43 protein-coding genes and 1 pseudogene (1 of these 44 running past the window's edge) are annotated in these 53551 nt (G+C 63.4%); 36 read left to right on the forward strand and 8 right to left on the reverse strand.

Translation table 11 applies throughout. The features are described from left to right. The 3 genes from AC1A0G_RS05860 to AC1A0G_RS05870 all read left to right on the forward strand — a co-directional run. Positions 1 to 1330 carry the 3' portion of a hypothetical protein gene (locus AC1A0G_RS05860; protein WP_476528267.1) on the forward strand. Its footprint begins 1079 nt before the window's first position, so 1330 of the gene's 2409 nt are visible here — the last part of the coding sequence; its start codon lies off the left edge, out of view; its stop codon occupies positions 1328 to 1330. A 255-nt stretch (positions 1331 to 1585) separates the two neighbouring features. After that, on the forward strand, positions 1586 to 2971 hold the full coding sequence (gene glmM, locus AC1A0G_RS05865; RefSeq protein WP_476528268.1) for a phosphoglucosamine mutase: 1386 nt from the start codon (positions 1586 to 1588) through the stop codon (positions 2969 to 2971). A 93-nt stretch (positions 2972 to 3064) separates the two neighbouring features. Next, on the forward strand, positions 3065 to 3718 hold the full coding sequence (locus AC1A0G_RS05870) for a peptide deformylase (protein WP_476528270.1): 654 nt from the start codon (positions 3065 to 3067) through the stop codon (positions 3716 to 3718). Positions 3719 to 3895: 177 nt separating this feature from the next. On the opposite strand, the gene AC1A0G_RS05875 is transcribed toward AC1A0G_RS05870, so the two are convergent. Beyond that, positions 3896 to 4759 (reverse strand): helix-turn-helix domain-containing protein, encoded by an 864-nt coding sequence (locus AC1A0G_RS05875; RefSeq protein WP_476528272.1) that lies wholly within the window; start codon positions 4757 to 4759, stop codon positions 3896 to 3898. Between the two features lie 219 nt (positions 4760 to 4978). Here AC1A0G_RS05875 and AC1A0G_RS05880 point away from each other — a divergent pair, with 219 nt between their 5' ends. The 15 genes and pseudogenes from AC1A0G_RS05880 (at position 4979) to AC1A0G_RS05950 (ending at position 24370) form a co-directional block, all read left to right on the forward strand. Then, a complete protein-coding gene (locus tag AC1A0G_RS05880; protein WP_476528274.1) occupies positions 4979 to 8326 on the forward strand; it encodes a DUF5107 domain-containing protein in 3348 nt (1115 codons plus the stop codon). Positions 8327 to 8738: 412 nt separating this feature from the next. Continuing rightward, complete coding sequence (locus tag AC1A0G_RS05885; RefSeq protein ID WP_476528276.1) at positions 8739 to 9992, forward strand: ABC transporter substrate-binding protein; 1254 nt, start codon at positions 8739 to 8741, stop codon at positions 9990 to 9992. An 11-nt stretch (positions 9993 to 10003) separates the two neighbouring features. Beyond that, positions 10004 to 10990: a carbohydrate ABC transporter permease gene (locus AC1A0G_RS05890; RefSeq protein ID WP_476528278.1), complete on the forward strand. Its 987-nt coding sequence runs from the start codon at positions 10004 to 10006 to the stop codon at positions 10988 to 10990. Positions 10991 to 11052: 62 nt separating this feature from the next. After that, positions 11053 to 11880 (forward strand): carbohydrate ABC transporter permease, encoded by an 828-nt coding sequence (locus AC1A0G_RS05895; protein WP_476528332.1) that lies wholly within the window; start codon positions 11053 to 11055, stop codon positions 11878 to 11880. A 26-nt stretch (positions 11881 to 11906) separates the two neighbouring features. Then, the gene (locus AC1A0G_RS05900; protein ID WP_476528280.1) at positions 11907 to 14216 is read left to right on the forward strand and encodes a beta-galactosidase; all 2310 of its coding nucleotides are present in this window, start codon (positions 11907 to 11909) and stop codon (positions 14214 to 14216) included. Positions 14217 to 14328: 112 nt separating this feature from the next. Beyond that, positions 14329 to 15225, forward strand: a complete 897-nt coding sequence (locus AC1A0G_RS05905; RefSeq protein WP_476528281.1) for a helix-turn-helix domain-containing protein — start codon at positions 14329 to 14331, stop codon at positions 15223 to 15225. A 102-nt stretch (positions 15226 to 15327) separates the two neighbouring features. Further along, positions 15328 to 15972, forward strand: a complete 645-nt coding sequence (locus AC1A0G_RS05910; protein WP_476528283.1) for an HAD family hydrolase — start codon at positions 15328 to 15330, stop codon at positions 15970 to 15972. Positions 15973 to 16231: 259 nt separating this feature from the next. After that, positions 16232 to 17863, forward strand: coding sequence for an ABC transporter substrate-binding protein (locus AC1A0G_RS05915; RefSeq protein WP_476528285.1), 1632 nt, complete (start codon positions 16232 to 16234; stop codon positions 17861 to 17863). Positions 17864 to 18232: 369 nt separating this feature from the next. Next, the gene (locus AC1A0G_RS05920; RefSeq protein ID WP_476528287.1) at positions 18233 to 19210 is read left to right on the forward strand and encodes an ABC transporter permease; all 978 of its coding nucleotides are present in this window, start codon (positions 18233 to 18235) and stop codon (positions 19208 to 19210) included. 124 nt (positions 19211 to 19334) lie between these two features. Beyond that, positions 19335 to 20153 (forward strand): annotated as a pseudogene (locus tag AC1A0G_RS05925) (ABC transporter permease); the annotation flags it as partial. Positions 20154 to 20337: 184 nt separating this feature from the next. Continuing rightward, on the forward strand, positions 20338 to 21228 hold the full coding sequence (locus AC1A0G_RS05930; protein ID WP_476528288.1) for an ABC transporter ATP-binding protein: 891 nt from the start codon (positions 20338 to 20340) through the stop codon (positions 21226 to 21228). A 2-nt stretch (positions 21229 to 21230) separates the two neighbouring features. After that, positions 21231 to 22001, forward strand: coding sequence for an ABC transporter ATP-binding protein (locus tag AC1A0G_RS05935; protein WP_476528290.1), 771 nt, complete (start codon positions 21231 to 21233; stop codon positions 21999 to 22001). 141 nt (positions 22002 to 22142) lie between these two features. Beyond that, positions 22143 to 22511: a GntR family transcriptional regulator gene (locus tag AC1A0G_RS05940; protein WP_476528292.1), complete on the forward strand. Its 369-nt coding sequence runs from the start codon at positions 22143 to 22145 to the stop codon at positions 22509 to 22511. Beyond that, positions 22508 to 23419 (forward strand): ATP-binding cassette domain-containing protein, encoded by a 912-nt coding sequence (locus AC1A0G_RS05945; RefSeq protein ID WP_476528294.1) that lies wholly within the window; start codon positions 22508 to 22510, stop codon positions 23417 to 23419. The genes AC1A0G_RS05940 and AC1A0G_RS05945 overlap by 4 nt, the downstream gene beginning before the upstream one ends. A gap of 3 nt (positions 23420 to 23422) precedes the next feature. Next, positions 23423 to 24370, forward strand: a complete 948-nt coding sequence (locus tag AC1A0G_RS05950; protein WP_476528295.1) for a hypothetical protein — start codon at positions 23423 to 23425, stop codon at positions 24368 to 24370. Between the two features lie 6 nt (positions 24371 to 24376). On the opposite strand, the gene AC1A0G_RS05955 is transcribed toward AC1A0G_RS05950, so the two are convergent. After that, on the reverse strand, positions 24377 to 25408 hold the full coding sequence (locus tag AC1A0G_RS05955) for a D-2-hydroxyacid dehydrogenase family protein (protein ID WP_476528296.1): 1032 nt from the start codon (positions 25406 to 25408) through the stop codon (positions 24377 to 24379). A gap of 343 nt (positions 25409 to 25751) precedes the next feature. Between AC1A0G_RS05955 and AC1A0G_RS05960 the strand changes: the two genes are divergently transcribed. After that, positions 25752 to 25973 (forward strand): helix-turn-helix transcriptional regulator, encoded by a 222-nt coding sequence (locus AC1A0G_RS05960; protein ID WP_476528297.1) that lies wholly within the window; start codon positions 25752 to 25754, stop codon positions 25971 to 25973. A 31-nt stretch (positions 25974 to 26004) separates the two neighbouring features. Further along, positions 26005 to 26457: a DUF2178 domain-containing protein gene (locus AC1A0G_RS05965; RefSeq protein WP_476528298.1), complete on the forward strand. Its 453-nt coding sequence runs from the start codon at positions 26005 to 26007 to the stop codon at positions 26455 to 26457. 128 nt (positions 26458 to 26585) lie between these two features. On the opposite strand, the gene AC1A0G_RS05970 is transcribed toward AC1A0G_RS05965, so the two are convergent. After that, the gene (locus AC1A0G_RS05970; protein WP_476528300.1) at positions 26586 to 26993 is read right to left on the reverse strand and encodes a GNAT family N-acetyltransferase; all 408 of its coding nucleotides are present in this window, start codon (positions 26991 to 26993) and stop codon (positions 26586 to 26588) included. 291 nt (positions 26994 to 27284) lie between these two features. Here AC1A0G_RS05970 and AC1A0G_RS05975 point away from each other — a divergent pair, with 291 nt between their 5' ends. Then, positions 27285 to 28577: a citrate synthase gene (locus AC1A0G_RS05975; RefSeq protein ID WP_476528301.1), complete on the forward strand. Its 1293-nt coding sequence runs from the start codon at positions 27285 to 27287 to the stop codon at positions 28575 to 28577. A 412-nt stretch (positions 28578 to 28989) separates the two neighbouring features. Then, positions 28990 to 32319, forward strand: a complete 3330-nt coding sequence (ileS, locus tag AC1A0G_RS05980; protein WP_476528333.1) for a mupirocin-resistant isoleucine--tRNA ligase — start codon at positions 28990 to 28992, stop codon at positions 32317 to 32319. Between the two features lie 316 nt (positions 32320 to 32635). Here the strand turns inward: ileS and dapD are convergent, their stop codons facing one another. Then, positions 32636 to 33655: a 2,3,4,5-tetrahydropyridine-2,6-dicarboxylate N-succinyltransferase gene (gene dapD, locus AC1A0G_RS05985; protein WP_476528303.1), complete on the reverse strand. Its 1020-nt coding sequence runs from the start codon at positions 33653 to 33655 to the stop codon at positions 32636 to 32638. Positions 33656 to 33743: 88 nt separating this feature from the next. On the opposite strand from dapD, the gene AC1A0G_RS05990 reads away from it, so the two are divergent. The 10 genes from AC1A0G_RS05990 to AC1A0G_RS06035 all read left to right on the forward strand — a co-directional run bounded on the left by AC1A0G_RS05990 (position 33744) and on the right by AC1A0G_RS06035 (position 44202). Then, on the forward strand, positions 33744 to 33875 hold the full coding sequence (locus tag AC1A0G_RS05990; protein ID WP_476528304.1) for a hypothetical protein: 132 nt from the start codon (positions 33744 to 33746) through the stop codon (positions 33873 to 33875). Positions 33876 to 33986: 111 nt separating this feature from the next. Beyond that, the gene (prfB, locus tag AC1A0G_RS05995) at positions 33987 to 35111 is read left to right on the forward strand and encodes a peptide chain release factor 2 (RefSeq protein ID WP_476528306.1); all 1125 of its coding nucleotides are present in this window, start codon (positions 33987 to 33989) and stop codon (positions 35109 to 35111) included. Between the two features lie 246 nt (positions 35112 to 35357). Continuing rightward, positions 35358 to 36863 (forward strand): cell division ATP-binding protein FtsE, encoded by a 1506-nt coding sequence (ftsE, locus tag AC1A0G_RS06000; protein WP_476528307.1) that lies wholly within the window; start codon positions 35358 to 35360, stop codon positions 36861 to 36863. Then, positions 36860 to 37783 (forward strand): permease-like cell division protein FtsX, encoded by a 924-nt coding sequence (ftsX, locus tag AC1A0G_RS06005; RefSeq protein WP_476528308.1) that lies wholly within the window; start codon positions 36860 to 36862, stop codon positions 37781 to 37783. Before ftsE ends, ftsX begins: the two co-directional genes overlap by 4 nt. A gap of 111 nt (positions 37784 to 37894) precedes the next feature. Then, the gene (locus tag AC1A0G_RS06010; protein WP_476528310.1) at positions 37895 to 39355 is read left to right on the forward strand and encodes a CHAP domain-containing protein; all 1461 of its coding nucleotides are present in this window, start codon (positions 37895 to 37897) and stop codon (positions 39353 to 39355) included. A gap of 102 nt (positions 39356 to 39457) precedes the next feature. Further along, on the forward strand, positions 39458 to 39937 hold the full coding sequence (gene smpB / locus AC1A0G_RS06015; RefSeq protein ID WP_214374204.1) for an SsrA-binding protein SmpB: 480 nt from the start codon (positions 39458 to 39460) through the stop codon (positions 39935 to 39937). A gap of 135 nt (positions 39938 to 40072) precedes the next feature. After that, the gene (locus tag AC1A0G_RS06020; protein ID WP_476528311.1) at positions 40073 to 41029 is read left to right on the forward strand and encodes an ABC transporter substrate-binding protein; all 957 of its coding nucleotides are present in this window, start codon (positions 40073 to 40075) and stop codon (positions 41027 to 41029) included. Positions 41030 to 41148: 119 nt separating this feature from the next. Continuing rightward, positions 41149 to 42078: an ABC transporter substrate-binding protein gene (locus AC1A0G_RS06025; RefSeq protein ID WP_476528334.1), complete on the forward strand. Its 930-nt coding sequence runs from the start codon at positions 41149 to 41151 to the stop codon at positions 42076 to 42078. Positions 42079 to 42366: 288 nt separating this feature from the next. Further along, a complete protein-coding gene (locus AC1A0G_RS06030; RefSeq protein ID WP_476528312.1) occupies positions 42367 to 43350 on the forward strand; it encodes an amino acid ABC transporter permease in 984 nt (327 codons plus the stop codon). Positions 43351 to 43371: 21 nt separating this feature from the next. Further along, the gene (locus tag AC1A0G_RS06035) at positions 43372 to 44202 is read left to right on the forward strand and encodes an amino acid ABC transporter ATP-binding protein (RefSeq protein WP_476528314.1); all 831 of its coding nucleotides are present in this window, start codon (positions 43372 to 43374) and stop codon (positions 44200 to 44202) included. 216 nt (positions 44203 to 44418) lie between these two features. Here AC1A0G_RS06035 and AC1A0G_RS06040 read toward each other — a convergent pair whose 3' ends face one another. Together AC1A0G_RS06040 and AC1A0G_RS06045 are read right to left on the reverse strand one after the other, a co-directional pair. Next, a complete protein-coding gene (locus tag AC1A0G_RS06040; protein ID WP_476528316.1) occupies positions 44419 to 46032 on the reverse strand; it encodes an ATP-binding cassette domain-containing protein in 1614 nt (537 codons plus the stop codon). Positions 46033 to 46066: 34 nt separating this feature from the next. Further along, positions 46067 to 47446 carry an IS256 family transposase gene (locus AC1A0G_RS06045; RefSeq protein WP_476528335.1) on the reverse strand — a complete coding sequence of 460 codons (1380 nt, stop codon included), beginning with the start codon at positions 47444 to 47446 and terminating at the stop codon, positions 46067 to 46069. A 17-nt stretch (positions 47447 to 47463) separates the two neighbouring features. On the opposite strand from AC1A0G_RS06045, the gene AC1A0G_RS06050 reads away from it, so the two are divergent. The 4 genes from AC1A0G_RS06050 to AC1A0G_RS06065 all read left to right on the forward strand — a co-directional run bounded on the left by AC1A0G_RS06050 (position 47464) and on the right by AC1A0G_RS06065 (position 52405). After that, a complete protein-coding gene (locus AC1A0G_RS06050) occupies positions 47464 to 48687 on the forward strand; it encodes an amidohydrolase (RefSeq protein WP_476528318.1) in 1224 nt (407 codons plus the stop codon). Between the two features lie 117 nt (positions 48688 to 48804). Continuing rightward, positions 48805 to 50094, forward strand: coding sequence for an O-acetylhomoserine aminocarboxypropyltransferase/cysteine synthase family protein (locus AC1A0G_RS06055; protein WP_476528320.1), 1290 nt, complete (start codon positions 48805 to 48807; stop codon positions 50092 to 50094). 108 nt (positions 50095 to 50202) lie between these two features. Next, a complete protein-coding gene (locus tag AC1A0G_RS06060; protein ID WP_476528322.1) occupies positions 50203 to 51159 on the forward strand; it encodes an SPFH domain-containing protein in 957 nt (318 codons plus the stop codon). A 271-nt stretch (positions 51160 to 51430) separates the two neighbouring features. Next, entirely contained in the window at positions 51431 to 52405 is a 975-nt protein-coding gene (locus AC1A0G_RS06065; protein WP_476528323.1) for a D-2-hydroxyacid dehydrogenase, read from the forward strand. A 19-nt stretch (positions 52406 to 52424) separates the two neighbouring features. Here the strand turns inward: AC1A0G_RS06065 and AC1A0G_RS06070 are convergent, their stop codons facing one another. Both AC1A0G_RS06070 and AC1A0G_RS06075 read right to left on the reverse strand, forming a co-directional pair. Continuing rightward, entirely contained in the window at positions 52425 to 52994 is a 570-nt protein-coding gene (locus tag AC1A0G_RS06070; RefSeq protein ID WP_476528324.1) for a hypothetical protein, read from the reverse strand. 14 nt (positions 52995 to 53008) lie between these two features. Then, positions 53009 to 53551 (reverse strand): matrixin family metalloprotease (locus AC1A0G_RS06075; RefSeq protein WP_476528325.1); only part of this gene is annotated, 543 nt, incomplete at its 5' end.

A 53551-nucleotide genomic window follows, 5' to 3' on the forward strand; every position in this document is an offset into this window, starting at 1 on the left:
CGTCATAGACATTGCCGACGCAACAATACGCTCGGTGATCAGTAACGGTCCATCCGTAAGTAGTAAATCCATCGTCGATTTTGCGTTGAACATCAATTATATTGGTCTCATTCGTTTCGGACTTGCTGTTGCGGTTGATGTCAAGATGATATGGGAATCACGAAATTCGGGTACCGAACAACAGGCTGGATCGGAATTTGAGCGCGCTGTAAGCGGGTTTGAATATCTTGTGCTGAACCAAGAGCAGACGGAGATCCTGTATTCAATGGAACGTTTGGCTGTGTCTATGGACATTGAGCGGTCCAAACAACGTGACACTCGTCTGAAAGAGAATTGGCTGGACCAGTGGACAAGCATGTTGCCTAAGCAATATGTGTTATTGAGCCAGGATGGAATCAAACGGCGCGTCAAAAAGCTCAACAGCGCTGGCAGTGATGTGTGGTTACATCTGGTGGCGTTGGAATTATCCCAGTTTATTCCGTACATGTCTCTTACGGGGAATGATCAGGAGAGATGGAAGAGCCTTAAGTTTGACGACACATGCCGAGATGATGTATTTCGTATGATTGCGCCGGAATTCGGTAATCATGCATGTTCAAAGATGAATAAGGAATTCAATCGCAGTCGTGACTCCATTGATGGCAATGGTCGTCGGAAGATTGCAGCTGCTGTCGGAACAGTGGCGGTTGTCGCCGGTACTGCGGGAACGGCTGCGGTTTTCGCGCCAGTCATCGCACCGGTCATTGCGGGCTACACTGCAAGTACTGCGGTGGCTGGATTGTCTGGAGCGGCGTTGACTAGCGCTAGTTTGGCGGCGCTCGGGGGTGGTGCGTTAGCCGCGGGCGGATTCGGTATGGCTGGCGGCACTGCGGTGATTGCCGGAGGCGGGGTGGTTCTTGGTCTTACCGGAAGTGGCGGAGTTGCCGCAATCTTCAGACTCATAAAAGACGAGTCAGGAGTATATACACTCCAAGAATGTTCGAAGTTGCTGACTTTCTGTCGCAACGTTCTGATCCATCGAGACGGCGGGGATCAGATAGTGGAGTGTGTCCGTCGGCGTCTCATAATGCAGATAAGCCAAGTTAATGATAGGCGTTCTGTACTTTCTGGAATGGCTTCATCGCAAAAGACCGGCGATGACGCTCATGCTGGAAAGACTGGTCGGGAGTCGAAAAAGCTCATCAAGAAAGACATTGAGATTCTGGATAAAAGTCTGAAATATCTGCGTCGATGTGAACGCCAGCTATACAAATTAGTAAAAGGTCGGAAGGATTCCGATACTGCGGAGGGTGACTGGGACACCTCTCTCACAGCGGAGGAATTCGACTGAAATGGAATGAATATATCGTGGATTCTGCAGACGATAAACTATTCTCCCGTCAATGAAGTCGTTCGAGACTGTAATGGTCATACAGCTGATGACAGACGCTACTTTGTGTGCATTAATGTCTCCTTTGGAGGCGCCCTCGAACAAAATGCGGGGAAAACGGGCAGTATTGCGCGTGGGGGAGTGACGTTGCCGGGCGTGTTGAGTACGATGGTGCTCGTATTACGACTGACAACGAAACAGCGAGGAAGTAACGATATGCCACGTATGTTCGGAACCGATGGCGTTCGCGGATTGGCGAACAAGGACCTGACTGCACGGCTGGCGCTCGACCTGGGCGACGCCGCCGTGCGCGTGCTGGGCGACTCCGGCACGAAGGACGACCAGCCGGAAGGCCGCCGCCGCGCGCTCGTCGGCCGCGACACGCGCGTTTCCGGCGACTTCCTCGCCGCCGCGCTGTCCGCGGGCATGGCCGCCGGCGGATTCGACGTGATCGACGCGGGCATCATCCCAACCCCGGGCATCGCGTTCCTCACCTCCGTGCTCAACGTCGAGATGGGCGCGGTGATCTCCGCCTCCCACAACCCGATGCCCGACAACGGCATCAAGTTCTTCGCCCGCGGCGGCTTCAAGCTGCCCGACGGCAAGGAGGACGAGATCGAAGCCGTGCTCGGCAAGGACTGGGAACGTCCGACCGGCGCCGGCGTGGGCCGCATCAGCCATGATTCGGTCACCGCGACCAACCTGTACATCGACCACCTCGTCTCCACGATCGCGCCGCTCAACCCCGACAAGACCCAGCCCAAGCCGCTCAAGGGCCTGAAGATCGTGGCTGACTGCGCCAACGGCGCCACCTCCGTGGTCGCCCCCGAGGCGCTGCGCCGCGCCGGCGCCGAGGTCATGGTCATCAACGCCTCGCCGGACGGCTACAACATCAACAAGCACGCCGGCTCCACGCACCCCGAGCAGCTGCAGGCGATGGTCAAGGCCACCGACGCGGTGATGGGCGTCGCGTTCGACGGTGATGCCGACCGGTGTCTGGCGGTGGACGAGGACGGCAACATGGTCAACGGCGATCAGATCATGGGCATCCTCGCGCGCGCCAAGAAGGAGGCCGGCAAGCTGGCCGACAACACGCTCGTCGTGACCGTCATGAGCAACCTCGGCCTGAAGCTCGCCTTGAAGGACATGGGCATCAAGACCGTGCAGACCGCCGTCGGCGACCGTTACGTGCTCGAGGAGATGCTGCGCGGCGGCTACACGCTGGGCGGCGAACAGTCCGGCCACGTCATCAACCGCGAATTCGCCACCACCGGCGACGGCACGCTCACCGCGCTCACCCTGTGCAACGAGGTCGTCCGCTCCGGCAAGAGCTTGAAGCAGCTCGCCGCCGACTTCCCGCAGCTGCCGCAGACGCTCGTCAACGTGCCGAACGTCGACAAGATGGCCGCCACCACGAACGCCAAGGTACAGGCCGCCGTCGAACGCGAGGAGAAGCTGCTCGGCGACACCGGCCGCGTGCTGCTGCGCCCCTCCGGCACCGAACCGCTCGTGCGCGTCATGGCCGAGGCCGCCACGCAGGAGCAGGCCGACGAGGTCTGCAACCGTCTCGCCGCGGTCGTCGCCGAAGAACTCGCCCTGTAATCGGCTCTTCCCGGTTGCTTCGAGGCCTCTTCTGATAGGGGGCGGCGAAGCGGCCGGGAGAATCGCATGCCCGTCCCGTAAAAGGAAGAGATCATGTTCGGAAAGAACTCCAAAGTCGACGTCGCCCTCAACCGCGACATCGAACAGCTCATCAAAACCGGCGGCAAGGAGCACATCCTGCCGATCGTGCAGGCCGGCGAACCGGTCCTGCGTCAGCAGACCATCCCCTACACCGGTCAGCTGAGCCGCAAGACGCTCGACAAGCTCATCGACACGATGCACACGACCATGCTCGAAGCCCCCGGCGTGGGCCTGGCCGCCACGCAGATCGGCCTCGGCCTCGCGCTCGCCGTCGTCGAGGACCATATCCGCGACGACGAGGACGATCCGCGCGAGATCGGCGAATTCCCGTTCCACGTCATCATCAACCCCAGCTACGAGCCGATCGGCGAGGAGACGCGCAGCTTCTACGAAGGCTGTCTGAGCTTCGACGGCTACCAGGCGGTGCGCAAGCGCTGGCTCGACATCACCGCCCGCTGGCAGGACGAGGACGGCAAGCAGCACGAGGAGCGCCTGCACGGCTGGCCGGCCCGCATCTTCCAGCACGAGACCGACCATCTGAGCGGCGAACTGTACATCGACAAGGCCGAGATCCGCTCGCTGGCCACCACTGAGAACCTCGAGGACCTGTGGTCCGACGATCCGGTGCCCACCGAGGCGGCAGAGGAGCTCGGCTTCGAACTGTAGCCAACGGTCGCGAATCGTACGCGAGCATTCCTGCAAACATGAAGGCCGACGCGGATGCGTTCATGACATCCGCGCCGGCCTTCGTGTATGCGCGAGATATTGTTGCGCGTGCCGCGGGGCGGAAAAAGGACACGGGGAAGCGGCTCATAAGGGCATGAGAGTGAACAATCCGGCGGCTCACAGCTGCCGCAGCTCGCCTTGCCGGCGAAATTCGATGGGCGACATGCCGTTCTTGCGTTTGAACGCCGCGCAGAACGTGCTCGTGTCGGTGAACCCGCATTCGTCGCACAGCTGCTTCAACGGCATGTCGGAATTGATGAGCAGGTATTTCGCGGCATGCATGCGCGCGTCCACGATGTAGGCGTGCGGCGTGTAGCCGGTCTCTTTTTTGAACACGCGGATGAAATGGTATTCGCTCATGTACGCGCGTGCGGCCAGTTCGTCGATCGGCAGCGGCTCGCTCAGATGACCGGCGATATAGGTGAGCACGTCCTCGATCGCATACGGCTGACGCTGCTGGGACGTGGCGCTGTCGGCCGCGGCCACCGCGAATTCGGTGAGGATGTCGGTGATGTATTTCGACATGCCCGGTTCGCTGATGCGTGAGGCGGCATGGAACACATCGTAGATGGCGGTCAGGCGGTTCAGTACGTAGGCCGGGTCCTTGAGCGAGAACACGGTGCCGAGCTTGCCGTCGATCAGATCGAAGTACGCGCGCGCCATCGTGCCGTCGAAATGCAGCCACAGCACGTCGCTGTCCTCGTTGGTGCCGTATGAATGATGCCGGTAGCAGTCGAGCAGCACGAAATCGCCTTTGCCGGCATGATGCGTGCCCTGTTCGGTGGCGATGTCGAACGATCCGGAACGGATGACCATCAGCAGGAAGCTGTCGAACGAGCTGCGTTCCTGACGGTAGCCGGCTTCGTAACGGAACAGGCCGACGCGCAGCGGATACAGAAACGTCTGCAACGCCGTTTTGCTGGGCGTGTAGATATAGAACTCCGATCCCTGGTTGCGGATACCGCGTTCGGCTGGTTTCATGATGGCTCGTTTTCGTCGTCGATGATGCTGGGGCAACGGTTTCATCATAGCAGTCCGCAGCCATTTTTGTAACCGCAATTTTTTCATATCTGCAAGCAAGAAAACTCTAAATATACCGAAAAATCAGCCGTAGTCTGTAAGCAAGTAATCAATAAATTACGAATGTGATGGTCGCAAGGCCGCACAGTTCCCCACGAAGTTCCAATGAAGGAGCACACTATGGCAGTGAGCATCAAGGACACCGTCATCACGATCCCCACCTACGAGATCGGCGCGGCGGACAAGAACCCGGAGTTCATCGAAAAGCGCGTCTACCAAGGCAGCTCGGGCCGCGTCTACCCGTACCCGGTCATCGAGACGATCAGCGACGTCAAGCGCGACAAGGACTACAAGGCCGTCATCATCGAGAACGAATACCTCGAAGTGACCGTGCTGCCCGAGCTCGGCGGCCGCATCCAGTACGCGAAGGACAAGACCAACGGCTACGACTTCGTCTACCGCAACGACGTCATCAAGCCGGCGCTCGTGGGACTGACCGGACCGTGGATCTCCGGCGGCATCGAATTCAACTGGCCGCAGCACCACCGCCCGACCACGTACCTGCCGGTCGACTACAAGGTCGAGGACCTGCCCGACGGCGGCAAGGCCGTGCTGTGCCACGACACCGACCAGATGTACGGCACGCAGGTGATCACCAAGATCGCGCTGCACCCCGGCAAAGCGTACATCGAAATCACCGCTCAGCTGTACAACGGCACCGCACTGCCGCAGACCTTCCTGTGGTGGGCCAACCCGGCCGTCCCGGTCAACGAGCACACCAAGACCGTGATGCCGCCGGACGTCACCGCCGTCATGGACCACGGCAAGCGCGACGTCTCGCGTTACCCGATCGCCACCGGCACCTACTACAAGCACGACTACTCCGAGGGCGTCGACATCGGCCGATACAAGAACGTGCCTGTTCCGACCAGCTATATGGCCGCGCACTCCGACTACAACTTCGTCGGCGGCTACGACTTCGGCGTCGGTGCGGGCATCCTGCACGTGGCCGACCACCACGTCAGCCCCGGCAAGAAGCAGTGGACGTGGGGCAACGGCGACTTCGGCCGCGCCTGGGACAGGAACCTCACGGACGCGAACGGCCCGTACGTCGAGCTCATGACCGGCGTGTTCACCGACAACCAGCCCGACTTCACCTGGCTCAAGCCGTACGAAGGCAAGACGTTCACCCAGTATTTCATGCCGTACAAGGGCGTGGGCCAGGTCAAGAACGCATCGATCAACGCGGCCGTGAACCTCGAGATCGGGCCGCAGGACACGTTCGGCGCGGCCGGCGAGACCGAAGGCATCGAAGCGCAGGGACTGGCCGCCGGTCAGGGCCGCGTCACCGTGTATGCGACGAGCGTGTACGAGAACGCGCATGTCACCGTCACCGACGACCGCAGTGGAGCGACGCTGTACGAGTACACCGGCACGATCAGCCCGAACGACATCGTGCGCGCCGCATTCGACACCGGCGACGCGAAGCCGACCGACATCACCGCGACCGTGACCGACGCGAACGGCACGGTCCTCATCGACTACACGCCGCAGCCGAAGAAGATCGACAAACTGCCCGAGCCGGCCAAGGCCGCCGACGAACCGGCCAAGATCGCCACGAACGAGGAACTGTTCCTCGCCGGCACGCACCTCGAGCAGTACCGTCATGCCACCTACCTGCCCGACCCGTACTATCTCGAAGGCCTGAAGCGCGACCCCGGCGACGCGCGCATCAACAACGCGTACGGCCGACTGCTGCTGCGCCGCGGCGACTTCACGGGCGCCGAACGGTACTTCCGTGCTGCGATCAAGCGCCTGACCAAGCACAACACGCAGCCGTACGACAGCGAGCCGCACTACAACCTCGGCCTCGACCTGTTCTACCAAGGCGACTTCGACAAGGCGTTCGACGCGTTCTTCAAGGCCACCTGGGACGACACGCAGAAGGAACGCGCGTTCTTCTACATGGCCGCCATCGCCGCCCGTCGAGGCGACTTCGCGGACGCGCTCGAATACGTGGACAACGCGCTCACCCGCAACACGATGAACATCAAGGCCCGCGGCCTGCGCGCCTACGTGCTGCGCAAGCTGGGACGTGACGCCGATGCCGCGGCGGCGCTCGCCGAGAACCTGAAGATCGACGAATTCGACTTCGTGTCCGGCAACGAACGCGTGATCGCCGGCGCGGACCCGGCCGAACTGGCCGGACTCATGCGCGGTTTCCACGAGAACTACCTGCAGACCGCCCGCGACTACGCGTTGTTCGGTGCGTACGATGAGGCGCTCGCACTGCTCGGCGAGACTGACCAGTCGAAGCCGATGGTCAAGTACTACGAAGGCTACTATCTCGCGCAACTCGGCCGCGACGATGAATCCCGTGCCGCGTTCGAGGCCGCCGAGGCCGCGCCGTCCGACTACTGCTTCCCGAACAAGCTGGAGGACATCGCGCCGCTCGAGGCCGCGATCAAGTCCGTGAACGGCGCCAAGGCACCGTACTATCTCGGCTGCCTGTACTACGACAAGACGCTCGCCGACCGCGCGATCGCCCTGTGGGAACGTTCGCGCGACCTCGATCCGAGCTTCCCGACCGTGCACCGCAACCTCGCGCTCGCCTACTACAACAAGCGCGGCGACGCGGCGGCCGCGCAGCGTGAGATCGAACAGGCCTACGCGCTCGACGAGTCGGACGCCCGCGTGTTCCTCGAAACCGATCAGCTGCACCGCAAGATCGGCTGGACGTACGCGCAGCGGCTTGCCGAATTCGAGAAGCATCCCGACGTGGTGGCCGAACGCGACGACCTGTACATCGAATATCTGACCGTGCTCAATCTCACCGGCAACTACGCGAAGGCCTACGAGCTGATGGGCCGGCGTCGCTTCCACCCGTGGGAGGGCGGCGAAGGCAAGATCACCGCACAGTACCGCATCGCGCTCACCCTGCTCGCCAAGGACGCGATGGCCGCCGGCGACTGGACGAAGGCCAAGGAACTGCTCGTGAAGACGCTCGTCTACCCGGAGAACCTCGGCGAAGGCAAGCTCGAAGGGCAGAAGGACAACGACATCCACTACTGGCTCGGCGTGACGGAACGCCACCTCGGCGACGAGACGGCCGCGCGCGCCGAATTCCGACAGGCGACGATCGGCCCCGACGAGGTGAAGGGCGCGATGTACTACAACGACCAGCCGGCCGAGATGATCCTGTTCCAAGGACTCGCCCATGCGGCGCTCGGCGAGGAGGGACCGGCCAACGCGCGGTTCTATCGACTGCTTGACTACGGTGAGCAGCACCTCGACGACCACGTCAAGATCGACTACTTCGCCGTCTCGCTGCCCGACTTCCTCATCTTCGAGAACGACTATACGAAGATGAACCGCATCCACTGCCTGTACCTGATGGGTCTGGCCAACATCGGCACCGGCGATCGCGAGGCGGCCGCGCGGTTCCTTGATGATGCGCTTGCGCTCGACCCGAGCCACATCCAGGCGAACCTGTTCGCCGATGAGATCGGCAGCCGGCACGTGCTCTGATCTTGCGGTGTGCTTGCGCTGATCCTATGGTGATCGCGCAGGACGCGACGAGTGGCGGTTTTCTCTCGCTGACCGATAGGCCAGCGAGAGAAAACCGCCACTCGTCGTTGTGCGTTTGTCGCGTGCCGTCGTGTGCGGCGGTAGGGGAATATGGTGATCGACTCTGCTGCCGTCACCGCGTCCAACGTTATCGATCAACATCACAACAACATCGCAGCGAGAGCAATAAATCTCTATCTCTCGGCAATTTATGGTGACATACCAAGCAAAACAGGCCATAGGATGGTATCAACAAAACACAGCGATAACAACCGAACGAAGCAGTTCGACGGTCGCCGTGCTTGTACCAAACACCTTCGGCATGGTCGCACAAGGTAATCAGTGCGCACATGCTCTGATGAAAGGAGCCATCATGAAGCACACATGGACAACCGCGATCGGCGCCGGTGCCGCAATCGCAATGGTCGCGTCCCTCGCCGCCTGCGGATCGGGCACGGCGTCCGGCAAAACGGAACTGTCGTTCTTCGCCAACAACACGCAGGACCTGTACCAGCCGCTGATCGACGCGTTCGAGAAAGCCAATCCGGACGTCAAGATCAAGTTCAGCACCACCAACGGCGCGCAGGCCGGCTACCAGCAGACATTGCAGACGCGCATCTCCGGCGGCAAACTCGCCGACGTCTACGTGGCCCCGCCCGAACAGCTCAGCGACCTGGTGAAGAACCACGTGGCCAAGGATCTGACCGACGAGCCGTTCATGGACCGCATCGGCGACACGAACAAGGCTCAGGCCACCGTGGACGGCAAGGTCTACAGCATGTCCGTGACCGCTTGGTCGAACGCCTACGCCTACAACAAGGACCTGCTGGCCAAGGCCGGATACGATACGATTCCCGAAACCTGGGACGAGTTCATCGAGATGCTCAAGAAGCTCAAGGATGCCGGCGTCGACAAGCCCTACCTTGAGCCCAAGGCCGGCCTCGGCGCGCTCGTGGAAGGCTGGATCGGCTACGATTCCTCCAAGCAGTCCAAGAGCATCGACCAGCAGATCGGCGACGGCGACTCCACCTTCGCCAAGAGCTACACCAAGTACTACAAGGAATGGGCCAAGCTGTTCGACGCCGGCGTGATGGGCTCCGAAGTCACCGGACTCGCCGACGACCAGGTGCGCTCCGAATTCGCCGCCGGCCGACTGGCAGTGATGCCGTCCGGCTACTGGGATGTGAAGACGTTCAAGGACGCCGGCCTCAACTTTGCGTTCGGCAGGATGCCGATGCTGCACAAGGGCGACACCCCGTTCGCGCCCGGCGCCGCCGACTCCGGCTACGCCATCAACGCCAAGATCGACGGCAAGAAGCTCAAGGCGGCCGAAGCCTTCCTCGACTTCATCTCCTCCGAGGACGGCCTCAAGATCCTGCAAAGCAGCCTCGGTCTGATCCCCGCCACCAAGAACTACACGCCGGACATCGACGAGACGTTCACCGAACCGTACGACCTGTACCTGAAGACCGGCAACATCTACCTCAACACGCTCGGCTGGCCCTCCACCGGACGCAGTGCCCTGCGCGCCGAGACCTTCTCCCAGCTGCAGCAGGTGGCGCTCGGCTCCATCAGCCCGGCGCAGGCCACCGCCAACCTCGACGCCAAGCTCAAGACGCTGTCCTGAAGGTGATCGCCATGACAACCGCAACCGTATTGGCCGCCGCATCCAACCGCGCGGCGGCCCCGGTCCGGGCCTTGGACTCGGATCTCGAAGCCGCGCACGCCAAGGACCGCCGGCACCGCAACTTCATGGAGAACCTGACCTCCGTCCAGTTCCTCCTGCCGCTGCTGGCGGTGTACATCATCATCGTGCTCATCCCGTTCGCGCAGAGCATCGTCTTCAGCCTCACCGACTACGACGGCTACGATTTCGCCAACGCCTCGTTCGTCGGACTGGCCAACTACCGGACGATCTTCGCCGACCAGACGCTGCTCGCCGGCCTCGGGTTCACGATGCTGTACACCATCGCCACCACCGTGCTCATCACGGCCATCGCCCTGCCGCTCGCCGTGACCCTCAACCGCAAGTTCTTCGGACGCAACTTCGCCCGCTCCCTGTTCTTCTTCTTCTCCGTGCCGTCGATGGCCGTCCTCGGCCTGGTCTGGCAGTACATCTTCTCCCCGCTCGGCACGGGCGCGGTCAACACGCTGCTCGGCAAGCTCGGCATCGCTCCGGTGCCGTGGCTGTCCGATCCGACGCTCGCCAAAGGTTGCGTGATCTTCATCGCCGTGTGGGCGCAGATCGGCTGGCACGCCACCCTGTACCTCGCCTACCTGCAGGCCATCCCCGCCGACCTGTACGAGCAGGCGTCCGTGGACGGCGCGTCCCGCGGCCAGCAGTTCGCGCACATCACCCTGCCGCAGATGGTGCCCGCGATGGGCGTCTCCATCTTCATGCTGCTGACCGGCGGCCTGAAGGTCTACGATCTGCCGTTCACCCTCACCACGGGCGGCCCGGGCCACGCCACCTACACCGTCACCCAATCCATCATCGTCACCGGCATCGGCTCCGGCCGCTACGGCGTCGGCTCGGCGCTCGGCGTCATGTTCTTCCTGTGCTGCGTGATCCTCGTGGCCCTGCAGCAGGTCGTCACCAACGGTATCGAAAAGAGGCTGTCATGAGTGCCGCAACATCATCCGCATCGCGCAACGGAACCTCCCGCGCATCGCGCAACGGGCTGACCATGAGCCAGCGCGAACGCATCCGCTCCGCCATCCGCTCCGTCGTGGTCATCGCCCTCGCTCTGATCTGCGCCGTGCCGCTGTACGTCGTAGTGGTCAACACCTTCAAGAACTCGGGAGACATGGCCGCCGACCCGTTCGGCCTGCCCGCGCATCCCACCCTCGAGAACTACACGTACGCGCTGGAGAACCTGCCGGTCGTACGGGCCACCGTCAACACGCTGATCGTGACCGTCGTGGGCGTGTTCTTCATGGTCATCATCGGCGCGCTCGCCGCCTACGGCATGGTGCTCAAGCGCAGCAGGCTCACCGCCGGCATCGGCGCGTTCCTCATGCTCTCGTTCGTCATCCCCGGCCAGACGCTGCTCATCCCGCAGTACAAGATGGAGGCGCAGTTCGGTCTGGTGGACACGCTGCTCGGCCTGATCGTGCTGTACCTGGGCGGCGCCACGTTCTGCTACTTCCTCATCGTGCAGTACATGCGCGGACTGCCGGGCGAACTGTTCGAGGCGGCGCGACTGGACGGTGCGGGACCGTTGCGCATCTTCTGGCAGATCGTGCTGCCGCTCATCCGCCCGATCCTCGTCACCGTGGTGGTGTTCGAGACCATGTGGACCTGGAACGACTTCATGACGCCGAACATCTACATCTCCTCCACCGAAAAGCAGACGCTCGTGCTGCAGGTGTTCAACGCCATGGGTCAGTTCAGCACCAACTGGCCGCTGTTCATGACCATCACCACCATCGCGCTCATCCCCGTGTTCCTGTTCTTCATCTTCTGCCAGAAGTGGATCGTCGCCGGCCTGGTCGCCGGGTCGGTTAAAGGCTGAGAAATCATTCGAAAGGTACTTATCCCATGTCCCACAACAACCAGCACGTCGTCGACCTGACCACGTTCCGCAAACGCGACATCCGTCCGTTCGACATCGTCGACCGCACGCGCAACGTCGCCCCCGACGGCACCGCGATCGACTTCACCAACTACTACATGACCGTGGGCGGCAAGCCGTTCTTCGGCGTCAGCGGCGAATTCCACTTCTCCCGCATGGACGAGTCCCGCTGGGACGACGAGCTGGCCAAATGCGCGGCCGGCGGCGTGAACGTCATCGCCAACTACGTGTTCTGGAACCATCACGAGGAGCGCGAGGGCCGTTGGGACTTCACCGGCTCGAAGAACCTGCGCCGCTTTACCGAACTGTGCGCCAAGCACGGCATGTACATGATCCTGCGCATGGGCCCGTTCGACCACGGCGAGGTGCGTAACGGCGGCGTGCCCGACTGGGTGTACGGCAAGGACTACGAGGCCCGTTCGCTCGACGCCGGCTGGCTCGCCGAAGTGCGCGAACTGTACACGAAGATCTTCGAGCAGGTCGACGGATTGCTGTTCGACCAGGGCGGCCCGATCATCGGCGCGCAGCTCGACAACGAGTACATGCACTCGTCCGCCCCGTGGGAGATGACCACCGGCATCTCCGACGAATGGGTGCCCGGCGGCTCCGACGGCATCGCCTATCTGGAAGCGTTGCGCGGCATCGCCCACGAGGTCGGCATCAACGTGCCGTTCTACACGGCCACCGGCTGGGGCGGTGCGCCGGTTCCCGACGACGTGCTGCCGCTGTGGGGCGGCTACGCCTACCGGCCGTGGCTGTTCTACGCGCACGGCGGCGACCATCCGAAGACTGACGAATACCTGTATCGTGACTTCCATGCCAACGACTGCCCGCGCAACGACGAGTTCGATCCGAGCTACCAGCCTGAGGACAAGCCGTACGCCTGCTGCGAGATGGGCGGCGGCATGACCAACTCGTACAACTACCGGTTCGTGCTGCCGATGAAGTCCGTTGACGCGATGACCAACATCAAGATGGGTTCCGGCTGCAACTTCCTCGGCTACTACATGTACCACGGCGGCACCAACCCGACCGGCGACGGCGTCTATCTCAACGAAGGCCAGGTGCCGAAGAAATCGTACGACTACCAGGCCGGCCTCGGCGAGTTCGGCCAGGTGCGCGAATCGTACGGCCGCATGAAGACGCTGCACTACTTCGGTTCTACGTTCGCCGACCGGTTCGTGCCGATGGACGTGGTGATCCCGGCCGACCAACAGGGCATCACGCCGGACAACCGCACCGATCTGCGCTACGCGATCCGTACCGACGGCACGAGCGGCTTCGTGTTCCTTAACAACTTCCAGGATCACGACACGACCGAAGCCAAGCGGGACGAGACGCTGACGATCACGCTGACGGACGGCCGGACCGTCACGTTCGAGGGCATCGGCCTCGCCCCCGAAGAGAACTGCGTGCTGCCGTTCAACATGGACCTCGATGGCGTCATGCTCGAAGCGGCCACCGTGCAGCCCGTCACCGCGATCACATTGCCCGGCGCCGACCATCGCACGTTCGTCTTCATGCGTCCCGACGGCATGGGCAAGGCGTGGCTGCGTTTCGCGGATGGCGACGTGCTCGACGTGGACGACGCGGCCGACTTCCAGACCTTCACCGTGACTAAGCACGGCACGACGATCGACATCGTGGTGGTCTGCCGTGCCAAGGCCGACGAGATGACCGTGATCGACGGCGAGGCGCTCGCGTTCGCCCCGGGCGTGCTGTTCCGCGACGGCGACACGTTCAAGGTAGAATCGCGTGACAGCGAGATCACGGTGTCGACCTATCCGGCCGGATATCTCACGGTTGCGGACGGTGCGACGGTTAACGTGCCGGACGCAACGTCGGCGGCCGACGCACTCGGCACGACGAAGGTCACGCTGGCCCGCAAAACCATCGAACCCACTGTCGAACGGCTCAGCGCGCAACGGTTCGCCATCACCCTGCCGGACGGCTTCATGGACGGGGCGAATCTCAAGGACGTGCTGCTGCGGGTGCGCTACACCGGCGACATCGGCTGGATGTTCGCCAACGCGGAGCTCATCAACGACAACTTCTGCAACGGCGACGTCTGGGAGATCGGCATGAAGGAGAACGCGGCCCGCGTCGCCGCCGCCGGCAACCGGCTGGTCTTCGTGATCACGCCGCTCAAGAAGGGCGTGAACGTGAACGTCGACTCGCCGATGGCCGCCCGCATGGAGCGCGCCGACGAGCAGATCGCCGAACTCGGCTCCGTGACCGCACAGCCGGTCTACGAGATCACGCTGCACAAGTCCTGACCCCCAGATCTGACCCACGACCCCGGCCTCCCCGCCGTCACGGTCACGTCATCCGCGATACACTGAACGTGTCGCATAACGTGAACGTGCATGGTGAGGAAGGCCGGGGTCGATGGACATCAACGAGATCGAACACGCGGACGCGGCCTCCCATCTGATCTGGGGTGGCGACTACCACTATTACGTGCACACGCCCAGTCTCATCGCCCGCAACACGTTCCTCTACCCGTTGCAGACCGGACTGTTCCATTACGAGGAGGGCTTGCTTGCCGAGCGCACGCGGTTCGACAGCTTCCTGATCATGGTGCTGCGCAACGGGTCGATGCTGATACGCACCAAAGACCGTGAAATCGTCGCGTCCGGCGGTGACTTCGTGCTGCTTGACTGCTACGAATACCACTATTATCAGGCTCTGGAGCCCAGCGACGTACTCTGGATGCATTTCGACGGCAAGGCGGCGCGGCCGTATTACGAGGCGATCCGCGAGCGTCGCGGCGTCGCGTTCGCGCTGCGCAATCCGGTGTATGCGCTCAACCAGCTGGCCCGCATCTACGAGATCTTCAAAAACGGCGAGCGCGTCTGCGAGCCGATGCTCGGCAAGTACATCACCGATGTGCTGTGCGAGATCCTCGCGCCCGAAAACGATGCGGACCCCGGCGCTGCCGATGGTGACGGCGCGGAGCGTGACGGGGTACGCCGTGTCATGGCCTATATTCCGCAGCATTTGGGCGAGCCGTTGTCGGTGGGCGAGCTTGCGGCCATCGCGTACATGGGCGAGTACACGTTCATCCGGGCGTTCAAGGCGCAGACCGGATACACGCCGCACGCCTACGTGATGCAGGCCCGGTTCGACGCGGCGACGTACATGCTGGCCAACGCGCAGACGAGTCTCAAGGAGATCTGCGAAGCGTGTGGGTTCTCCACCACGTCCGTGTTCTGCTCGTCGTTCAAGAAGCGCATGGGCGTCTCGCCGCTCGAATACCGCAAGCGGGCGCGGGCTGCGCGGTGACCGTTGCCGTTTTGCTTGCAACGGAACGGCAAATTTTCCCCATGATTCGGCAGATGCATACGATATGGACGGACTGTCGGCCGATACAGTGAAAGCATGCGCATGATTGACGACGATTCGTTCACGCCGAAGGCCGTGCTCTGGGATCTGGACGGCACGCTCGTCGACTCAGACCCGCTGTGGGTGACCGCCGAGCGACGCTGCGCGCAACGGTGCGGTGTGCCATGGAGCGAGGACCTGAGCCTGAAGATGACGGCCGCACCGCTGCCGGTATGCGCGGCGGTGTTGCAGGATGCGGGGGTGGCGCTTGATGCGGCGACGATCATCGACGGACTGGTGGCCGACGTCACGGCCATGTACGGCGACGATGTGCCGTGGACGCCGGGCGCCTGGGACATGCTGACCGAACTGCGGTTGCGCGGCATTCCCTCGGTACTGGTCACCGGCTCGCCGCGATCATTGGCCGAACGCGTCGTCGACGCCGCGCCGCACGGCTCGTTCGTCGGCATCGTCAGCGGCGACGACGACATCGCGCACAAACCCGACCCGGCACCGTACCTGTATGGCGCACGGCTTGCGGGAGCGCATCCCCGGGAATGTCTCGTATTCGAGGATTCAGTCAGCGGCATCACCGCGGCGCTCGCGGCCGGGGCGCATGCCGTCGGCGTCAACGCGTGCGCGCGCGTGCCACTGCCGTCCGACGCCGGCTATCCCGTGCTCGATTCGCTGCAAGACTGGCATTGGTGACGCCGGCCAGATTCAAACCGTCGGCCTAGCATTCTGTCGGACTTTATTCTTGGCTCCCTCGGCCGAGGGAGCTGTCCTCGAAGCGGACTGAGGGAGCGTCAAACCCATCACTTTTAAGCCCAACAAAATACCAGACAGTTCACGCCCGAGCAACAGCGCACATCCGGCCGGCCCCGGCGATACAATGACGAACGGCGGTCGACCCACATGGGCGGCCAGCCGTTATGTTATATATCGCAATAATTGCAGAGGAAGAACCATGTCAGACAACAATGGTGCGCACGGGCAGATCGGCGCAACCACGGACAGCAGTCTCGAAGGCCGCGCCAAGGCGCGCAAGCAGAACGGCCGCTGGTGGCTGGGAGCCATCATCGGCGTGATCGTCGCGGTCGCGATCATCGTCGGCGTCAACATCGTCAAACCGAAGTCGTCAACCAACCCGAACGTCGTCGGCACCGGCGCTGTCGCGTCCGGCACCGCCGCCGACACCGTTACGATCGGACTCAAACTCGCCCCCACCAACCTCGACATCCGCAACACGTCCGGCTCCGCGCTCGACCAGATCCTCATCGGCAACGTGTACGAAGGACTCGTGGCCCGCGACGAGAACAACCAGGTCGTGCCGGCCATCGCGAAAAGCTGGGACGAAAGCAAGGACGGCCTGACCTACACGTTCCATCTCAACGAGAACATGACGTTCTCCAACGGCGACAAGCTCACCGCCGAAGACGTCGCGTGGTCGATCAACGAGCTCATCAAGAACCAGTACCACGACGCCGACAGTCTGAGCATGGTCAAGTCCGTCGCCTCCGACGACAGCGCGAACACCGTGACGATCACGCTCAAGACCGCCAACTCGAACCTGCTGTGGACGCTCACCGGCCGCCCCGGCCTCGTTTTCGACAAGGACGCGAAGTACGACGCGAAAACCGAAGCGATCGGCTCCGGCCCGTATACCGTCGCCAAGTTCGTCACCAACGATTCGATCACGCTCAAAGCCAACCCGACATACTGGGGCACGCACAAAGCCAAGACCGACACCGTCGTCATCAAGTATCTTGCCGACGACAACGCGGCCGTGAACGCGCTCAAATCCGGCACCGTGCAGGTCCTCGCGCCGATCACCGAAAACCTCGCCTCGCCGTTCACCTCCGACAGCGAACACTACACGGTCAAGGCCGGCGACGACACCGACAAATACGTGATGGCGTTCAACTCGAAGGGCAAGAACACGTCCGACAAGCGCGTGCGCCAGGCCATCCGCTACGCCATCAACCACGACGAGCTCATCGCCTCGCGCGGCGGCGCCGACAAGGCGCTCGGCGGCCCGATCCCGTCGCTCGACCCCGGCTACGAGGACCTCACCGGCCTCTACCCGTACGATCTCGACAAGGCCAAGTCGCTCATGGCCGAAGCCGGCTATTCCGAATCCAAGCCGCTCGCGCTCACCTTGACCTACGCGAACATCTACGGCACCGAACTCGGCGACCAACTGCGCTCACAGCTCGCCAAGATCGGCATCGACCTCAAGGTCAACGTGGTCGAATTCTCCACGTGGCTGCAGGACGTGTACACGAACAAGGACTACGACATCTCGCTCGTCGACCACAACGAAAGCCACGACTTCTACCAGTGGGCCGACCCGACGTACTACTACAACTACGACAACGCCGAGGTGCAGAAGCTGTACGCGCAAGCGATCGCCGCGACCTCCGACGACGAGCGTGACACGCTGCTCGCCAAGGCCGCCAAACTCGTGTCCGAGGACGCGCCGGCCGACTGGCTGTTCAACTACCGCGTCACCACCGTTTGGGCCAACGGCGTCTCCGGTTTCCCGGTCAACCTCAACCAGACCCTCCTGCCCCTCTACAACGTCACCTACACGAAGTGATCGAGTCGATCACTGATTGTGCGGTGGCCGCGTGGAATCGGGATGTCCTATTCCCGTCGGTGCGGTGACCGCGTGGGACTGGGATATGCTGTCCGTGACACGCTCCGGGCCGCTCGGCCAAGTCTTACGGTCACGGACAGCATATCCCAGTCCCACGCTCGTTGAGTCTGTCTGTTGCGTGAGTCGATCGCAATGTTATGTGGGATTGCGGAACATTACGGATCGGCTGAGTAATGAGACTGGAATATTGCATAAACATTGCATAAAGAAGCGGGCGGAGCCTCGGCTCCCTCGGTTGAGGGAGCTGGCACGACGAAGTCGTGACTGAGGGAGCGTACACCCGACCACATCAAAACCAAGGAGCCGCACATGCGATTTCTTCTCAGACGGCTTGCGCTGTTCGTCGCGGCGCTGTTCGGCGTGTCCGTCGTCGTGTTTGCGGCGCTGCGGATTCTGCCGGGCGACGTCGCATCGGTGATGGCCGGACTCAACTCGCCGGCGTCGCGCGTCGAGGCGTTGCGCGAACAGTTCGGACTGAACCGGCCGCTGGTCGTGCAGTATGCCGCTTGGATGGGCGGATTGCTGCGCGGTGATTTCGGCACGTCGATCCTGACCGGACGGTCGGTGACCTCGCTCGTCGCCGGTCGGGCCGCGATCACGTTCCCGCTGATCGTGCTTGGTCTGCTGATCGCGATGCTGATCGGCATTCCGCTCGGCGTGGCGGCGACGCTGGCCCGCTCGTCGTGGGCGCGGACCGTGTTCCATGTCGTCGGTCTGATCGGCGGCGCGATTCCGGCCCTGTGGGGCGGACTGCTGCTCATCCTGCTGTTCTCGCGCGGCACCGGTCTGATCGGACTGTTTCCTTCGCAAGGGTTTCCGATGAACGGTTGGGGCGCGCCGGGGGAGGCCCTGTGGTCGCTCGTGCTGCCGGCGTTGTCGGTCGGCATCATCGTCGGGGCGGGATTGATGCGGTACACGCGTTCCGCATTGGGCGATATTGCGGCCTCCGGGCATGTCGACATGGCGGTGGCGTGCGGCATGACGCGCCGTCAGGCCGTGATTCGCGTCGGATTGCGCCTCGCCACGCCGCAGCTCGTGTCGGTGATCGGCCTGACATTCGCGGAGATGATCACCGGCGTCATGGTCATCGAGAACCTGTTCGCGCTGCCCGGCATCGGCTCCGGGCTCGTCACCGACGTGGGCAACCGCGATCTGATCGCCGTGCAAAGCGAACTGTTCATGCTCGCCGCGTTCTTCCTGGCCGTCGGCCTGATCGTCGACCTGCTGCACCGTGCGCTCGACCCGCGGCTCGCCACCGCGGCCACCATTTCGGAGGTGATCGCATGATCGCAATCTTCGTTCGGTCATCTCGACCTGGCGTTTTGTCTTTCCTGTCATCTCGACCGAGCGCAGCGAGCGGAGAGATCTTCACACTCCGCGGCGAGGTGATCGCATGACCGTCGTTCGTTCCATGTGGCGGCGCGCCGAAGGCAAATTCGCGCTGACCGTGTTGGGCCTGTGGCTGCTCGTCGCCGTCGTCTCCCTGTTCTGGACGCCGCAACCGCTGCTTGCGACCGACGGCTATCACGTGTGGGCGAAGCCGTCCGCCGCGCACTGGCTCGGCACCGACGGCACCGGGGCCGACGTGTTGAGCTGGCTGATGGCCGGTTCGCGCACGAACCTGCTCATCGTGATCCTGACGGTGCTGTTCGCAGCCGCGTTCGGTTTGCTGCTCGTCGCCGCAATGGTCGCGAGGGTTTCCGTGCTCGTCTCCGCATCCGTCGTGATCGTGGATGCGCTGATTTCCATACCGACCGTGCTGCTCGCGCTCATCCTCGCCGTGCCGCTCGGTGCGTCGATCGTCGTGATCGTCGTCGCCTGCGGATTCGGATACGGGCTCAACCTCGCGCGCGTCGCCCGGCCCGCCGCCCTGCTTGCCGCGCGGTCGTCGTATGTCGAATCCGCGTTGTCCAACGGCGCGTCCGGCTGGTGGGTGTTCGTGCGGCATATCGTGCCGAACACGCTGCCGGTGCTGCTCGTGCAGCTCTCGCTGTCGGCGGGAACAGCGGTGTTGGCCGAAAGCGGGCTCACGTATCTGGGCATCGGCGTGCCGAGCGGCGTGCCGAGCTGGGGGCATTCGCTCGCCACGTCGGTCAAGTTCATCAACGTGTATCCGCTGACGGTATTGTGGCCCGGCCTGATCGTCACGGTGATCGTCGTCGCGCTCAACATCTTCGGCGACGTGCTGCGCGACGCCATCGACCCATTGACCAATCCTGTATTGCGAGAATCCAGCGTTTTGGGTGTGGGCGGCGACGATGTCATGTTGCTCGACACGCTCCGGGGCGCTCGCCCAAGTCTTACGGTCGATCAACATGACATCGTCTCCGCCAGCGAATTATTGCGCTTGTCATCTCGACCGAGTGCAGCGAGTGGAGAGATCTTTGCTGCGGGCAGCGAGAGGAGGGAGCGAAATGAGCGTTGAGATTCGGGGATTGAACGTTGCGATCGGCGGGAAGTCCATTGTTCGGGACGTGGACATGGACATCGCCGACGGGGAACGGGTCGGGTTGGTCGGCTCGTCCGGGTCGGGAAAGTCGATGATCTCGCGCGCGATCATGGGGTTGCTGCCGGTGAACGCGACGGTGTCCGGTTCGATTCTGGTCGGCGATCAGCAGATCGTCGGCACGGATGATGCGACGTTGGCCGACCTGCGCGGCCGGTATATGGGCATGGTGTTCCAGAACCCGGCAGCGTCGTTGAATCCGGTGATGACCGTCGGACAGCAGATCGCATTGCCTCTGCGGCTGCACTACGACTTGAATCGCGCCGAACGGCAGGATCGCGTGCGCGCGATGCTCGACAAGGTCGGATTGCCGTCTGACGTGGCGGGCAAGTATCCGCACGAACTGTCCGGCGGGCAGCAGCAGCGCGTCGGTATCGCGACCGCGCTGATCACCTCGCCGCGATTCATCATCGCAGACGAGCCGACCACCGCACTCGATTCGATCGTCCAACGCCAGATCGTCGACCTGCTCGTCTCGCTGGTCGACGACTCCGGAGCGTCCATGCTGTTCATCACCCACGATTTCGCCGTGCTCGCCCACGCCACCACACGCTGCTACGTACTCGCCGACGGTGCGATCGCCGACTCCGGCGACACCGCCGACCTGCTCGCGCATCCATCCACTCCCGAATCCACCCATCTCGTCTCCGCCGCCCGCACCCTCTCTCTGAACGCTGCGGTTCACTCAGCCGCACAGGATTCCGCGCGGTGCAACCGCGCCTCGGCCCCCTCGGCTGAGGGGGCTGTCAGCCATAGGCTGACTGGGGGAGCGTACACCCGGTCGGATCGGGAAGGATGATTATGCCTCAGCATCTTGTCCGCGATATATCCGCGGAAACGTCCCTCCTCTCCGCCCACCACATCAACAAATCCTTCGGCCGCCACAGCACCCGCCATCAAGTGCTCTTCGACATCTCCGCCGACATATACCCGGGCGAATGCCTCGCCGTCATCGGCGGCTCCGGCTCAGGCAAATCCACGTTGACCCGCATCATGCTCGGCCTTGAATCCGCCGACTCCGGCACCGTCGACTATGCGGGCGGCGACATTCGCCGCGAATCCGGTCTCGTGTTCCAGGACCCGTTCTCCTCGCTCGACCCGCGTTGGCGCGTCGTGCAATCCGTCGCGGAACCGTTGCTGATCCAACGTCGCGACCTGTCGCGCGACGACGTCGAAGCGCGTGCCGATGCGGCGCTGCGTACCGTCGGCCTCGACCCGGCCGTGTTCGCGCGCCGCTATCCGATCGATCTGTCCGGCGGCCAGGCGCAACGCGTCGCCATCGCGCGCGCGATCGTCAACGAACCGAAGATCATCCTCGCCGACGAACCGATGAGCGCGATCGACGTGGCCGCGCGCATCCAGATCCTCGACGCCTTCGCCGCCATCCGTGAAACACATCGTGAAACGGCGATGATCATGGTGTCGCACGATCTCGGCGTCGTCCAACACATCGCCGACCGCATCCTCGTCCTGCACGACGGTCGCATCGAGGAATGTGGTCCGTCCGCTGCGGTGCTCGGCGACCCGCAATCTGCTTACACCCGCCAACTCATCGAAGCCGCGTCACTGTAGTGCGACACGATCATGTGCGTTATTGACGTTCCGCCCCCTTGGTTATATGGTTAGTTACATAAGTAATGAACCAATGAGGTTTATGTGACGTGGGGACGGCAACGATCATCGCGTCCGGGCCGAAGGAGGTGACCGCACTCCGTGCATTTTGACGATTCCAACGGCATCCCGCTATTCCGGCAGGTCGCCGATCAACTCAACGAGGCGATCATCGCCGGCACCTACCGCGACGGCGACCAAGTGCCCAGCACCACGGAAATCTCCTCGGCCTATCGCATCAACCCGGCGACCGTGCTCAAGGGCATGAACCTGCTCGTCGAACAAGGGCTGCTCGAGAAACGCCGCGGACTGGGCATGTTCGTCACCCCCGGCGCGGCCGGACGGGCGAAAACCGCCAAACGCGAAGAATTCCTCGACGAACAGGTCCCGCGGTTCGTCGCCGAAGCCAAACGGCTCGGCATCCCCGCCGACGACCTCGCCGCCATCATCAAGAAAGGCTACCGGTCATGAGCCTCACCGTCACCAACCTCACCAAAACCTATGGCAATAGCGCCAAACCCGCGCTCGACCACGTCAATCTCACCTTGCAACCAGTTATCTACGGCCTGTTCGGCCGCAACGGCGCCGGCAAATCCACGTTGCTTGGGGTCATCGCCAACCGTCTGCTGCCCAGCGGCGGCATGGTCATGCTCGACGGTGCCAACGTTCGCGACAACGAAATCGCGCAAGGGCGCATCTACCTCGTCAACGAAACCCGCCCGTTCCTCTGGCCGGTGCGCCTGAGCACGATCTTCCGTCGCGAGGAACGCTGCTACGGCGGCTTCGACTGGGGATTCTGCTCGCGCATGCTTGCCGAATTCGGCGTCGCGCCGGGCAAGGCGTACGGCAACCTGTCGCTCGGCCAGCGGCAGATCGTGCAACTGGTCGCCGCGCTGTGCGTGCCGGTCGATGTGCTGCTGCTCGACGAACCGGTGCTTGGCCTCGACGCGGCCAATCGGCAGCTGTTCTACCGGTTCCTGCTCGAATCATATGCCGAACGGCCGCGAGCCATCGTCGTCTCGACGCATGTCATCGACGAGATCGCGCACGTCGTCGAACGTGCGATCATTCTCGACCGGGGCTGCGTCGTGGACGAATTCGCCGCCGAAGCGGTCGGCTCGCGCGCCGCGGTGCTGGTGGGCGATGCGGATGCGGTGGACGGGTTCGTAACGGAGTCCGGGCTGTCGGTGCTTGCGCAGGAACAAATGGGCCGGCTTACCAGCGTGACCGTCCGCGGCGGGATCGACGCGAGCGACCTGCCCGAAGGCATCGTCGCCAGCGGACTCGGATTGCAGGACTATGTCATCGCGGCGACCGGGCAAACGGGTAGCGGCGCGGCCGACCAGACACCAATGACAACGAACGCAGGGGAGCGGTGAACCATGATCAGACCACAATGCCATCTCAGCCGCCAATTCGTCGCGATGGCGAAACGTTGCGCGATCCTGTACGCGGTGATGCTCGCCATCCCGCTGGCGACGCTCGGCATCTCCGCCTATCGCGTGTATGCGCAGCTCACGGAGTCGGGTTCCGAATCTGCCGTATTTCCCGTGGACGTCGAAGCGCGCATGTTCCCGTTCCTGTTCCTGGTCGGCGTGATCTGGTTCGTCGGATTCTTCGACGTCGAACTGTGTCACGGCGTATCGCGCCGGTCGTTCGCGAACGTTGGCATGATCGCGAACATGGCGATCGCCGCTGCGACGACGCTCATCCTCATGCCGGTGCAGTACGCCGGGGCTTCGCTGAGGCTGTCGGGGCGGTCCGTGACGGAATCTCAACAGGCCGATCTGTTGCGCTCGCCGTCGGGCGTGCTGCTGTATCTGCAAGGGGAGCGGTCCGGGCGCTTCCAGTTCGCGGGGACCGATTGCCCGGTCGGATCGTTGGTGAATCGTGTGGTGTGCGGCGAACCGGTCGTCGTGCCGTTCGACTGGCTGTATATGTCGATGAAGATGTTCTCGATGATGCTGATCGTCACCTCGCTGGGCATGTTGGCGGGCGCGTTGATCGCATGGGCGTTCAACGGCGGCGTGATGCGCTGGGCGGGCGGTTCGCTGCTGCTGATCGCGGTGGTCGCCGCATATACGGTGGCTAATCCGTGGTGGTATGCAGGCGACATGTATGACGAGGCGTTGCCGCGGGCGCTGTACTGGGTGAAGAATCTGCTGTCCGGCAGTGTGATCCGTGAGATGGGCACGAGACAGGTCATTTCGTACGTCGCATGGATTCCGTTCGTATTCTCGCTGCTGCTGTTCGCGGTATGCGCGTTCGCCGTCGACCGGATGACGGCGCGGCGTGAGATCCGCCCGTCTCGTCGGCATCTGATCGGCTGACCGGACTCAATTTGCCACGTTGAAATTGCCGCCGGTGAAGAACGATGCGACCGACTGCACGACCTGCCTGGTGAGGCTCACGTAGGCCTCGTCGTTGCGCCACGCCACATGTGGGGTCAACACGATGCCCGGCACGGTACGCAACGGATCGTCCATCGGTAGCGGCTCATGACCGAACACGTCCAATGCGGCTTGGATGTCGCCGCGCAACAGCCGTGCAGTCAGCGCACCCGGCTCGATGATTTCGGCTCGCGCGGTGTTGACGAACAGCGTGCCCGGACGCATCCGGTCGAGCTGCTTGGCAGTGATGATGCCTGCCGTGGACTCCAGCAACGGCAGGTGAAGGCTCACGATGTCCGCGCGTTCCATCAGATCACCCATATCGTCGATCGGTTCCACGCCGAGTGCGGTCGCCGCGGACGGGTCGACGTGCGAATTCCATACGGCCACATGCATCCCAAACCCGTTGGCGATACGGGCCACGGTCTGACCGATGCCTCCGAATCCCACCAATCCCAGCGTCTTGCCGTGCAGCGCGTAGCCTTCCGCACCGGTCCAGTCGCCGGAATGCACCTCGGCGTTCAGCCGTCCGGCCTCGCGGGCCAGCTCCAATATCAGCGCGAACGTATGCTCCGCCACCGCATGATCGCCGTAATGCACAATGTTGCATACGCGCACGCCGCGCTCGCGGGTCTTCGCCATGTTGATGTAGCTCGCCACGCCGGTGCCGCCGAACGCGAAGCAGCGCACATGGCCATCGCCGCCATCGAAGCCGCAGAACCGGTCGAGCATCGCGTCTGGGATGTGAAAGCCGATCACCATCACCGCATCCGCGTCGGCGGACCGCGCGAGGAGCGTCTCCTTGTCCGTCGTGCGGTCCGTATACATGCGCACGCGTGCGATGTCGTGCAGCAGCGGCAGATTCGCCTTGAACGGTTCGATCATCGCATCGAACACCGTCGGCATTACCGCCAGCGGCAGGTCGGTGCGGTCAGGTTGCGTTTCGATGATCTGCGGCGTGGATTGCTGTTCGCTCATGCCTTCACTGTAATGCGACACGTCGAACGGCTTCGCGCGTCGTGTGGGTTGCCTGGTGTCATTGCCGCCCTTGCTTCCCCCGGGAGGGGAGCTGTCCCGGTATCGCGCCCTTTGCGCGATGTTCGATTACCTTGCTCCCCCTGAAGGGGGAGCTGTCGGCGTAGCCGACTGAGGGGGTGAAAGAGTTCCCGGCGATCAACAACCGGAGAAAAATAGTCTCTGCCTAGAGATAATATGAAGTCAACTTCATATGAAGTGTGCTTCAGTTTTTTGTCGAACGATGATCGTAGGCGATGTTGCGGGCAATGCCGCTGGCAGCGCGACAAGGAGGTGATGCGGGTCGATGAAGACCAAGGTCCGTGAATACCGGAAAGCCGCCGGCATGACGCAGCAGGAGCTGGCCGATGCGGTGCATGTGTCGTCCCGTACGATCATCTCGATCGAAAAGGAGCAGTACAACCCCTCGCTCATGCTGGCCTACCGGCTGGCGCAGGTGTTCGGCACCAGCATCGAGGACCTGTGCATGCTGGCCGAGAACGAGCGTATCGAAGACGATGACGAATAGGAACGTGGATGGGAAAGATCGGAGGATCGGAATGAAGCCGAGAATACGGAGCCGTAAGGCGTTGCGCGGCGCGATCTGCATGGCTGTGGCCTCGCTGCTGCAACTTGGTATGGTGTTGGGAGCGTTTGGCCGTGCATCATCGCAACGGTATACATGGTCATGGGCGTTGGAGGTGATCACGCTTGTGATATTCCTTGCCAGTGCCGTCATGTGGCTGTGCGCGGCGTATTCCGAGACGGCGGCCCTTGCCATCGGGGAGAAGCCGCCGGAGGACGAGCGTGACCGGTCGGTGTTGACCAAAGCCAACGCGAAGGCGCTTCAGGTGCTGGAGGCGACGATGCTGTCGGTCGCGATCGTCGTGCTGTTCGTCGGAATCGGACTGGACAATATGATTCTTGCCGTCATCGGATTGACGGTGATCGTGTGCGGATGGGCGGCATTGACATTGCAAATCGGACTGGCATGGTGGTATTTCCGGCATTGACCGCCGCGAGATACCACCGATATCACCGATTTGCACGGGGTGCCTGATGGATGGAGATTGGCTGTCGCCGATCCCGATCGGCTGCGGCCGGTTGCGGTTGGCTGTAACCAGCCGATTCGGGACTTGCGTCACCAGTTCGGGTTGACGGTCTGCATGGCCACGCCGTCGGTCATGACCTTGAACCCGAATCGTTCGTAGAATGACGCGTTCTTGCTCTCCTCCGGCATGACCTCCACATAGAAGAAGTCGCGATACTTCTCCTGAATCATACGCACCATATGCCCGGCGATGCCGTGGCCCTGATATTCGGGATCGACCAGCACATAATGCATGTAGGCCAGCATCGCGCCGTCATCCAACGCGCGCACCAGACCGACCAGACGGTCGCCGTCCCAAGCCGAGATCACGGTCGAGGAGCCCATCAGCGCCTTGTGCAGCTGATCCGGGTATTCGCCGGACACCCAGCCGACGGAACGAAACAGCTGCTGGACCTGATCCTTGGTGAACGTGCGTTCCTCGGTGTATGTGATGGTCATGGTTGATCCCCTTATCGTTAACTCGTGTGGCGTGTTCGGCCAATACTAAAAGGATGGCCTCGTATGTTCATGAGTGCGTCCGCAATGTGGTGATCTATTGCGAGGAGGTATGCATCCGGTAATCGGCGCATTGGCGTGATGGCGCATTGAATCGGTATGAAACGCGTACTGGCGATGTCCTCGGGACTGACGAAGCGAAAAATGAGACGGCGATTTGCGCCGAAACACGCGTGCCATATAGTGAGCCATACTTTTGAGCCATACGGCCCGTATATCGAGGGGAGTACAAGCATGGCAACCGCCCAGCTGAATGTGGATGACAGCAAATACACGCTGCCCGTCGTCAAGGCCACCGCGGGGCCGGACGGCATCGTGGTCTCCAAGCTGCGCAACGACGGTTGGGTCACGCTCGACCCCGGATTCCTCACCACCGCGCAATGCGAATCGAAGATCACGTACATCGACGGCCAGCACTCGATCCTGCGCTATCGGGGCTACCCGATCGAGCAGCTGTGCGACCAGTCCGACTTCCTCGAGGTCGCATGGCTGCTGCGTCACGGCGAACTGCCCAGCAAGGAACAGTACGAGAAGTTCGTCTCCGACATCAACCACCGCACGATGGTCGGCGAAGACTTCCGCACGTTCATGGGCTCGTTCCCGCGCACCGCACACCCGATGAGCGTGCTCGCCTCCGCCATCAACGCGCTCGCCACCTTCTACCCGGATACCACCGACATCACCGACTCCGACCAGCTGGACGAGGCCGCGGTCATCATCATGGCTAAGGTGCGTACGATCGTGTCGTACATCTTCCGCCGCCGCCGTGACGAGCCGATGCTCTACCCGGACTACGCCCGCGGCTATGTCGACGACTTCCTGCGCATGTGCTTCGCCGTGCCGTACGAGCCGTTCGAATCCGATCCGCTGTATGTGCACGCGCTCGGCCGACTGCTCATCATCCACGCCGACCACGAGCAGAACTGCTCCACCTCGGTCGTGCGCATCGCCGGGTCCGCCCACGCGAACCTGTATTCCGCGGTCGCGGCCGGCGTGAACGCGCTGTCCGGCCCGCTGCACGGCGGTGCGAACGAGGCCGTGTTGCGCCAGCTCAAGGCCATCCGCGACTCCGGCAAGTCGGTTCGCGAGTTCGTCGAGGACGCGAAGGCGAACGGCCAGCGCATCTCCGGCCTCGGCCATCGCGTATACAAGTCGTACGATCCGCGCGCCGCGATCGCCAAGACCTATCTTGAGAAGATCATGGAACGCGAGGACACGTCGAAACTGCCGGCCGACGAACGTGCGCTGTTCGACGTGGCCACCGAGCTGGAGGACATCGCGCTGACCGACGAGTATTTCGTCTCCCGCCACCTCTATCCGAACGTCGACTTCTACACCGGACTGATCTACCGTGCCATCGGCTTCGACCCGGCCATGTTCACCACGCTGTTCGCGCTCGGCCGCATCCCCGGCTGGATCGCGCAGTACCGCGAGATGCTTGCCGACCCGAACACGAAGATTGGACGTCCGCGTCAGGTCTACACCGGCGAGACGCTGCGCGACTACGTGCCGCTGGACCTGCGCTGACGGCGGATGCGGCCGGAAAAGACGGTCAAACGTCATCCGTGATCGTACGGGTGACGTTTGACCCCGTGCCGTGCTACGATGGCGGCGTTGTCAAGGCAGTGATCCGTTATCAGCGGGGAGCCTTCGGAAGAACGGCGTTCGGCTGATCAGCCGGCCGCCCAGTAGACCCGACGGGATCGGCCCGACACAGCCGAACTCAAGCGGTCGCACTCCGCAAGGGCAATAGCCTCGAACGGAACGCGACAAGCGAGGTGGTACCGCGGTGAGAGGCGGTCGGCATAGAGCCGAACCGATCATCGTCCTCGTAGGCAGGAATGACAGTCGATCGTCATGCCCGGCCGCGAGGCCTCGCGCATGGTGATCGTCAATCAGTCCTGTAGGACAGAGCAAAACATTGACGAGGAGAACCATGGTGAGCGAAACCACCAATCATGTGTATCCCAAGGCGAACGAAGGCGGCGAAACCGCATCCGTCGCGCCGAACCCGAGCTTCCCGCACATGGAGGAGACCGTCCTCGACTACTGGGACAAGGACGACACCTTCCAGAAGTCGGTCGAACGTCGCCCCTCCGGCGACCACAGCCAGAACGAGTTCGTGTTCTTCGACGGCCCGCCGTTCGCGAACGGCCTGCCGCACTACGGCCACCTGCTGACCGGCTACGCGAAGGACGTCATCCCGCGCTACCAGACCATGAAGGGGCACAAGGTCAACCGCGTATTCGGCTGGGACACGCACGGTCTGCCCGCCGAACTCGAGGCGCAGAAGGAACTTGGCATCGACTCGGTCGCCCAGATCGAGGAAATGGGCATCGACAAGTTCAACGACGCCTGCCGCGCCTCCGTCCTCAAGTACACACGCGAATGGCAGGACTACGTGCACCGCCAGGCCCGCTGGGTCGACTTCGAGCACGGCTACAAGACGCTGAACATCCCGTACATGGAGTCCGTGATGTGGGCGTTCAAGCAGCTCTACGAGAAGGGCCTCGCCTATCAGGGCTATCGCGTGCTGCCGTACTGCCCGAAGGACCAGACGCCGCTGAGCGCGCACGAGCTGCGCATGGACGCCGACGTGTACCAGGACCGTCAGGATACCACCGTCTCCGTCGCCGTCAAGATGCGCGACGAGGACGCCTACGCCGTGTTCTGGACCACCACGCCGTGGACCGTCCCGACCAACTTCGCGATCGTCGTCGGCGCGGACATCGACTATGTCGAGGTCGAGCCGACCGAAGGCAAGTTCGCCGGCAAGAAGTTCTACCTCGGCAAGGCGCTCCTGCCGCACTACACCAAGGAACTCGGCGAGAACTACACGGTCGTGCGCGAGCTCAAGGGCTCCGAGCTGGCCGGCCGCCGCTACTGGCCCGTCTTCCCGTACTTCGCGGGCGAGAAGGCCGAGACCGAGGGCAACGTGCCCGGCCCGAACGGCTACACGATCTTCACCGCCGACTACGTCGACACCGTCGAAGGCACCGGCCTCGTGCATCAGGCACCTTACGGCGAAGACGATATGAACACGCTCAACGCCAAGGGCATCAAGAGCACCGACGTGCTCGACAACGGCTGCAACTTCACATCGCAGTGCCCGGACTACGAGGGCCTGTTCGTGTTCGACGCCAATCTACCGATCCTTCGCAACCTGCGCGCCGGCGACGGCCCGCTCGCCCAGATCGACGAGGACAAGCGCGCGATCCTCTTCCAGGAGAAGAGCTACGTGCACTCCTACCCGCACTGCTGGCGCTGCGCCACGCCGCTGATCTACAAGCCGGTCAGCTCGTGGTTCGTCTCCGTCACCAAGATCAAGCCGCGTCTGCTCGAGCTCAACCAGCAGATCAACTGGATTCCGGAGAACGTCAAGGACGGCCAGTTCGGCAAGTGGCTTGCCAACGCGCGCGACTGGTCGATCTCCCGCAACCGTTTCTGGGGCTCCCCGATCCCGGTGTGGGTGTCCGACGATCCGAAGTACCCGCGCGTCGACGTGTACGGCTCGCTTGAGGAGTTGAAGAACGACTTCGGCGACTACCCGCGCGACAAGGACGGCAACATCAACATGCACCGTCCGTGGATCGACAACCTGACCCGACCGAACCCGGATGATCCGACCGGCAAGAGCCACATGCACCGCATCACCGACGTGCTCGACTGCTGGTTCGAGTCCGGTTCGATGTCGTTCGCGCAGTTCCACTACCCGTTCGAAAACAAGGAGAAGTTCGAACAGCACTTCCCGGCCGACTACATCGTCGAATACATCGGCCAGACCCGCGGCTGGTTCTACCTGCTGCACGTCATGGCCACCGCCCTGTTCGACCGCCCGGCGTTCAAGAACGTGATCTGCCACGGCATCGTGCTCGGCTCCGACGGCCAGAAGATGTCCAAGCACCTGCGCAACTACCCGGACGTCAACGGCGTGTTCGACAAGTACGGTTCCGACGCGATGCGCTGGTTCCTCATGTCCTCGCCGATCCTGCGCGGAGGCAACCTGATTGTCACCGCCGAAGGCATCCGCGACACGGTCCGCCAGGTCATGCTGCCGGTGTGGAGCTCCTACTACTTCTTCACGCTGTACGCCAACGCGGCCAACAAGGGTGCCGGCTTCGACGCCCGCCAGCTCACCGCCGACGAGGTCGCCAACCTGCCGGAGATGGATCGCTACCTGCTGGCCCGCACGCGCCGTCTGGTCGAGAAGGTCCAGAAGTCGCTCGACGAGTTCGCGATCTCCGACGCGTGCGACGCGGCCGCCGACTTCATCGACGTGCTCACCAACTGGTACATCCGCAACACCCGCGACCGCTTCTGGAACGAGGATGCGAACGCGTTCAACACGCTGTACACCGTGCTCGAGGTGTTCATGCGCGTGCTCGCCCCGCTCGCCCCGATGGAGGCCGAATCCGTGTGGCGTGGACTGACCGGCGGCGAATCGGTACATCTTGCCGACTGGCCGTTCCTTGCGGACGAGAAGACCGGCGAGGCGACCGAGCTTGGCCGCGTGCTGGCCGACGATCCGAAGCTGGTCAACGCGATGGAGAAGGTGCGCGAGGTCGTCTCGGGCACGCTCTCGCTGCGCAAGGCGGAGCAGATCCGCGTGCGCCAGCCGCTCGCCAAGCTCACCGTCGTGGTCGAGGACGTGGCCGACGTCGAGGCGTACGCCGAGATCCTCAAGTCCGAGCTGAACGTGAAGGACATCGAGTTCTGCACGATGGAGGACGCCGGCTCCAAGGGCCTGAAGATCGTCCACCAGCTCAAGGTGAACGCCCGTGCGGCCGGCCCGCGCCTCGGCAAGCAGGTCCAGTTCGCGATCAAGGCGTCCAAGACCGGCGCCTGGCACGTCGACGCCGCCACCGGCGCCCCGGTGGTCGAGACGCCGAACGGCGAGGTCGCGCTGGAGGCCGGCGAATACGAGCTGATCAACCGCGTGGAGGAGGAGAACGCCGCGGAAGCCGCGTCGTCCGTCTCCGCCGCGCTGCCGACCGGCGGCTTCGTGATCCTCGACACCGCGCTGGACGACGACCTGATCGCCGAAGGTTACGCCCGTGACGCGATCCGCGCCGTGCAGGACGCCCGCAAGGACGCCGGACTCGACATCGCCGACCGCATCAGCCTGAAGCTGACCGTGCCGGCCGCCGACGCGCCGAAGGCCGAGCAATTCCGCGACCTCATCGCCCACGAGACCCTCGCCGAAGCCGGCGTTGAGATCGTTGCCGATGCGGACGCCAAGGAACTGGCCGTCGAGGTCGCCAAGGCCTGAGCCTGACGCCGCTCAGACCATAACGGCATAACAAACACAGTTGGGCGGGAGCTTCCATCCGGAAACTCCCGCCCAACTCATATCGAACCATAGCCGCTCATGCTAGCCGCACAGTCATTGACGTCAAACCGGTAAACGGACGATCCAGTGGATCACCCATAGGCGAGGGAGCAGCCGTGCTGCGACGGCTGCATAAAAACTGACGAGGTCAGTTCTGAATCGTGAATAACGTATGCGATATCAAGGCGCACCGAGGGAAGCGGTACTCGGTACCGCGACCGAGGAGCAACGCAGATAACGCTCCGTTATTCACGATTCAGTTTTTGTGCAGCTTGGAGTTGAGTTCGATTCCGGTCTTGCGGTAGCGGGCCTCGATGCGGCCGGAAACCGAGTTGCGGATGAACAGGATGTTGTCCTTGCCGGAAAGATCCGCGCCCTTGACGACGTCGAGCGGTTCGCCGGCGGCGACTTTGGCCTTGTCGTAGACGGTGACCTTGGTGCCGGCGGTGATGTACAGGCCGGCTTCGACAACGCAGTTGTCGCCCAGCGAGATGCCGATGCCCGCGTTCGCGCCGAGCAGGGAGTGCTCGCCGATCGAGTTGCGCAGCTTGCCGCCGCCGGACAGCGTGCCCATGATGGACGCGCCGCCGCCGATGTCGGAGCCGTTACCCACGACCACGCCTTGCGAGACGCGGCCTTCGACCATCGAGACGCCGAGCGTGCCCGCGTTGAAGTTCACGAAGCCGGCGTGCATGACGGTCGTGCCTTCGGCCAGATGCGCACCGAGACGCACACGGTCCGCGTCGCCGATGCGCACGCCGGTCGGGGTGACGTAGTCGATCATGCGCGGGAACTTGTCGACCGACAGTACGGTGACCATCGCGGCCGGGGCAGCGGTCGGCAGTCCGACCTGTGCGGCGAACGCGTCGGCCGCGGTGATCGCCGCGGATTCGACGTCGATCTTGCGCAGCGCGAAGTCCTCGACCGCGAACGGACCGTAGTTCGTCCACACCACGTTGGTGAGACGCGCGAAGATGCCGTCGAGGTTCAGCGTGTTCGGCTTGGCGAGGCGCTGCGACAGCAGGTGCAGACGCAGGTATGCGTCGGCCGCGTCCGCGATCGGCGCGTCGAGGTCGGACACGGTGAACACCGGGACGCGACGCACGCCGCGCGCGTCGGCCGTCTCGTGCACCAGTTTGCCGAACCCATGGTTCGGGCGGTCGGATTCGGCCGGCGCCTCGCCGAGCGTAAGCTGCGGATACCAGACGTCCAGCGTGGCGCCGGAGGCGTCGACCGAGGCCAGGCCCCAGCCCCATGCGGTGCGTTCGTTTGCCATTGAGCACTCCTTATCGAGTCGTGTGATAATGCCTCCAGCTTAATTCCTGTGCGTCATAAATCCGGGCGTGTCGTTACAATGGCGGACTGTGAACGATTACAGGGCCGAACGGGAGCAGCGAGAACGCCGCCGTCGCAACATCATGCGAGCGGTGTGCATCGTCGTAGCTGCCGCCATGCTGCTCAGCCTTGTCATCCCGGCTATCTACGCCGGTCTTTGACGCACCTTTGCCCGCGCATGCCCAATGAGGGATATGCGTTTTCATGCATATATTGTGCGCACCTAGGAAAACGACCGGATACATCAGCAACGACACATATGGTGGTATACGATGGCAGAATTTGATTATTCCCAAGCAATCGGCGACGCTCGCGCCAAGTACGAGTCCATCGCCAAGGCGCTCGACGTCGACCGGCTCAAGGCCGACATCAAGGATCTCGAAACGCAGGCGGCCGAGCCGGGCCTGTGGGACGATCCGGAGAACGCGCAGAAGATCACGAGCAAGCTGTCGGCCGCGCAGGCCCAGCTGCGTCGCCTGAACTCCGCGAGCCAGCGCATCGACGACGTGGAGACGCTCGTCGAGCTTGGCCAGGAGATGGAGGACGCCGATTCGCTCGCCGAGGCGAAGACCGAGATCGAGTCGATCCAGAAGGATCTCGACGACATGGAGATCCAGACGCTGCTTGACGGCGAATACGACGAGCGTTCCGCGGTCGTGACGATCCGTTCCGGCGCGGGCGGCGTGGACGCGGCCGACTTCGCACAGATGCTGCTGCGCATGTACCTGCGCTGGGCCGAACGCCACGGCTTCAAGGCCAAGGTGATGGACACCTCGTACGCGGAAGAGGCCGGCATCAAGTCCGCGACCTTCCAGGTGGACGCGCCGTACGCGTTCGGCCGCCTGTCGGTCGAGGGCGGTACGCACCGTCTCGTGCGCATCTCCCCGTTCGACAACCAGGGCCGCCGCCAGACCAGCTTCGCCGCGGTCGAGGTCGTCCCGCTCGTCGAGGCGACCGATCACATCGACATCCCGGACACCGACATCCGCATCGACACGTACTGCTCCTCCGGCCCCGGCGGCCAGGGCGTGAACACCACGTACTCCGCGGTGCGCATCACCCACCTTCCGACCGGCATCGTCGTGACCATGCAGGACGAGCGCTCGCAGATCCAGAACCGCGCCGCCGCCATGGCCGTGCTCCAGTCCCGACTGCTGGTGTTGCGCCACGAGGAGGAAGCCAAGAAGAAGAAGGAGATCGCCGGCGACATCAAGGCCAGCTGGGGCGATCAGATGCGCTCCTACGTGCTGCACCCGTACCAGATGGTCAAGGATCTGCGCACCGGCTACGAGACGAGCCAGACGCAGGCCGTGTTCGACGGCGACATCGACGCGTTCATCGAGGCCGGCATCCGCTGGCGTCACGAACAGCGCCGCGCCGCGGAGAACGAAGAGTAGTCCCGTCTCCTTGCAGGGGATTTCGTAACATGTCATTTCGAGCGAGGCGGAGCCGAGTCGAGAAATCTTTCGGGACCGGTTGTCTCGGAGGATTTCTCCAATCGCTGCGCTCGGTCGAAATGACAGTGTGTTCACTCGGTCGAAATGACGAGGCGAACACCTGACCGGAGCGGTGGGATAATCGTGGGCCGGCCGCTATGATGGCAGCGGGTTTTAGGTAGAACCTGACATACAAAAAGGAAGATCATGGCACTCATCTCGTTGGATCATGTGAGCAAGATCTACCCGCGCGGCACCAGGCCCGCGCTGGACGACGTCAATCTGCACATCGACCGGGGTGATTTCGTCTTCCTTGTCGGCGCGTCCGGCTCCGGCAAAACCACGCTGCTGAGCCTGTTGCTGCGCGAGGAGGAGGCCACCGACGGCGAGATCCACGTCGCCGGCAATGATCTGCGACGTCTTACGAACCGTCAGGTGCCGCAGTACCGTCGTTCGATCGGTTTCATCTTCCAGGATTACAAGCTGCTCAACAACAAAACCGTCTGGCAGAACGTCGCGTTCGCGCTCGAGGTGATCGGCACGCGCCGATCGACCATCAAATCGCTCGTGCCGAAGGTACTCGAAACCGTGGGACTCACGGGCAAGGAGAACAGCTACCCGCACGAGCTGTCCGGCGGCGAGCAGCAGCGTGTGACCATCGCCCGCGCCTACGTCAACCATCCGCAGATCCTGCTGGCCGACGAGCCGACCGGCAACCTCGATCCGACCACGTCGCTCGGCATCATGGAGGTGCTCGACGCGATCAACCGCACCGGCACCACGATCGTCATGGCCACACACAACGAGGAGATCGTCAATTCGATGCGCAAGCGCGTCGTCGAACTGCACGCCGGCAAGATCGTGCGCGACGAGCGGCAGGGTTCCTATGATTCCGCACTGTACTTCCCGGACGCGGAGGTCGAATCCAAGTCGAAGCAGGCGCTCGGCGTACCTGATGCTCCGGTTCAGGCCACCGCGCTGGACCATGCTCAGGCACAGTCTCACGACGTGACGGGCACCGTCTCGTCCATCCAGCCGCGTCCGTCGATCCAGGCCACGCAGGCCGCGACCGGCACCGCGCATGGCACTCGCGTCGAACAGGCCGAACGGGTCGTCGAGCATGTCTCGGCGGTCATCAACAGCGATCAGACCGACGAGGGCATCGCGCGACTGGCCAATTCCGTCCACTCGGGCCGCACCGGCCGCTATGGCGAGGTGTTCGCGCCTATCGAAACGACGCTGACGTGGGGCAAGGGACTCAATCTGGAGGAGTACGCGGCCCAGCAGGAAGCCGCGAAGAAGGCTGCGGATAAGGCCTCGTCAAGCGACACTGCCACGTCCGGTACAGGCGCGTCCGAAGCGGGCGATCGGTCCGTCGAACCGAGCCAGTCGTCGTCCGCCGCGCCGACGCACGAAGCGGTCGGCGCACACGGCGAATCGTCGACATCACAGCAGCCGACGCAACCGTCGACGGAACAGTCGCATCAAACATCCGCGCAGTCGGCAACCCAGCCGCCGCAATCCGTGGAACAATCCGTGAAACAAGACAGCCGCGACGATCACGGCACCGCGGAACCGCCGGCCGCCCCCGCGGCAGCCGCGCCGCTTCCGCCGTTGCCGCCGGCCCCACCCGCGCCGCCGCGCCCGCAGACTGCCGCGCAGGACGCGAACAACGAGCACACCACGAACGACCGCAAGGAGGAAACCCGATGAGAGCACGGTTCATCCTCTCCGAAACCTGGACGAGCCTTAAGCGCAACGTGCCGATGCTGCTGTCCGTCATGCTCGTCACGTTCATCTCGTTCCTGTTCATCGGCGCGTCCGTGCTCACGCAGGCGCAGATCACCAAGGCGAAGGGCGGCTGGTACGACCAGGTCGAGGTCGTCGTGTGGCTGTGCCCGGACGGCACCAGCCAGTCGGCCAACTGCGCGTCCGGCAAGTCGCCGAGCGCGAGCGAGATCACCGCGCTCCAGCAGAAGATCCGTGACGAACTGCCCGACGTCGTCGCCAAGATCACGTACATGTCCAAGGACGAGTTCTACAAGAACACGTTCCTCAAGCAGTATCCGAACGGCGAATACCAGGGCCGCACGCTCACCGCCGACGACATGCAGGATTCGCTGTGGCTCAAGCTCAAGAACCCGGAGAAATACCAGGTCGTCGCGGAAGTGCTCTCCGGCCAGGACGGCGTGGAGGAGGTCTCCGACCAGCGGCAGATCTTCGAGCCGGTGTTCGCCGTGCTCAACCGCGCGACCGTCGTCACCGCGGTGCTCGCAGCCGTGATGGTGCTCGTCGCGATCCTCCTGACCGCGACCACGATCCGCATGTCCGCCGCCTCGCGCAGCAAGGAGACGGAGATCATGCGACTGGTCGGCGCATCGAACTGGACGATCCGGCTGCCGTTCATCCTCGAAGGCACGGTCGCCTCGCTCGTCGGTTCCGTACTGTCGTGCGTGATGCTGTCGGTGATCGTGCGCACGTTCATCACCGGCTGGCTCGCGCAGTCGGTCACATGGATTCCGTACGTCGACCAGATGACCGTGCTCATGATCTCGCCGTTCCTCGTGGCCGGGGCGATCCTGCTATCGGTGGTCGCGTCGGTGATCTCGCTGCGACGGTATCTCAAGGCGTGAGCGGCTTCGCGCGAACGTGAGACAGACCACAGTGCCGATCGCGAACGCCGTGTTCGACATACAGATTCGTGTGTTATGGTGAGCACTGTTTGACGACGAAAGGACACGTTGATGGGGCAAACACAAGGCGGTAGATCCGCGGTTGCGATGATGTCGGCGGCGGCGCTGTGCATGACGATGGGGATCGCCGCGTTCAGCGGTGTAGTCGTGCCGGTCGCGAACGCCGATACATACAGCGATCTGCTCGACGCGCAGGCCGCGCAGCAGTCGAGCGCCGCCCGTGAAGCCGAGCTGCGTTCGCAGCTGTCCGGAGTCAACAGCCAGCTTGCCGACAAGATCGTCGAACTGGACAAGCTGACCAACACGACGATTCCTGCCGCTCAGGAGGCCGTGACCAAGGCCAATGACGCGGCCGCCCAGGCGCAGAAGGAAGCCGATGCGATGGCCGCCCGACTTGCGGCCGCGCAGAAGGACAAGGAAGCACTCGAAGCCGAGATCGCGAAGACCGGCGAGGATTATGACGATGCGCACGCGGCCGTCGCGCAGATGGCCCGCGATTCGATGCACGGCTCCAACGCGTCCGACGTGATGAGCGTGGTCACCGGTTCGACCAGCACCAAGGAATTCGTCAACTCGATGCAGACGCGTGACGCGCTCTCCCGCACCGAATCGAACGCCGCATCCGATGCCGCGGTGACGCTCAACACGTCCATGAACCGCAGCGAACGCCTGGCGGCCATCGAAAAGACGATCACCCAGTACAAGGCCAAGGCCGACGAGACCGCCGCCGCCGCGAAGACCGCGGCAAGCGATGCGAAGGCCAAGCGCGACTCGCTGGAACAGCTGCGTGTGGACGGCGAGGCGAAGCGTAGCGAGCTGGAAGGCTTGCAGGACCAGCTTAAGGGCAGCGTGGCGGAAGAGGCCGCGAACAAGGTGCTCCTGCAGTCCCGCGTCGACGCGCTCAACGAGCAGTATGCGGCCGAGCAGGCCGCGGCCGCGCAGAAGCCGAGCAGCGGCGAACAGGGCACGACCGATCCGACCGTGACGCCGACCGTGCCGAGCGTCACCCCGTCGGCCCCGTCGAACGGCGGCTCGAACGGCGGCAATTCGGGCGGTACTTCCGGCGGAAACTCGGGCAACAGCTCGAACAGCGGCTCGTCATCCGGCGGCAGCTCTTCCGGCAGCTCGTCCGCCGGTACGTCGTCCTCCGGGCAGGGCACCAGCAACGGCGACAGCGGCAACGCCTACGTGGCCGGCCAGTGCACGTGGTATGCGTACAACCGCCGTAAGGAAATGGGTATCGGCACGCCGTCCTTCCTCGGCAACGGCGGCGAATGGTATCTGACCGCGCCCTCGTACGGTCTGCGCGTGGACCACAATCCGCAGGTTGGCGCGGCGCTGTCGTTCATCCCCGGTCAGGATGGTGCGGACGGCACCTACGGCCATGTCGCCGTGGTCGAGGCCGTGTACTCCGACGGTACGTTCCTGATCTCGGAAATGAACTGGGGCGGTCCGTACATCATGCACAGCCGTACGCTGACCAACAACGGCCAGTACTGGTTCGTGCACTGACGTTCCGATCGCTCACATCGCATAGGGCTTCCGTTGTGGAAGCCCTTTCGCGTATCGTGTGATATTCTGATCTGTTGCATTGCATGACGAAAGGAGGAGACGATGGCCAAGGAGACCGGTACGAAGCTGATCGTGCAGAACAAGAAGGCCCGGCACGATTATCTGATCGAGGACCATTACGAGGCGGGGCTTGTGCTCACCGGCACGGAAGTCAAGTCGCTGCGCGAAGGACGCGCGTCGCTGGCGGAGGCGTTCGTCTCCATCGACCGGCGTGGCGAGATGTGGCTCGAAGGCGCGAACATCCCCGAATACCTCAACGGCACGTGGAACAACCATGCGCCCAAGCGCAAGCGCAAGCTGCTGCTGCACGAGCGTGAGATCGTCAAGCTTTCGCGCCAGTCCGAGGCGAAGGGCTACACGATCATCCCGATCAGCCTGTACTTCAAGGACGGGCGTGTCAAGGCCGAGATCGCGCTGGCGCGAGGCAAGAAGGAATACGACAAGCGCCAGGCCCTGCGCGAGGAGCAGGACAAGCGCGAGGCGCTGCGCGTCATGCGCTACAAGAACATGCGCGCGCGTTAAGGTGAACGGATAATCGGATTGTCCATACAGTGGACAATCCGTGTTCGGTTTACGATACCGTAGCATCGGAAACGTACTCTCTCGAATTAGCCGGAAACATACCCGCCGGTCGACATGTCTGAGAGAGGAAATCCAATGTCTTACAGCAAGGGAATACGTTCGATCCGTTCCATCGCGGCCGCCACGTTAAGCGCGGCCATGATCTTCGCCGCCGCGGCCTGCGGCACCACCGATTCCGGCAGCAACAGCGCGTCCGGCAACGACTCCAAGGACTCCGGTTCGTCGGCCACGCAAGGCTTCGACACCAGTTCCATCACGAAGGACGATGCTATCGCCGCGCTCCTGCCTGATTCCGTGGCCGGCGACGGCACGCTCACCGTCGGCACCGACACCTCGTACGCGCCGGCTGAATTCCTCGCCGAGGACGGCAAGACCGCCGTCGGCTTCGACGTCGACCTGTCCAAGGCGCTGGCCGCCGTGTTCGGTCTCAAAGAGACGACCGTCTCGTCCACGTTCGATTCGATCATCCCGTCGGTCGGCAGCAAATACGACATCGGCATCTCCTCGTTCACGGTCACGCCGGAACGCATGGAGGCCGTCGACTTCGTCACCTACTTCAAGGCCGGCTCCACGTGGGTCGTGCGCAAGGGCAACCCCGACAAAGTCGACACCGCGAACCTGTGCGGCGTGAAGGTCGCCGTGCAGACCGGCACCACGCAGGAGGAGGAAGTCAACAAGGCCAACGAGCAGTGCAAGGCCGACGGCAAGGATGCGATCGACATCCAGTCGTCCAAGCTGCAGACCGACGTGACCACCGCCGTGGCGTCCGGCAAGGCGTCGATCTTCTACGCCGACTCGCCGGTCGCCGGCTACGCGATCTCGCAGACCGGCGACACGCTGGAGACGCTCGGCGACGACACCGGCGTGACCCCGGAGGCCGTGGCGATCAAGAAGGGCGATTCGGCGACCGCCGAAGCCGTGCAGAAGGCCATCCAGAAGCTGATGGACGACGGCACGTACGGCAAGATCCTCGACGTGTGGGGCGTCAAGTCCGGCGCGATCGACAAGGCCGAGATCAACCCGTCCGTGTGATGTTGTTTCCGTGAGGCTTTCTGCGATAGGGAGCCTCACGGCATGTAACAGGAAAAACCTGTCCTCTCTGTATACTCGGTAAACACATCGAGAACCGAGAGAACAAGAGAGGAACCATGATGTTCAAGAACCTCAAAACCGCCGCCGCGCTCGCGCTGAGCGCCGCGATGCTGTTCGCCACGGCGGCCTGCGGAACCACCGACACCGCCACCGACGCGGACGGCAACGCGGCCAACACCACCGAAGGCTACGACCTGAGCGGCGTCAAGACCAACGACGACATCGCCGCGCTGCTGCCGAGCGCCGTCAAGGACGCCGGCAAGCTGACCGTCGGCATGGAACTGTCGTACGCGCCGGCCGAATTCCTGGCCGAGGACGGCAAGACCCCGGTCGGCTACGACGTCGACATCGCCACCGCGCTCGGCAAGCTCGCCGGTGTCAAGACCGACATCGTCTCGTCCACGTTCGACTCGATCGTCCCGTCCGTCGGCTCCAAGTACGATCTCGGCATCACCGCGATGACGATCACTGAGGAACGCCTCGAGGCCGTCGACTTCGTCAGCTACTACAAGTCCGGCTTCAGCTGGATCGTCAAGAAGGGCAACCCGAACAAGGTCGACACCACGCAGCTGTGCGGTCTGAAGATCGCCGTGCAGACCGGCACCGTGCAGGAAGAGGAGGCCAACAAGGCCGCCGACCAATGCAAGGCCGACGGCAAGGACGCGATCGAGGTGCTCTCCACCAAGCTGCAGACCGATGCGGCCACCAGCGTGGTGACCGGCAAGGCCGACGTGTTCTACGCCGACTCGCCGGTCGGCGGCTACGCGATCAGCCAGACCGGCGGCGAGCTGGAGATGCTCGGCGAGGTCGAAGGCACCGCCAAGCAGGGCGTCGCGATCAAGAAGGGCGACGAGGAGATGGACAAGTTCGTGCAGGCCGCCATGCAGCAGCTCATGGACGACGGCACGTACGGCAAGATCCTCAAGCACTGGGGCGTCGAATCCGGCGCGCTCGACAAGGCCGAGATCAACCCCACCGATCTGGCGTAACTCCGCATACCTTGGCTCCCTCTGATGAGGGAGCTGGCAGCCGCAGGCTGACTGAGGGAGAGAACGAAGGCTCAACCTTCTGACTCAATCAGGCGCCGGAACGTTCCATAGCTTTGACGCTCCCCCAGTCAGCTGCGCTGACAGCGTCCCGCAATTGCGGACTAGCCTTCGGCTAGCGATTTACTGGCTCGCCTGACGGCTCAGACGTTGCCTGCAAACGCTTTCGCGTTTGCTTCACGGCAACGTCCTCAGCCGAGGGGGCCGAGAAAAGCAAAGGACTACATACATATGGCGAAGAAACAAGCTGACGGCGACGGACTGAACATCCCGAACCGCATCGACGCGCTGCCCGTGCGCCGTCCCGGCCCGATCGTGGCCGCCGTGATCGTCGCGCTGCTCGCGGCGATGCTCATCCAGGGCATGATCACCAATCCGCGACTCGACTGGCCGACCGTCTGGAAGTACCTGTTCAACGAGAACGTGCTCGAAGGCATCCGGTACACGCTCGAGCTGACCGTCATCTCGATGGTCGTCGCGATCATCCTGTCGATCATCCTCGCCATCATGCGCAAGTCCATCAACCCGGTGCTGCGCGGCGTCAGCTGGTTCTTCATCTGGTTCTTCCGCGGCACCCCTGTGTACACGCAGCTCGTGTTCTGGGGCCTGTTCGCCGTGCTCGTGCCCAAACTCAGCCTCGGCATCCCGTTCACCGACATCGCGTTCTGGAGCGTGAACTCGCAGGACGTGATCACCGCGTTCAACGCCGCATGGATCGGTCTGGCCCTGAACGAGGCCGCGTACCTGTCCGAAATCGTGCGCGCAGGCCTCGAAGCGGTCGACCCGGGCCAGACCGAGGCCGCGCAGGCGCTCGGCATGAAGCGTTCGCTCATCATGCGCCGCATCATCCTGCCGCAGGCCATGCGCATCATCATCCCGCCCACCGGCAACGAGACGATCGGCATGCTCAAGACCACGTCGCTCGTCACCGCCGTCCCGTTCACGCTCGAACTGCAGTTCGCGACCAGCGCGATCGCCAACCGCATCTACAAGCCGATCCCGCTGCTGCTCGTGGCCTGCTTCTGGTACCTGCTCATCACGTCGATCCTCATGGTCATCCAGTCGCGCATCGAAAAGCACTTCGGCAAGGGCTTCGACGCGCGCGCGATGGGCACGCGCGGCAAGCAGCCGCCGCTGCCCGGCAAGACCGAAGGCGAGCCGAAGGACGACGTGAACAAGATCAACGAGGCCGGATTCACCGGCATGACCGCGTGAGCCGAGGGAGTGGTATTTGAGATGACTGACAACATTACGACTTCCACGACTTCCACGGGCACCGTCTCCGGTGTCGTCCCGGCCGTCAAGGCCACCGGCGTGCACAAGGCGTTCGGTTCGCTGCATGTGTTGAAGGGCGTCGACATGACCGTCATGCCCGGCACCGTCACCGTGATCCTGGGCCCTTCCGGCTCGGGCAAATCCACGTTCCTGCGACTGATCAACCAGCTCGAAACGTTGACCGGCGGCGAGATTGAGGTCGACGGTGAACTCATCGGCTACAAGCGCACCGGTCGCACGGACGCCGACGGCCGCGAGATCTGGCAGACCTTGGACGACAAGGCCGTCGCCGCGCAGCGTTCCAAGCTCGGCATGGTGTTCCAGCGGTTCAACCTGTTCCCTCACATGACCGCCATCGAAAACGTGATGGAAGCGCCCGTGCACGTCAAGCACATGAACAAGGCCGAGGCACGCGAGCTGGCGAAGACGGAACTGCAGCGCGTCGGACTGGGGGAGCGGCTCGACTACTATCCGTCCGAACTCTCCGGCGGCCAGCAGCAGCGCGTCGCCATCGCACGCGCGCTCGCCATGAAGCCCGAGATCATGCTGTTCGACGAGCCGACCTCGGCGCTCGACCCGGAGCTGGTAGGCGAGGTGCTCAACGTGATGCTCTCGCTCGCCAAGGAGGGCATGACGATGATCGTCGTCACGCACGAGATCGGCTTCGCCCGCGAGGTCGCCGATCAGGTCGTCTTCATGGACGGCGGCGTGGTCGTCGAGCAGGGCGGCCCTGACATCATCGACCACCCCACCGAACCCCGCTTCAAGGACTTCCTGCAGCACGTGCTGTAAGAAGGCTGTCAAATTTACCTCGGTGCTTGTCGCCCGTGGATAGTTCATTGAACTGTCTACGGGCGATTTCGTTGATGGTTCTCGAGGATTGAGAACATTCCCTCCCCTCTCAGGGGAGGGTGCCCGGCGCAGGCCGGGCGGGTTGGGGTACTGCGGCGCACTAGCGCCGCCAACAACACAGCATCGTGTGATAGCACGATACCAATCAAAAACCACCTACTCCAGACTATCGTGCGCCAGTCGGCTGAACATGCCGTGACCCGCGATGAGCTGGTCGTACGTGCCGCTTTCAGCAACACGTCCACGATCAAGCACGACGATCCGGTCCACATGAGTAAGCACATGCGGCCGGTGACTGATGACGATCACCGTGGTGTCCGCAGTCCGGTTCTCGGTCAGATCGTGGTAGATCGCGGCTTCGGCGGTCGCGTCCACGGCTGCGGTCGGCTCGTCCAGTATCCACAGCGGCTGGTCGGACAGGAACGTGCGTGCCAACGCGAGACGCTGCCATTGCCCGCCGGACAAACCGATGCCGCCCCATTGCGCGCCGAGCTGGGTGTCCAGCCCGTTCGGCTGGCCGGCGATGTAGGTGTCGGCGTGGGCGCGGGCGAGTCCGTTCCAGAGCTGTTGGTCCGTTTTCCGTCCGGTCGGGTCGATGAACTCGCGCACGGTGACCTCGAGCCTCGTGAAGTCCTGGAACGTCATGCTGGTCGCGCCGAGCCGGCCCAACGCGGTCGTGACAGTGGAATCGTTGGGTCTAGGCAGCGTGACCGTGCCGGAGCCGGGTTCGAGGATACCGGCGATGATCTTCGCCAGTGTCGTCTTGCCTGAGCCGTTTTCGCCGACGAGCGCGACGATCGATCCCGGCGCGATGTCGAGCGAGATATCGTCCAACGCGGGGCGAGCGGACGCGTCTGCCGCGCCGGACGTCGCCGTGTCGTTGCCGTTCGTGCCGTCGTTACTGACGTTGCCGTCATCGCCGTTGTCTTCCATGTCATCCGCCGCCGGATACCGGTACGTGACGTGTTCCGCCCGCACGCCGACCGGCCCGCGCGTCTCGGGGATTGTCGGGTTCGCCTGCAACGTGTCCATGAGCTGCTGGTAGGCGAGGACCATCGGCGTGGAGCTCATGAGTTCACCGAACGCGTCGCCGGTGCTGCGTGTGACCGACAGTGCGGTGATCACGCCGACCACGGCGGCCGCGACCGTGGTGAGTGCGGCGTGGTCGTGGATGATGATCGTCGCGAACGCGCCGCCCGCGAGCACGGCGAATGCGAGGGCGCTCAGTCCCGCGCCGCGCAATGCTTGCAGGGAGATGCGCCGCCACAGGCCGCTCATGGCCGTGTAATTGTCGTGCGCCTGTTCGGGAATGGAGAACGAGCCGCGCGTGGCGGCCAGTTCGGTGCTGGCCGGCGGATAGTCCTGCATCTGCTCGAGATAGGCGGCGCGGCGCGAATACTTGCCCTGCAAGGGCCATAGGTCGCTGCCGAGCTGCGCGTTGGCGGCCTGCGCGACGAGTTCGGGGATGATCGCCGCGCCGAGCAGGACGGCGGCGACCGGACTGGTGGTCCACAGAGACGCGGCGAGCATGATCATGGAGAACACGGCGCCCACGACGACGGTCGCGTTGGACGCGTGGTCGGCGATGTTGTACGGGATCGCGTCGCGTGCGGCGCGGATACGGTCGTTCAGACCGCGGTCGAGCGTCTGCGCGGGCGTGATGTCGGCCAGCGCGCGGGTCAGGCGCGTGCGGTATTCCGCGCCCAACGGGATCACGAGCAGTTCGCGGATACGCGACGTGACCTCGTACGAGACGGCGGAGCTTGTCAAATTGTTTGTGTATGGGTGTTTTTTGTTGTTGTTTTTAGAGGTAGGGTTCCATGCGTTCCGGGTATGCGGCGACGAGTTGGGCGAGGGCCTGTTTCCAGTTGGTGGTGATCCTGCCCTCGATGAGCCGGCATTCGTTTTTCGGTCGTTTGCCTTTCTCGGTCCTCTCCCGCTGCCTCGCGCGTTTGTCCTCGATGTCGCAGATCGCGAGCCACAGGAGCTTGACGGCGGCCTGGTCGTTGGGGAACTGGCTGCGGTTGCGGCTGACCTTCCTGAGCTGGTAGTTCAACGATTCGATGCTGTTGGTCGTGTAGATCACGCGCCGCAGCATGGGCGGGAACTGCAGGAACGGCGTGAACCGGTCCCACGCCCGCTCCCACGTGGCCGCCACCGACGGGTATTTGCGGCCGAGCTCGCTGTGCTTGAACTCGTCGAGCCGTTTGCGGGCCTGGTCCGCGTCCGCCGCCCCGTACACGCCCCTCAACCCGGCGCACACCTTCTTGCGGTCGTGATCGGCCACGAACCGGTTCGCCGCGCGGATGAGATGCACCACGCAGGTCTGCACCATCGCCTGAGGCCATGTGGCCTCGACGGCCTCGGGCAGGCCCTTCAGCCCGTCGCAGCACACGACCATCACGTCCGCGACGCCCCTGTTGGCCATCTGCGCGCACACGTTCGCCCAGAACGAGGAGCCCTCCGAATCCTGCATCCAGATGCCCAGCACGTGCTTGAGGCCCTCCATGTCGACGCCGATCGCGATGTGCGCGGCCTTCGACACGACCCTGCCGCCGTCCCTGACCTTCACTCGTATCGCGTCCAGGTACATGACCGGATAGAACTCGTCCAACGGCCGCTCCTGCCATTCGAGCACCGCGTCCGCCACCGCGTCGGTGATCGACGAGACCGTCTCGTGCGACAGTTCGGTGCCGACCGTCTTGGCGAGGTGGTGCTGGATGTCGCGCACCGTCATGCCGCCCGCGTACAGGCTGACGATCATGTCGTCCAGGCCGCCCAGCCTTCTGGAGCACTTCGGCACCAGCCTCGGCGTGAACGAGCCGTCCCGGTCCCGGGGCACCTGGATCGTGACGGGGCCGACCTCGGTGGCCAGGGTCTTGGGATACGAGCCGTTCCTCGAATTCGTCGAACCGCTCGCCGTCTTCCCTTCCCGGTCGCCGGACGCATAACCCAGATGCGAGGTCATCTCCGCATCCAGACCACGCTCCAGGGCGGCCCGCACCAATTCCGGGATCAGGCCCCCGTCCCCGGTCAATTCGACATCGCCCCTGTCGATACGCTCGAACAGGGAATCCAACGCGCCCGACGAGACCAGCCCGTCGACCAGACCACGCGCCGAACCGGCGGCAGCGCCGCCATCGCCACGCCCCTCGACCACATCGTCGTTCTTCAAGGTCACCATCATTCAATCCTTCCAAAATGGCAGCCCATACACAAACAATTAGACACCCTGACCGCGAATACGAAACGACCGCGCACATCCGGCAGATCCTCGACGACCACGGCATCGAAATCATCGATTCCGGGTTGCAGACCGGCTTGATCGCTCGAGTCGTCGGCACGGCGACGGTCGGAGGGGCGAATGACGCGGGCGGCCGTGACGGCAGCGATACCACCGACACATCGGGTGCCACGGATGTCACGGATACGCCGAACGCCGCCGGCGCAGGCCACATCGTCGCCATCCGCGGCGACATCGACGCGCTGCCGATCACCGAGGACACCGGCGTTTCGTACGCCTCACTCAACCCCGGCTGGCTGCACGGCTGCGGCCACGACTACAACCTCACCACCGCGCTCGGCGCGGCCCTGCTGCTGCAATCGCGACGCAGCACGTTCTCAGGCGCCATCAAAGTGATCTTCCAGCCCGCCGAAGAGGTCGCCGCCACCAAAGACACGCCCACCGGAGCCGTAACCGTGCTCGACACCGGCATCCTCGACGACGTCGAAGCCTACTTCGGCGTGCATGACACGAACGCCGCCGAACCCGGCACGGTCCTCATCGGCACCGGCCCCGACTCCGGCGCGGTCGACAAATTCCGCGTACACATCCACGGCACCGGCACGCACGCCGCCCGCCCGCACCGCGGCGCGAACCCGATCCGCACGCTTGCCGCGCTCATCGACGGCATCCAATCGATCGCCGGTCAGGACGTCGACCCGACCCATCCGCGCGTCGTCACCATCACCCACGTCGAATCCGGCAGCACATGGAACGTCGTCGCCCCCGACGCGTTCCTCGAAGGCACCGCCCGCACCGCCTTCCCCGAAGACCGCACGATCATCCACGACCGGCTGCAATCCATCGTCAACGGCATCGCCACGGCCTACGGCACTGACGTCGAATTCGACTGGGAATACGGCTCTCCATCCGTCGTCAACGATCCCGCATGGTCCGCGCTCGCCGCAGCCGCCGCCACCGACTTGGGCCTCACCGTCGCGCCGCCGCAACCCACGCTCGGCGGCGAAGACTTCTCTTATTATCTGCAGCGTTCGCCGGGCGCGTTCATCCACATCGGCGTAGGCAACGGCGACCGGCCGATGCACGGGCCGACGTTCTGGGCCAAACTCGACGCGCTCGCCGACGGCGCGAACCTGCTCGCCACCGTCGCGACGCGTGCGCTCGCCCGGCTCGGCGAGTAAGCGGCGCCGGCCGTCCATCGGTCCGACGCGCATGGTGACACGTTTCACACCGCAATTCCCTAAGGGTGGATAATAGATAGCTGTTTTATCGATCCATCGCGGGGAGCAACGTCCATCATGACGAAACTGAGCACCACAGCCATCCATGCCGGTTACGACCGAGCCGCCAACGCGCGCGCGGCCAGCACGCCGATCTACGCGTCGGCGGCGTTCGATCTGGAAAACGCGGCACGAGGGCGGGCGCTCGCGGCCGGCGAACTGGAAGGCTTTGAATACTCGCGCGTGGCCAACCCCACCGTCGACGTGCTCGAGAAGCGACTTGCCGCGCTCGAAGGCGGCGTCGGCGCGGTCGCCGTCTCCTCCGGCATGGCGGCCGTCTCCTTCGCGCTCATGTGCGCGGGCGAACGCGGCGGCCGCATCATCGCCTCGAAGAACCTGTACGGCGCATCCGTCGACGCGCTCGACGACTTCCTGCCCGGCTTCGGCATCGACGCCGACCTCGTGGACGACATCAACGACCTCGCCCACGTCGAATCGCTGATCGGACCGGACACGCGCGCCATCTACACCGAAACCGTCGCCAATCCGGGCACCGAAATCGCCGACATCGAAGCGCTCGCCGAACTCGCGCACCGCCACGGCATCGCGCTGATCGTCGACAACACCGTGCCCACGCCGTATCTGCTGCGTCCGATCGAATTCGGCGCCGACATCGTCGTGTATTCGACCACGAAAGGCATCACCGGACACGGCAACGCGATCGGCGGCGCAATCATCGACGCCGGACGCTTCGACTGGGCGAACGGGCGCTTCCCGCAGTTCACTCGCCCACAGCAGGTCATCGCCGACTCGGACGGCACACCGCGCAGCTTCGCCGACGCGTTCGGCCGCGAGGCGTTCATCCGCCGCATCCGCATCAAATACCTGCGCACGTTCGGCGCGGTGCAAAGCCCGTTCAACGCATACCTGACGCTCATCGGACTGGAGACGCTGCCCGAACGCGTGTCGCGCCAGGTCGCCACGGCCACGGCGATCGCACGCCACCTGACCCGCGCGCCGCACGTCCTCAAAGTCAACTATTCCGGACTCGGCAACACGCCCCAGTACGCGCTCGCCGCGAAATACCTGCCGGACGGCGTCGGCCAGATCCTCTCGTTCCTCGTCGACGGCGACGCGTCCAACGTGCGCCGCATCCTCGACGGCACGAAGCTGTTCTCGTACGTGCCGAACATCGGCGACGCGCGCTCGCTCATCGTCGACCCGGCGAACATCACGCACCGCGAGGTGCCCGACGACGTGCGTCGCGCGGCCGGCGTGACCGAGAACCTGATCCGCCTGTCGATCGGACTCGAGGACGCGGACGATCTGATCGCCGACCTCGACCAGGCCATCGCGAACGCGTACTGAGCGGTGGCGCGGATCGCCCGGGCGGTTCACGGCGGCGACTGATACGATGGGAACCGTAAGCCGGCGTCGAGGACGGTGCCGGACGGATATGGAAGGGGACCATCCATCATGCTGTCATTCGATTTCACCGGGCCGATCATCGCGGCCGTCGTGCTGGTCGTCGTCATCGCGTTGCTGTGCGCGGCGATCTTCGTCGTGCCGCAACAGCAGGCGTACATCATCGAACGCTTCGGCAAGTTCCACAAGGTGCAGTTCGCCGGCATCCACGCGCGCATCCCGCTCGTCGACCGCATCGCTACCAAAACCAACATGCGCGTCTCGCAGCTCAACGTGCAGCTCGAAACCAAGACGCTCGACAACGTGTTCGTCACCGTGGTCGCCTCTACGCAGTTCCGCGTGAACGCCGAGAACGTGGCCACCGCATACTACGAGCTGCGCGACCCGGCCGGCCAGCTGCGCAGTTACATGGAGGACGCGCTGCGTTCCGCGATCCCGGCGCTCACCTTGGACGACGCGTTCGCGCGCAAGGACGATGTCGCGTTCGACGTGCAGAAGACCGTCGGCAACGAGATGGCGCGCTTCGGCTTCACCGTTGTTAAGACGCTGATCACCGCGATCGACCCGTCGCCGCAGGTCAAGAACGCGATGGATTCGATCAACGCCGCCCAGCGAGAGAAGGAGGCCACGCGCCAGCGCGCCGAGGCCCAGCGCATCCAGATCGAGACGCAGGCCGCTGCCGAGGCCGAGAAGACGCGTCTGCAGGGCGAGGGCCAGGCGAACTACCGCCGTGAGATCGCCAACGGCATCGTCGACCAGATCAAGAGTCTGCAGGCCGTGGGCATGAACATCAACGACGTGAACAACGTCGTGCTGTTCAACCAGTATCTCGACGTGATGCGCTCGCTGTCCGAATCGAAGAACGCGAAGACCGTCGTGTTGCCGAGCGCCACGCCCGGCGGCTACGAGGCGCTCTACCGTCAGATCACCGAGGCGATGCTCACCGCCAACGAAACCAAGACCGACGGCGGCGACGCGCCGTCCGGCGTGGCTTCCGCCGCGAAGTAGCCGTTCGGCTTCGTTTCCGTCTCCGTTAGGGAGGTTGCCCTGCGGTTCGCCATTGTTGCCGTGTCCTGATTTTCCCTCCCCTGACAGGGGAGAGTCGTGAGGGTGCCGGTGTGGGGTCGAGCCGTGGGGTTTCCCTCCCCTGACAGGGGAGGGTATCGGCTCAGCCGACGGGTGGGGTCGCCCGGGACGCACGTACTATCGCCAGCCTATACCGGGCTCATCCGCAATCCAGATCCCGCATCAACGTATCCGCTCGCCCTACAATGGCCGTATGAGCAAGACGATCATCAACTGCCTGCCGTTGACCGACGAGGAACGGCAGGCGTTTTGCGATGCCGTGAACGGCACCGACGTGCATCAGGAATTCGTGGGCGTCGCCGCACAGCGCGGCATGATGGGCTGGAAGGCGATTGTGCCGGCTGACCTGCGCGGAATCGCCACCGCCGTCATCGGCAACATCCCCGCCGACGAATGCGCGCAGTACCCAAACCTTGAATGGCTCCAGACTTGGAGCGCCGGCGTCGACCGGTATCTCGCACCCGGCGTGCTGGGCGAGGACGTGCAGGTCACGAACGCGACCGGCGCCTACGGCCAGACCGTTGCCGAGCACCTGTTCGCGATGATGTGGTCGCTGATGAAGAACATCCCCATGTACGCGCGCCAGCAGACCGAACAGCGCTGGCATGACCTCGGAGCCGCGCTCAGCCCGGCCGGCGCGACCGTGCTCGTGATCGGCACCGGCGACATCGGCTCGCATTTCGCGACGCTGTGCAAGGCCGTCGGCGCGCATACGATCGGCGTGCGCCGCGACAAGACCCGCCCGACGGACGGCATCGACGAGATGCATGATTTTGGCGAACTCGACTCGCTGCTGCCCGCCGCCGACGTCGTGGCGATGGCCGTACCGGCAACGCCCGACACGTATCATCTGATCGACGGCCGTCGCCTGACGCTCATGAAATCGACCGCCGTGCTGCTCAACGCCGGCCGCGGCACCGCCATCGACCCGCGCGCGCTCGCCCGCGCCCTGTCCGAAGACCAGCTGCACGGCGCCGGCCTCGACGTCACCGAACCCGAACCGCTGCCCGCGTCCAGTCCGCTGTGGAACGAACCGCACTGCCTGATCACCCCGCACGTCGCCGGCGGCAACCATCTGGCCGTAACCGAGGACCGCATCATCCGGATCGCGCTCGGCAACGTGCGCCGCTACGCCCACGGCGAGCCGCTCGCCAACCGGCGCAGGTAAAAACAGCGAAGCAGCGTCCTTACCGTATGGCTTCCTTGACATCATCAAGTGAAACGGTAACGGGAATGTCGTCTCCGGTGCCGACGACGAGGCGGATATAATCCAAATCGTCGTCGCCCAATCCAAGCAGTCCTGGCTCTCCATTGAGTAGGTAGATTCCTGCGTTGACTCCGACCGGATAATATTGTTCCGCCAAATCACCATCCAAGCCGGACTGAACCAGAAACAGCAGTACATGCTGTCCATCCTTGAGGATATCGGGTCCGCTGCCCCCGGTTTGTCTGACGACGACCGTGCTCGAACTGCTTCCCTTCAGCGTCTGCTTCACATCGATATCGTGGATGGCAAACGGCAGTGTGTCGTCGATGTCGTGGGCAACGTGAGAACCACCTACCACGCCGGTGATAATGAGTTCGCTGTCGGAGGCGAGCGCGGCTAATGAGTCGTATATCATGACTCTTGACATATTGCTGTTGGTGACTGTCGGCGGCTGATAATTGCCTTGCGTCGCGCGCAATCCGCATCCTGCGAGCAGCCCGCACGCAATCATACAGATCAATGCGACTGCCGTCCTACGCATATTCCTCATATTGCTCACCTGACCTATCGATAAATGGTATTGATTCCAGCAATATCATCTGAGGCTAGATCACGAACGCCGTTATTGTATGCTACCCAAGTTTGGTCGTACATCACGGTATATGCATTGCTGTGATGATGCTCAAGACCAAGTCCATGTCCTAATTCGTGAAGCCAAGTAACTTTTATTCTGGAAACTGCGGTATTTGCTGGCAGATAGTAGGTATTGATGTAGCTTCTTGCCCAAGTAAGTGCGTAGCTTCTTGCGCCACGTGCTTCATTCGTATTAGTGCAAGGGCGATTGTAAACAAGTTGGGTGCATCCCTCCCATCCGCTGTAACCATAATTTTTGACTTTGGCGACCCACTGTGCGCCATTATGTCGTGAAAGATGAACGTTGGTTCGTGACGAATAGCTGCTCATTGCCTGATTAAGAGCGGTGGAATAATTTGGCGCTTGTGTTGTTTTCGTGGGTGTGGGTTCGTCGTTGAGCCGTTGAGGGAGTAAGAGAAGAGCGCTTCCTGGGTAGGATGTTTTCGACCAAGATAAACAAACAACCAAAAAGCG

This window comes from Bifidobacterium sp. LH_230 (assembly GCF_056357555.1).

Bases quoted from the DNA above. Each gene is read 5' to 3' on its own strand.
- glmM (WP_476528268.1), top strand. From the start codon at position 1,586: ATGCCACGTATGTTCGGAACCGATGGCGTTCGCGGATTGGCGAACAAG.
- AC1A0G_RS05870 (WP_476528270.1), top strand. From the start codon at position 3,065: ATGTTCGGAAAGAACTCCAAAGTCGACGTCGCCCTCAACCGCGACATC.
- AC1A0G_RS05875 (WP_476528272.1), bottom strand. From the start codon at position 4,759: ATGAAACCAGCCGAACGCGGTATCCGCAACCAGGGATCGGAGTTCTAT.
- AC1A0G_RS05880 (WP_476528274.1), top strand. From the start codon at position 4,979: ATGGCAGTGAGCATCAAGGACACCGTCATCACGATCCCCACCTACGAG.
- AC1A0G_RS05885 (WP_476528276.1), top strand. From the start codon at position 8,739: ATGAAGCACACATGGACAACCGCGATCGGCGCCGGTGCCGCAATCGCA.
- AC1A0G_RS05890 (WP_476528278.1), top strand. From the start codon at position 10,004: ATGACAACCGCAACCGTATTGGCCGCCGCATCCAACCGCGCGGCGGCC.
- AC1A0G_RS05895 (WP_476528332.1), top strand. From the start codon at position 11,053: ATGAGCCAGCGCGAACGCATCCGCTCCGCCATCCGCTCCGTCGTGGTC.
- AC1A0G_RS05900 (WP_476528280.1), top strand. From the start codon at position 11,907: ATGTCCCACAACAACCAGCACGTCGTCGACCTGACCACGTTCCGCAAA.
- AC1A0G_RS05905 (WP_476528281.1), top strand. From the start codon at position 14,329: ATGGACATCAACGAGATCGAACACGCGGACGCGGCCTCCCATCTGATC.
- AC1A0G_RS05910 (WP_476528283.1), top strand. From the start codon at position 15,328: ATGATTGACGACGATTCGTTCACGCCGAAGGCCGTGCTCTGGGATCTG.
- AC1A0G_RS05915 (WP_476528285.1), top strand. From the start codon at position 16,232: ATGTCAGACAACAATGGTGCGCACGGGCAGATCGGCGCAACCACGGAC.
- AC1A0G_RS05920 (WP_476528287.1), top strand. From the start codon at position 18,233: ATGCGATTTCTTCTCAGACGGCTTGCGCTGTTCGTCGCGGCGCTGTTC.
- AC1A0G_RS05930 (WP_476528288.1), top strand. From the start codon at position 20,338: ATGAGCGTTGAGATTCGGGGATTGAACGTTGCGATCGGCGGGAAGTCC.
- AC1A0G_RS05935 (WP_476528290.1), top strand. From the start codon at position 21,231: ATGCCTCAGCATCTTGTCCGCGATATATCCGCGGAAACGTCCCTCCTC.
- AC1A0G_RS05945 (WP_476528294.1), top strand. From the start codon at position 22,508: ATGAGCCTCACCGTCACCAACCTCACCAAAACCTATGGCAATAGCGCC.
- AC1A0G_RS05950 (WP_476528295.1), top strand. From the start codon at position 23,423: ATGATCAGACCACAATGCCATCTCAGCCGCCAATTCGTCGCGATGGCG.
- AC1A0G_RS05955 (WP_476528296.1), bottom strand. From the start codon at position 25,408: ATGAGCGAACAGCAATCCACGCCGCAGATCATCGAAACGCAACCTGAC.
- AC1A0G_RS05960 (WP_476528297.1), top strand. From the start codon at position 25,752: ATGAAGACCAAGGTCCGTGAATACCGGAAAGCCGCCGGCATGACGCAG.
- AC1A0G_RS05965 (WP_476528298.1), top strand. From the start codon at position 26,005: ATGAAGCCGAGAATACGGAGCCGTAAGGCGTTGCGCGGCGCGATCTGC.
- AC1A0G_RS05970 (WP_476528300.1), bottom strand. From the start codon at position 26,993: ATGACCATCACATACACCGAGGAACGCACGTTCACCAAGGATCAGGTC.
- AC1A0G_RS05975 (WP_476528301.1), top strand. From the start codon at position 27,285: ATGGCAACCGCCCAGCTGAATGTGGATGACAGCAAATACACGCTGCCC.
- dapD (WP_476528303.1), bottom strand. From the start codon at position 33,655: ATGGCAAACGAACGCACCGCATGGGGCTGGGGCCTGGCCTCGGTCGAC.
- prfB (WP_476528306.1), top strand. From the start codon at position 33,987: ATGGCAGAATTTGATTATTCCCAAGCAATCGGCGACGCTCGCGCCAAG.
- ftsE (WP_476528307.1), top strand. From the start codon at position 35,358: ATGGCACTCATCTCGTTGGATCATGTGAGCAAGATCTACCCGCGCGGC.
- ftsX (WP_476528308.1), top strand. From the start codon at position 36,860: ATGAGAGCACGGTTCATCCTCTCCGAAACCTGGACGAGCCTTAAGCGC.
- AC1A0G_RS06010 (WP_476528310.1), top strand. From the start codon at position 37,895: ATGGGGCAAACACAAGGCGGTAGATCCGCGGTTGCGATGATGTCGGCG.
- smpB (WP_214374204.1), top strand. From the start codon at position 39,458: ATGGCCAAGGAGACCGGTACGAAGCTGATCGTGCAGAACAAGAAGGCC.
- AC1A0G_RS06020 (WP_476528311.1), top strand. From the start codon at position 40,073: ATGTCTTACAGCAAGGGAATACGTTCGATCCGTTCCATCGCGGCCGCC.
- AC1A0G_RS06025 (WP_476528334.1), top strand. From the start codon at position 41,149: ATGTTCAAGAACCTCAAAACCGCCGCCGCGCTCGCGCTGAGCGCCGCG.
- AC1A0G_RS06030 (WP_476528312.1), top strand. From the start codon at position 42,367: ATGGCGAAGAAACAAGCTGACGGCGACGGACTGAACATCCCGAACCGC.
- AC1A0G_RS06035 (WP_476528314.1), top strand. From the start codon at position 43,372: ATGACTGACAACATTACGACTTCCACGACTTCCACGGGCACCGTCTCC.
- AC1A0G_RS06045 (WP_476528335.1), bottom strand. From the start codon at position 47,446: ATGGTGACCTTGAAGAACGACGATGTGGTCGAGGGGCGTGGCGATGGC.
- AC1A0G_RS06050 (WP_476528318.1), top strand. From the start codon at position 47,464: ATGGCAGCCCATACACAAACAATTAGACACCCTGACCGCGAATACGAA.
- AC1A0G_RS06055 (WP_476528320.1), top strand. From the start codon at position 48,805: ATGACGAAACTGAGCACCACAGCCATCCATGCCGGTTACGACCGAGCC.
- AC1A0G_RS06060 (WP_476528322.1), top strand. From the start codon at position 50,203: ATGCTGTCATTCGATTTCACCGGGCCGATCATCGCGGCCGTCGTGCTG.
- AC1A0G_RS06065 (WP_476528323.1), top strand. From the start codon at position 51,431: ATGAGCAAGACGATCATCAACTGCCTGCCGTTGACCGACGAGGAACGG.
- AC1A0G_RS06070 (WP_476528324.1), bottom strand. From the start codon at position 52,994: ATGAGGAATATGCGTAGGACGGCAGTCGCATTGATCTGTATGATTGCG.